At 57.9% G+C, this 56,739-nt stretch carries 54 protein-coding genes and 1 riboswitch (1 of these 55 cut by a window edge); of the genes, 23 read left to right on the top strand and 31 right to left on the bottom strand.

The genetic code is table 11. The annotated features are described in order from the left end of the window. A protein-coding gene (thiS, locus tag NP603_RS00760) for a sulfur carrier protein ThiS (protein ID WP_256609008.1) crosses the window boundary here: on the bottom strand, window positions 1-157 show its start. 821 nt of this gene lie to the left of the window's left edge; only the first 157 of its 978 coding nucleotides appear in the window; it begins with the start codon at window positions 155-157; its stop codon lies off the left edge, out of view. A 4-nt stretch (window positions 158-161) separates the two neighbouring features. After that, window positions 162-1,241 carry a 3-deoxy-7-phosphoheptulonate synthase AroG gene (aroG, locus tag NP603_RS00755; RefSeq protein ID WP_256609007.1) on the bottom strand — a complete coding sequence of 360 codons (1,080 nt, stop codon included), beginning with the start codon at window positions 1,239-1,241 and terminating at the stop codon, window positions 162-164. Window positions 1,242-1,346: 105 nt separating this feature from the next. Between aroG and NP603_RS00750 the strand changes: the two genes are divergently transcribed. Both NP603_RS00750 and NP603_RS00745 read left to right on the top strand, forming a co-directional pair. Continuing rightward, window positions 1,347-2,141 (top strand): RMD1 family protein, encoded by a 795-nt coding sequence (locus NP603_RS00750; RefSeq protein WP_256609006.1) that lies wholly within the window; start codon window positions 1,347-1,349, stop codon window positions 2,139-2,141. A gap of 227 nt (window positions 2,142-2,368) precedes the next feature. Further along, complete coding sequence (locus tag NP603_RS00745) at window positions 2,369-3,088, top strand: hypothetical protein (protein ID WP_256609005.1); 720 nt, start codon at window positions 2,369-2,371, stop codon at window positions 3,086-3,088. On the opposite strand, the gene cobD is transcribed toward NP603_RS00745, so the two are convergent. The 4 genes from cobD to NP603_RS00725 form a co-directional block, all read right to left on the bottom strand. Continuing rightward, window positions 3,062-4,066, bottom strand: coding sequence for a threonine-phosphate decarboxylase CobD (gene cobD, locus NP603_RS00740; RefSeq protein WP_256609004.1), 1,005 nt, complete (start codon window positions 4,064-4,066; stop codon window positions 3,062-3,064). The genes NP603_RS00745 and cobD overlap by 27 nt on opposite strands. Next, complete coding sequence (gene cbiB / locus NP603_RS00735) at window positions 4,059-4,976, bottom strand: adenosylcobinamide-phosphate synthase CbiB (protein ID WP_256609003.1); 918 nt, start codon at window positions 4,974-4,976, stop codon at window positions 4,059-4,061. The genes cobD and cbiB overlap by 8 nt, the downstream gene beginning before the upstream one ends. A 91-nt stretch (window positions 4,977-5,067) precedes the next feature. Continuing rightward, window positions 5,068-5,643, bottom strand: coding sequence for a hypothetical protein (locus tag NP603_RS00730; protein WP_256609002.1), 576 nt, complete (start codon window positions 5,641-5,643; stop codon window positions 5,068-5,070). Window positions 5,644-5,663: 20 nt separating this feature from the next. Beyond that, complete coding sequence (locus tag NP603_RS00725) at window positions 5,664-7,487, bottom strand: TonB-dependent receptor domain-containing protein (protein ID WP_256609001.1); 1,824 nt, start codon at window positions 7,485-7,487, stop codon at window positions 5,664-5,666. A 119-nt stretch (window positions 7,488-7,606) separates the two neighbouring features. Next, a riboswitch (cobalamin riboswitch) is annotated at window positions 7,607-7,827 on the bottom strand. Between the two features lie 137 nt (window positions 7,828-7,964). Between NP603_RS00725 and NP603_RS00720 the strand changes: the two genes are divergently transcribed. Further along, the gene (locus NP603_RS00720) at window positions 7,965-8,411 is read left to right on the top strand and encodes a GNAT family N-acetyltransferase (protein ID WP_256609000.1); all 447 of its coding nucleotides are present in this window, start codon (window positions 7,965-7,967) and stop codon (window positions 8,409-8,411) included. Window positions 8,412-8,440: 29 nt separating this feature from the next. On the opposite strand, the gene NP603_RS00715 is transcribed toward NP603_RS00720, so the two are convergent. From NP603_RS00715 to NP603_RS00695, 5 genes are read right to left on the bottom strand one after another with little or no spacing between them, the layout of a single operon-like run. Further along, window positions 8,441-8,686, bottom strand: coding sequence for a YfhL family 4Fe-4S dicluster ferredoxin (locus NP603_RS00715; RefSeq protein WP_256608999.1), 246 nt, complete (start codon window positions 8,684-8,686; stop codon window positions 8,441-8,443). A gap of 2 nt (window positions 8,687-8,688) precedes the next feature. Then, the gene (gene coaD / locus NP603_RS00710; protein ID WP_140910784.1) at window positions 8,689-9,174 is read right to left on the bottom strand and encodes a pantetheine-phosphate adenylyltransferase; all 486 of its coding nucleotides are present in this window, start codon (window positions 9,172-9,174) and stop codon (window positions 8,689-8,691) included. 43 nt (window positions 9,175-9,217) lie between these two features. Beyond that, complete coding sequence (gene rsmD, locus NP603_RS00705) at window positions 9,218-9,784, bottom strand: 16S rRNA (guanine(966)-N(2))-methyltransferase RsmD (RefSeq protein WP_256608998.1); 567 nt, start codon at window positions 9,782-9,784, stop codon at window positions 9,218-9,220. Continuing rightward, on the bottom strand, window positions 9,784-11,082 hold the full coding sequence (locus NP603_RS00700; RefSeq protein WP_256608997.1) for a M16 family metallopeptidase: 1,299 nt from the start codon (window positions 11,080-11,082) through the stop codon (window positions 9,784-9,786). Before NP603_RS00700 ends, rsmD begins: the two co-directional genes overlap by 1 nt. Further along, on the bottom strand, window positions 11,072-12,442 hold the full coding sequence (locus tag NP603_RS00695; RefSeq protein WP_256608996.1) for a M16 family metallopeptidase: 1,371 nt from the start codon (window positions 12,440-12,442) through the stop codon (window positions 11,072-11,074). Before NP603_RS00695 ends, NP603_RS00700 begins: the two co-directional genes overlap by 11 nt. 107 nt (window positions 12,443-12,549) lie before the next feature. Here NP603_RS00695 and cyoE point away from each other — a divergent pair, with 107 nt between their 5' ends. The 3 genes from cyoE to NP603_RS00680 are packed head-to-tail and all read left to right on the top strand — an operon-like array spanning window position 12,550 to window position 15,708. After that, window positions 12,550-13,440 (top strand): heme o synthase, encoded by an 891-nt coding sequence (gene cyoE / locus NP603_RS00690; protein WP_256608995.1) that lies wholly within the window; start codon window positions 12,550-12,552, stop codon window positions 13,438-13,440. Then, window positions 13,437-14,435: a glycosyl transferase family protein gene (locus NP603_RS00685; protein ID WP_256608994.1), complete on the top strand. Its 999-nt coding sequence runs from the start codon at window positions 13,437-13,439 to the stop codon at window positions 14,433-14,435. The genes cyoE and NP603_RS00685 overlap by 4 nt, the downstream gene beginning before the upstream one ends. A gap of 40 nt (window positions 14,436-14,475) precedes the next feature. Further along, window positions 14,476-15,708: a TIGR03862 family flavoprotein gene (locus NP603_RS00680; RefSeq protein ID WP_256608993.1), complete on the top strand. Its 1,233-nt coding sequence runs from the start codon at window positions 14,476-14,478 to the stop codon at window positions 15,706-15,708. Window positions 15,709-15,890: 182 nt separating this feature from the next. Here NP603_RS00680 and NP603_RS00675 read toward each other — a convergent pair whose 3' ends face one another. Beyond that, window positions 15,891-16,499, bottom strand: coding sequence for a discoidin domain-containing protein (locus NP603_RS00675; protein WP_256608991.1), 609 nt, complete (start codon window positions 16,497-16,499; stop codon window positions 15,891-15,893). Between the two features lie 308 nt (window positions 16,500-16,807). Between NP603_RS00675 and fabV the strand changes: the two genes are divergently transcribed. The 10 genes from fabV to mepK all read left to right on the top strand — a co-directional run bounded on the left by fabV (window position 16,808) and on the right by mepK (window position 25,808). After that, on the top strand, window positions 16,808-17,998 hold the full coding sequence (gene fabV / locus NP603_RS00670) for an enoyl-ACP reductase FabV (RefSeq protein ID WP_256608990.1): 1,191 nt from the start codon (window positions 16,808-16,810) through the stop codon (window positions 17,996-17,998). 61 nt (window positions 17,999-18,059) lie between these two features. Continuing rightward, window positions 18,060-19,076: an anthranilate phosphoribosyltransferase gene (gene trpD / locus NP603_RS00665; protein WP_256608989.1), complete on the top strand. Its 1,017-nt coding sequence runs from the start codon at window positions 18,060-18,062 to the stop codon at window positions 19,074-19,076. 39 nt (window positions 19,077-19,115) lie between these two features. Next, a complete protein-coding gene (locus tag NP603_RS00660; RefSeq protein ID WP_256608988.1) occupies window positions 19,116-19,412 on the top strand; it encodes a type II toxin-antitoxin system RelE/ParE family toxin in 297 nt (98 codons plus the stop codon). 3 nt (window positions 19,413-19,415) lie between these two features. Next, window positions 19,416-19,721, top strand: coding sequence for an addiction module antidote protein (locus tag NP603_RS00655; RefSeq protein ID WP_256608987.1), 306 nt, complete (start codon window positions 19,416-19,418; stop codon window positions 19,719-19,721). Window positions 19,722-20,197: 476 nt separating this feature from the next. After that, window positions 20,198-20,983 (top strand): endonuclease/exonuclease/phosphatase family protein, encoded by a 786-nt coding sequence (locus NP603_RS00650; RefSeq protein WP_256608986.1) that lies wholly within the window; start codon window positions 20,198-20,200, stop codon window positions 20,981-20,983. Window positions 20,984-20,993: 10 nt separating this feature from the next. Beyond that, window positions 20,994-21,428 (top strand): hypothetical protein, encoded by a 435-nt coding sequence (locus NP603_RS00645; protein ID WP_256608985.1) that lies wholly within the window; start codon window positions 20,994-20,996, stop codon window positions 21,426-21,428. A gap of 496 nt (window positions 21,429-21,924) precedes the next feature. Beyond that, window positions 21,925-22,725: an indole-3-glycerol phosphate synthase TrpC gene (gene trpC / locus NP603_RS00640; protein ID WP_256608984.1), complete on the top strand. Its 801-nt coding sequence runs from the start codon at window positions 21,925-21,927 to the stop codon at window positions 22,723-22,725. A 52-nt stretch (window positions 22,726-22,777) separates the two neighbouring features. Then, window positions 22,778-23,752, top strand: a complete 975-nt coding sequence (locus NP603_RS00635; protein WP_256608983.1) for a phosphotransferase — start codon at window positions 22,778-22,780, stop codon at window positions 23,750-23,752. 2 nt (window positions 23,753-23,754) lie between these two features. Continuing rightward, window positions 23,755-24,648 (top strand): 3'(2'),5'-bisphosphate nucleotidase CysQ family protein, encoded by an 894-nt coding sequence (locus NP603_RS00630; RefSeq protein WP_256608982.1) that lies wholly within the window; start codon window positions 23,755-23,757, stop codon window positions 24,646-24,648. A gap of 194 nt (window positions 24,649-24,842) precedes the next feature. Next, on the top strand, window positions 24,843-25,808 hold the full coding sequence (gene mepK, locus NP603_RS00625) for a peptidoglycan L,D-endopeptidase MepK (RefSeq protein ID WP_256608981.1): 966 nt from the start codon (window positions 24,843-24,845) through the stop codon (window positions 25,806-25,808). 72 nt (window positions 25,809-25,880) lie between these two features. Here mepK and NP603_RS00620 read toward each other — a convergent pair whose 3' ends face one another. After that, the gene (locus NP603_RS00620; protein WP_256608980.1) at window positions 25,881-27,647 is read right to left on the bottom strand and encodes a L,D-transpeptidase family protein; all 1,767 of its coding nucleotides are present in this window, start codon (window positions 27,645-27,647) and stop codon (window positions 25,881-25,883) included. Between the two features lie 196 nt (window positions 27,648-27,843). Further along, on the bottom strand, window positions 27,844-28,557 hold the full coding sequence (locus NP603_RS00615; protein WP_256608979.1) for a hypothetical protein: 714 nt from the start codon (window positions 28,555-28,557) through the stop codon (window positions 27,844-27,846). A gap of 153 nt (window positions 28,558-28,710) precedes the next feature. On the opposite strand from NP603_RS00615, the gene NP603_RS00610 reads away from it, so the two are divergent. Both NP603_RS00610 and NP603_RS00605 read left to right on the top strand, forming a co-directional pair. After that, window positions 28,711-32,316, top strand: coding sequence for a hydantoinase B/oxoprolinase family protein (locus tag NP603_RS00610; protein WP_256608978.1), 3,606 nt, complete (start codon window positions 28,711-28,713; stop codon window positions 32,314-32,316). 91 nt (window positions 32,317-32,407) lie between these two features. Continuing rightward, window positions 32,408-32,800: a thiol-disulfide oxidoreductase DCC family protein gene (locus NP603_RS00605; RefSeq protein ID WP_256608977.1), complete on the top strand. Its 393-nt coding sequence runs from the start codon at window positions 32,408-32,410 to the stop codon at window positions 32,798-32,800. A 64-nt stretch (window positions 32,801-32,864) separates the two neighbouring features. Here the strand turns inward: NP603_RS00605 and NP603_RS00600 are convergent, their stop codons facing one another. The 10 genes from NP603_RS00600 to moaB all read right to left on the bottom strand — a co-directional run bounded on the left by NP603_RS00600 (window position 32,865) and on the right by moaB (window position 40,934). Next, a complete protein-coding gene (locus tag NP603_RS00600; RefSeq protein WP_256608976.1) occupies window positions 32,865-33,329 on the bottom strand; it encodes a hypothetical protein in 465 nt (154 codons plus the stop codon). A gap of 207 nt (window positions 33,330-33,536) precedes the next feature. Beyond that, a complete protein-coding gene (gene hisI / locus NP603_RS00595; RefSeq protein WP_256608975.1) occupies window positions 33,537-33,923 on the bottom strand; it encodes a phosphoribosyl-AMP cyclohydrolase in 387 nt (128 codons plus the stop codon). Then, window positions 33,920-34,693 carry an imidazole glycerol phosphate synthase subunit HisF gene (gene hisF / locus NP603_RS00590; RefSeq protein WP_256608974.1) on the bottom strand — a complete coding sequence of 258 codons (774 nt, stop codon included), beginning with the start codon at window positions 34,691-34,693 and terminating at the stop codon, window positions 33,920-33,922. Before hisF ends, hisI begins: the two co-directional genes overlap by 4 nt. Before the next feature lie 13 nt (window positions 34,694-34,706). Next, a complete protein-coding gene (gene hisA / locus NP603_RS00585; RefSeq protein WP_256608972.1) occupies window positions 34,707-35,450 on the bottom strand; it encodes a 1-(5-phosphoribosyl)-5-[(5-phosphoribosylamino)methylideneamino]imidazole-4-carboxamide isomerase in 744 nt (247 codons plus the stop codon). 66 nt (window positions 35,451-35,516) lie between these two features. Continuing rightward, window positions 35,517-36,158 carry an imidazole glycerol phosphate synthase subunit HisH gene (gene hisH, locus NP603_RS00580; protein ID WP_256608971.1) on the bottom strand — a complete coding sequence of 214 codons (642 nt, stop codon included), beginning with the start codon at window positions 36,156-36,158 and terminating at the stop codon, window positions 35,517-35,519. 48 nt (window positions 36,159-36,206) lie between these two features. Then, window positions 36,207-36,800 (bottom strand): imidazoleglycerol-phosphate dehydratase HisB, encoded by a 594-nt coding sequence (hisB, locus tag NP603_RS00575; RefSeq protein WP_256608970.1) that lies wholly within the window; start codon window positions 36,798-36,800, stop codon window positions 36,207-36,209. A 48-nt stretch (window positions 36,801-36,848) separates the two neighbouring features. Beyond that, complete coding sequence (gene pepN, locus NP603_RS00570; protein ID WP_256608969.1) at window positions 36,849-39,491, bottom strand: aminopeptidase N; 2,643 nt, start codon at window positions 39,489-39,491, stop codon at window positions 36,849-36,851. A 3-nt stretch (window positions 39,492-39,494) separates the two neighbouring features. After that, the gene (locus tag NP603_RS00565) at window positions 39,495-40,040 is read right to left on the bottom strand and encodes a phosphate-starvation-inducible PsiE family protein (protein ID WP_256608968.1); all 546 of its coding nucleotides are present in this window, start codon (window positions 40,038-40,040) and stop codon (window positions 39,495-39,497) included. 13 nt (window positions 40,041-40,053) lie between these two features. Next, a complete protein-coding gene (locus NP603_RS00560) occupies window positions 40,054-40,413 on the bottom strand; it encodes a DUF423 domain-containing protein (protein WP_256608967.1) in 360 nt (119 codons plus the stop codon). Then, window positions 40,413-40,934: a molybdenum cofactor biosynthesis protein B gene (gene moaB, locus NP603_RS00555; RefSeq protein ID WP_256608966.1), complete on the bottom strand. Its 522-nt coding sequence runs from the start codon at window positions 40,932-40,934 to the stop codon at window positions 40,413-40,415. Before moaB ends, NP603_RS00560 begins: the two co-directional genes overlap by 1 nt. 148 nt (window positions 40,935-41,082) lie before the next feature. On the opposite strand from moaB, the gene NP603_RS00550 reads away from it, so the two are divergent. Beyond that, a complete protein-coding gene (locus tag NP603_RS00550) occupies window positions 41,083-42,150 on the top strand; it encodes an AI-2E family transporter (RefSeq protein WP_256608965.1) in 1,068 nt (355 codons plus the stop codon). Between the two features lie 54 nt (window positions 42,151-42,204). Here the strand turns inward: NP603_RS00550 and NP603_RS00545 are convergent, their stop codons facing one another. The 7 genes from NP603_RS00545 to ubiA form a co-directional block, all read right to left on the bottom strand. Further along, the gene (locus NP603_RS00545; RefSeq protein ID WP_256608964.1) at window positions 42,205-43,563 is read right to left on the bottom strand and encodes a cytochrome P450; all 1,359 of its coding nucleotides are present in this window, start codon (window positions 43,561-43,563) and stop codon (window positions 42,205-42,207) included. 117 nt (window positions 43,564-43,680) lie between these two features. Continuing rightward, the gene (locus tag NP603_RS00540; RefSeq protein WP_256608963.1) at window positions 43,681-44,652 is read right to left on the bottom strand and encodes a nitrate- and nitrite sensing domain-containing protein; all 972 of its coding nucleotides are present in this window, start codon (window positions 44,650-44,652) and stop codon (window positions 43,681-43,683) included. A 20-nt stretch (window positions 44,653-44,672) separates the two neighbouring features. After that, window positions 44,673-45,845 (bottom strand): methyl-accepting chemotaxis protein, encoded by a 1,173-nt coding sequence (locus NP603_RS00535; protein ID WP_256608962.1) that lies wholly within the window; start codon window positions 45,843-45,845, stop codon window positions 44,673-44,675. A 183-nt stretch (window positions 45,846-46,028) separates the two neighbouring features. Further along, window positions 46,029-49,142: an efflux RND transporter permease subunit gene (locus NP603_RS00530; RefSeq protein WP_256608961.1), complete on the bottom strand. Its 3,114-nt coding sequence runs from the start codon at window positions 49,140-49,142 to the stop codon at window positions 46,029-46,031. After that, window positions 49,139-50,251 carry an efflux RND transporter periplasmic adaptor subunit gene (locus NP603_RS00525; protein WP_256608960.1) on the bottom strand — a complete coding sequence of 371 codons (1,113 nt, stop codon included), beginning with the start codon at window positions 50,249-50,251 and terminating at the stop codon, window positions 49,139-49,141. The genes NP603_RS00530 and NP603_RS00525 overlap by 4 nt, the downstream gene beginning before the upstream one ends. Before the next feature lie 45 nt (window positions 50,252-50,296). Beyond that, entirely contained in the window at window positions 50,297-50,968 is a 672-nt protein-coding gene (locus tag NP603_RS00520) for a CerR family C-terminal domain-containing protein (RefSeq protein WP_256608959.1), read from the bottom strand. Between the two features lie 401 nt (window positions 50,969-51,369). Next, window positions 51,370-52,230, bottom strand: a complete 861-nt coding sequence (gene ubiA, locus NP603_RS00515) for a 4-hydroxybenzoate octaprenyltransferase (RefSeq protein ID WP_256608958.1) — start codon at window positions 52,228-52,230, stop codon at window positions 51,370-51,372. Window positions 52,231-52,475: 245 nt separating this feature from the next. Between ubiA and glyQ the strand changes: the two genes are divergently transcribed. Genes glyQ through NP603_RS00495 form a run of 4 tightly spaced genes read left to right on the top strand, consistent with a single transcriptional unit; the run spans window position 52,476 to window position 56,725 of the window. Next, the gene (gene glyQ / locus NP603_RS00510) at window positions 52,476-53,390 is read left to right on the top strand and encodes a glycine--tRNA ligase subunit alpha (protein WP_064023322.1); all 915 of its coding nucleotides are present in this window, start codon (window positions 52,476-52,478) and stop codon (window positions 53,388-53,390) included. 2 nt (window positions 53,391-53,392) lie between these two features. Next, window positions 53,393-55,462 (top strand): glycine--tRNA ligase subunit beta, encoded by a 2,070-nt coding sequence (gene glyS, locus NP603_RS00505; protein ID WP_256608957.1) that lies wholly within the window; start codon window positions 53,393-53,395, stop codon window positions 55,460-55,462. After that, window positions 55,459-56,007: a D-glycero-beta-D-manno-heptose 1,7-bisphosphate 7-phosphatase gene (gmhB, locus tag NP603_RS00500; protein ID WP_256608956.1), complete on the top strand. Its 549-nt coding sequence runs from the start codon at window positions 55,459-55,461 to the stop codon at window positions 56,005-56,007. Before glyS ends, gmhB begins: the two co-directional genes overlap by 4 nt. Next, entirely contained in the window at window positions 55,967-56,725 is a 759-nt protein-coding gene (locus NP603_RS00495; protein ID WP_256608955.1) for a lysophospholipid acyltransferase family protein, read from the top strand. The genes gmhB and NP603_RS00495 overlap by 41 nt, the downstream gene beginning before the upstream one ends. The last annotated feature ends 14 nt before the right edge of the window (window positions 56,726-56,739 follow it).

The raw sequence follows: 56,739 nt of genomic DNA, 5'->3' as shown, positions 1-56,739 counted from the left end.
TTTGCAGGCGCTGCGTCGCATGCTGGGTGTAAGGCAGGATTTCCTTGTTCAATTCGACCGCGATGCGTTTGCCGGCCAAGCCCAGCTCGGCAATCAGATCGGCAACGGTGGCGTTTTCGCCGATTTCCCGGCTATCGCCGTTTACCAGTATTTTCATGAATTTAAGCCTTATGAGTATGGGCGGTGCGGCGGCGTTGCACGGCACCGGCCAGATGGTGTAACAATTCGGCGCTGTCCTCCCAGCACAGGCAGGCGTCGGTGATGCTTTGGCCGTAGACCAGCGGTTTGCCCTCTTCGACATCCTGGCGGCCGCCGACCAGGTGGCTTTCCACCATCGCGCCGATGATGCGTTTGTCGCCGCCGCGGATTTGATCGGCCACATCCTGGCCGACCAAGATTTGCCGCTCGTATTTTTTCGAGCTGTTGGCGTGGCTGAAGTCGATCATGATATTCGGCCGCAAACCGGCCGCGACCAAACCTTCGGCGACTTGCTCGACACTGACTTCGTCGTAATTCGGCCGATTGTTGCCGCCGCGCAGGATGATGTGGGCGTCTTCGTTGCCGCGGGTGGAAAAAATTGCCGAGCGGCCTTCCTTGGTCAAGGACAGAAAATGGTGCGGGCTCATCGCCGCGTTAATCGCATCGATCGCAATCTTGATCCCGCCGTCGGTCGCGTTTTTGAAGCCGACCGGGCAGGACAAGCCGGAAGCCAGCTCCCGGTGTACCTGGCTCTCGGTGGTGCGGGCACCGATCGCACCCCAGGAAATCAGGTCGGAAACGTATTGCGGCGTGATTAAATCCAGATATTCGGTCGCCGCCGGCACCCCTAGATTATTGACGTCGAGCAAGACCTGGCGCGCCAGTCGCAATCCTTTATTAATGTTGAAACTGGAGTTCAAATCGGGATCGTTGATCAAGCCTTTCCAACCGACCGTGGTGCGCGGCTTTTCGAAATAGACCCGCATCACGATCACCAAATCGTTTTGCAGCGCATCCATTTCCTGCTTCAAACGCTGCGCATACTCCACCGCGGCCTTGGGATCGTGTATCGAGCAGGGACCGATGATGACCAGTAGCCTGTCGTCTTCACCGGTCAGAATGTTATGAATTGCCGCCCGCGTTTTCAGGATATTGGTTGCCGCCAATTCCGTCATCGGAATTTCTTCATGAACCTGAATCGGCGCTACCACGTCCTTGGTTTCGCAAATTCTCAAATCATCGGTGTTATAGTTGGTAGACATGACGCTTAGCAATGAGCTTTCGGTAGGTGAATTTAAACGGTTATTTTAACCATTTTGCCGCCACGATGTTGCAAACTAAGCTCGATCCGACCCGGGACCACAACCATGACAGAAGAAAGAGCCATTAAACGCTGCTTGACGGTTTGTTTGGCGCAATCGTTCCGTTTTTCGGCGCTACGGGAAAAACTGCTGGAAACCACCCGCGCCCAATTGTTCCGCAATGCATTGATCATCGATTACAAAACCGGCTATGCGATCGTGTTCGCTTACGGTGTGATGGTGTGCTGGAATCTGAATCTGGACGACCGCCGCAGTTTGCACGAATTGTTACTGGATTACGCCGTCAAGCCGGACGACGAACCGCAGGAAGACAACTTCAGCTATGAAGTCGGTTGCGAGCAGGACCGGTTTCAACACGACCATATCGAATTGCAATCCGCGGATGTCAAAGTGCTGCTGGCTTTGTCGCATGCGATGGCGCAGTCGATCAAATTGGCCGCCTTCGAAGGCCACGCCATCGATACGATCCGGGCTACGGCCCATTTGCCGCAGTCGTTGGCCCGCGAAGGCACGATCAAACTGAACCGCAAGGCCATGGCCAAAATTCGCGGCAAATTGTTTTTGACCAAGAGCGACATCATCCTCAACTACGACTTGCTCGATACGCCGGAATTTTTCTGGGAACACCCGGAATACCAAGGCATTTATTCGATGGCGGCGAATTATCTGGAAATCCAACCCCGCACCGACGTATTGTCAAAAAAGCTGGAGACAATCCACGAGCTGCTGGAGATGCTGGCCGACGAGCAGAAACACCAGCATTCGTCGACCTTGGAATGGATCATCATTTGGCTGATTGCCGTGGAAATCGTGATGTCGGTTTTGGATAAGCTGTTTTGATTTAGCCGGGATAACCGCTACCGACAAACTAGCGGACTCGGCAGCCCGCTAGTTCTACAGCGCTCGCTTTACCGCAAACCTTAAGGGTTGACGCACACTGCTGAGCGAGAGGATAATCGCATTACCAATTATCTCGCCAGGAGTCAAGTAGCACGCTTCTAACTTTATTAAGGAATGTTGATCCAGTAGCAACAAAACCGAAATATTTCGAAATTTAAGGAAAAATCATGAAGACACTATACAGCCTTTTGACATTACTGCTGTTCTCTACCAGCGCCAGCGCCGTGCTGCAATTCGATTACCACGGCAATTTTGCGGACTTGGCCGGAACCAGCTTTTCCGGCAGACACACGTTCGATCCGCAAACCCCGGATCAAGCCGACTTTTTTGCCGGCCCCACGATCGATACCGGCGAATTACGCCTGTTATATTCGCAAAACGTCACGTCTTCGTTATTGGTAAACGGCTTGCCGTTGTTTTCCGGCAGGGACGAAATCGTTTTATTGGCGGATAACGGCCGGGAAATCACCGCCGACCAACTTGCCTCTCTGGGCATGACCGGATTGGTCACACCCGGTACTTACGACACTCTGATGCTGCGTATCGAACCGGCTAGCAATATCTATGACGCCAACGGATTGGTTTCGGGACTAGAGTTGGCGATTACCGCCTTCTTCGATGCCAGCCTGTTCGACAACAACATCCTGACCAACCCGAATTTCCAAGATCTTTACAACTTGCCGAACCCGCAGTACTTGGTCTTCGAATTCAACCGCAAACTAGGCGACAGCCAAGATATCAGCGGCGTGGGAACTATTTCTAACTCCGACATTACGCAGGTATCGCAAGTACCGCTACCGGGAACAATCTGGCTGTTCGGTTCGGCGCTGGCATGGGCTATTTCCAAAACCCGCAAACCGCTAAACGACCCGCTTCTTGCAGCCTAATTCCTGCATCGTACGCAACAACTGCAACCAGCTGGCTTCGTCTTTCGGCAATCCAAAGCGCAAGCTGGCTGGGGAATCAAACAAGCGGGTCAGAATCCCTTGTCTGGCCAGTGCATCGTGCAGCAAAGCTGCCTTTTCATTGGCCACCCACTGAAATAAATCGCAGCCTCCGGCCGGCGTGAAACCGGTAGAATCCAGCAACTGCTGCAAGCGTTGGCCCTGCTGCTTCAGCTCGACCGCATTCTTCTGCTGCCATTCACGATCCGCCAACGCCGCCGCCGCCACGTAACGGCTGGGATAGCTGATCGGCCAAGGCCCCAAAGCTTCGGCCAGCCGCGCGAGCAGCACGGCTTCGGCGATTACAAATCCGCAGCGGATCCCGGCCAAGCCGAAAAACTTGCCGATAGAACGCAGCACGATCAAGCCCGGACGCACCGGCAACGCCGCCAAACTGTGTTCCGGCATGCTATCCGTGAACGCTTCGTCGACAAGCAACCAGCCGCCGTGCCGGCTCAAGCGCCGATGCCAATTCAATAAGCGGTCCGGTTCCCACAACGTGCCGGTCGGGTTGTTCGGATTGATGATAATCAACACATCCAAATCCTCCAGTGCCCGCTCGATCGCTTCGGCATGAATTGCTAATTCAATCAATTGGTGCCCGGCTTGCTGCCAATTCGCGGCGTGTTCGGCGTAGGCCGGAGCCAATACGCCGACCCGCGACCTACCGCGTAACAACGGTAGCGTTTGAATCGCCGCCTGCGAACCGGCCACAGCCATTATCGACGAATTTCCATAATAGGCCTGCGCCGCCGGCATTAATGCGTCGTCGTCTTCCGGCAAACGTTGCCAACACTCGGCGGGCACTGCCGGCACCGGCCAGCCGTTCGGATTGACGCCGGTCGACAAGTCCAGCCATTCCGCCAACGGAATGCCGTAACGGCTCGCCGCCTGCCGCAAGCGGCCGCCATGCTCAAGCAAACCCGCCTCCCAATGCGATCAACAACAACCATAAACTGAGCGTTCGGTAGACCAGACCGCTGGCTCGAGCAATGTCACCATTTTCCGGCACCCGCTCGCCGCCGAACCAAGGCTTGAGTTTGACTTCGCCGTGGTATACCGCGGGGCCGCCCAATTGCAGATTCAGCGCAGCGCCCCCCGCCGCCATGACCGGACCGGCATTCGGGCTTTCCAACAACCCGCCCTGCTCGCGCCAGGCCTGTAACGCCGTACCGGTGCGGCCCAGCAACGCATAGCCGAGCGCCGTTAACCGGGCCGGCGCCCAATTCAGAACATCGTCCAACCGGGCGGCGGCCCAGCCGAAATATTGGTAACGGCTGTTACGGTAACCCCACATCGCATCCAGCGTGTTGCTGAAACGGTAGAGCAAGGCGCCAAAAGGACCGGCGATAACGAACCAGAAAATCGGCGCGAACACCGCATCGGCGCCGTTTTCCAATACCGACTCGATTGCCGCCCGCCTGACCGCCGCTTGATCCAACCCCGCAGTGTCGCGACTGACCATGTAGCCCACCCGGCAGCGAGCCAGCTCCAGATCGTCCACCGCCAAGGCTGCCCGCACGGCTTCAGCATGCTGTTGCAGGCTGCGCGGTGCGATACAGAAATACAGCAGCGCTATACCGAACAATGTTTGCCATTCATCCGCAAGCAGCAATATCGGCAACGCCGCCGCGCACGGCAATAAAGCCAGCGCCAAGGCGCAAACGCCGGCCATCTTTTGCCGGGTTGGACTCTGCTCGGGCTTGAGCAGAGTCCGCTCGACCGAAGCAGCCCAACGACCGAATACGGCTAGCGGATGGTAAGTATTGTCCGGTTCGCCCAGAACGTAATCCAGGGCGACAGCCAGCAGCACAATAGGGAACAGCGCCATTCAATAATGCAAAGACGGGAGCCACAGCGCCTATTCGGCGTGCGGACTATCGGGACGGGAGACAGGGCGGACCGAGCCGCCCCGAACGAAATTAAACCGCCTGCCGCGCGGCTTTACCGGCGAGTAAAGCTTTGCCGGCCCTAACCAAGCCGAAGATTACCACGCCGTAAATCAAGGTCGACGACAAGTGCGGCAGATAGTACATCGCCGCCCGCTCCAGATATTGGCCGAACGACGGCTCGGGATAACGCCCGGACAGCCAGTAAAAGCTACCGTTGGAAATCAGAAACGCCAGCGTGGCGGCCGCCCACAACGCGGCGAACTGTTGCGTCGCCGATACCGCGGTCAGCGCCGTGAATTTACGGCACCAACGGCCGCCCAACCACATCGCCGCGTAAGAGCCGACCAAAAAACCGTAGGCGTTGGAAACGCAAAAATCGCTGACGCCCAATTTGGTAATCGCCAGATAATCGATCAAACCGGCTTCCAACAGCAGCAGCGCAAACAAATAACGGCCGCCCAGCCACAGGCCGGCAAAGAAGAACACCGCCAGCGATGCGTCGGGCAGCGCAAACGGAGTACCGAAGTGGTGAAAACGGGTCGCGGCCATCAACGCCATCAACGCCACGGCGCCGGGTTTCACGGCCAAAAATCGATTCGAGTTCATAATGTTCTCCGAAAAAAAGGTCAGTAATTGTAATGGATAGAGAAAAAGAAATTTCTACCGAAATTGTTGTAAGTGTTGACGGTTTGATATTGCTGGTCGAGCATATTATTGAGTTTGGCGCTCAACATCCAATTTTTATCGACGTGGTAAGCGGCACGAAGATCGATCGTCATGAAAGCCCCCAGGCGGACGGTATTGGCGGTATTGTCGAAGCGCTCGCCCTGCGCCAGCACCGCAGCACCGACGTCGAACGCAGCGAAACTGCGCGAAATGTCATAAGACAGCGTCTGCGTGGCCCGCCGCGGCAACCGCAAATTATTGGCCCGATCCTTCGGCGTCAGCAGATTCATGCTCAACTTGTTATGCCAACCGAGTAAGTCGCCGGAGATTTCCGCCTCGATGCCATCAATCTGCGCCTTGCCGATGTTTTGCGCCGTCAACGGCCGGCCGCTAAATACGATCAAATTATCGATGTTGCTGTGGTAAGCGCGAATTTCCCATTGCATCCAGCCATGGTTGCCGGCGAAGCCGCCTTCGAAATTGGTCGATTGCTCCGCCTGCAGATTGGGATTGCCGAAGCCGGGAAAATACAACTGGTTGAAGGTCGGGGCCTTGAATCCGTTGCCGAAGCTGGCGAAAGCGCTCAAGCCGTGGTCCCAGTTGAAGCGCCAGCCGAAATTGCCGGTCAGACTGCTGCCGAAGGCTTGGTTTTCGTCCCAGCGTAACGAGGCATTGGTGAAATGCCGCTCGAACCAGCGGCTATGCAATTCGATAAAACCGCCGACATCGTAGCGCGAATTTTCCGCATAACGCGTCGTGCTTTGGACTTCGTCCAGCCGGTAATCCGCTCCCAAGGTCAGTTGCTGGTCTTTATGCAGATTGAGCTGGTTCAGCCAGCTTGCATTCCAACGGGTGGTATCGAAGTTACTGGCGAATGCTCCGGAATGGCGGAACTGGTCGGCATCGTCCACGCTTTGGCCGACCCGCAAAGTCGAACGCCAGACGTCGTTGATGTCTGCGCTGGCCGAGGCTCCGAGCGTTTGGTTGACGAACAGCGTCGTGCTGCTAGTCGAGTTATCGATTTCGGTTTCGCCCTCGGCGCGCAGCAAGAATGCCTCGACCTCGGCGCCGTTAGCGAAGCGATAGCCGGCCTTGGCATTCAAGCCTGTGTTGTTGTAGCCGTCGCGATCCGGGTTGAAGCCGTTGGCAATTGTGGTGCGGCTCTGAGCGTTGATGCCCTGGCTGCCGAACTGGGACGCGCCCAAGCTATACCAGGCCTGCCCCCACTTGCCGTTGATTGCCGCGGACCCTTTGTAGCTATCGTAAGAACCGCCACCGGCTTCCAGCGCGATATTCGGCCGCTCGCTATTGCCGCCTTTACGGGTAAAAATCTGAATTACGCCGCCAATGGCTTCCGAACCGTACAAACTGGATTGCGGCCCGCGAATGATCTCGACCCGTTCGATCTGATCCACCGGAATAAATTGAAACGGCGTGGTGCCCGTCGTCACCGAACCGACCTTGATACCGTCGACCAATACCAGCACGTGATCGGAATTGGTACCGCGCATGAACACGTTAGTGTCCTTACCGTAACCGCCGCTCTGCACCATGTCGATGCCGGTCGAGCCCTTCAGTAGCTCCGGCAAAGTTCTGACCTGCAAGCGTTCGATATCCTGCCGGGTATAAATCGTTGTCGCGGTCGCCAGTTCGGTTTGGTTGCGTTCCGACCGCGTCGCCGTCACCACGGTCTCGGCTAAATTGGCGGCTTGGTCGTCGGCGAAGCCGGGTACAAACGCGCTCATGCCGGCCAGCGGCAAAGCCATGATCAATTTTTTTTGCATAATGTCCTCTGCGCCCACCGCGCATCCGGGTAAAAAACGACAGAGGAGATATCGGCGAGAGAATAGGCGGAGTTGGGGCTAGGCGCAGGCTCTGACCATTCCGTAACAGCCCTCCGCTGTCTCGAATGATCTTCCGGGCCAGTCTCCGGGCTCATAAGCGGCTTGATGGCCTGAACCGCGCACCTTCCCATGCAAACGCACAGTGGCAAAAAGCGCGGATCTTTACTTATCTACCGTTGCGGGGGCAGCGTCGGCATGGGCAAAACGAAATTTGCCGCACCGACTTCCTGTTTAAGTTAGGCCGAGATTCGGCACCAACACCTGAAAGAAGGTCGGGGATTGTAGTTGATTGGGATTGGGCCGGCAAGGCAAACCGCCGAAACGGCATAGACCGAACAGCGATCAGCCAACAGTACCGTCGGGCGACGGCCTGGATTAGACTCGACAAGACTATGGGTTTAAGCAGGAGATCAGAGTATGCAAATCGTTACCGCCACCGAGGCCGATATTCCGGCAATGTGCCGCCTGTTGGCGCAATTATTCGAACAGGAAGCCGAATTTGTCGCGGATGAAACTGCGCAACGCCGCGGCTTGAGTCAAATCATTGCCGAACCGGCACTGGGGCGGATTTTCGTGGCGCGTCGCGACGGCGAAATTCTGGGCATGGTCAATCTGCTGTTCAGCGTATCGACGGCGCTGGGCGCGCGCGTGGCCTGGCTGGAAGATATGGTGGTGGATCGCAATCAGCGCGGCGGCGCGATCGGCTCTGCGCTGCTGCAACATGCCGTGGAGTTCGCCAAGCAACAGGGTTGCCGGCGCATTACGTTGCTGACGGACGCCGACAACAGCGCCGGACAACGTTTTTACCGGCGCTACGGCTTTGCAATATCGCCGATGCGGCCGATGCGACTGCTGTTGCCATAGAACATCGCAGCCGCACCGGCAGAATAGGCTCACGCAGTCAGTTTCAGATACTTGCGGTACAACGAGTCTTTGTCTTCGGCGTGGTCCGGATCCTTGTCGATACAGTCCACCGGGCAGACTTCCATGCATTGCGGCTTGTCGTGGTGACCGATGCACTCGGTGCATAGGGACGGGTTGATCACGTAAATCTCGTCGCCCTGGGAAATCGCGCCGTTCGGGCATTCCGGCTCGCAGACATCGCAATTGATGCAGTCGTCGCTGATGATAAGCGCCATAATTACTCCTCGGAAAATTTTTCGGTTAAACGTTGTTTGACCAAGTCGGGCACGAAACTGGAGACATCGCCATGCAATTGGGCGATTTCGCGGATCATGCTCGACGAGATGAATTCGTATTGTTCGGCCGGCGTCAGAAACACGGTCTCTATATCCGGGCACAAACGGCGATTCATGCCGGCCAATTGGAATTCGTATTCGAAATCCGATACCGCCCGCAAACCGCGGATGATCACGCTGGCCTGGTGCTGGCGGGCGCAATCCACCAACAGCGTGTCGAAGCCGATCACGCTGACGTTGCTGAATTCGGTGACCACCTCCCGAATCAGATCGACCCGCTCATCCAACGAAAACAACGGCTGTTTGCCGCGGCTGACAGCAACCGCGACGATCACCCGCGGGTAAAGCCTTGAGGCGCGGTGAATCAAATCCAGATGCCCGTTGGTAATCGGATCGAAGGTACCGGGATAGATTGCAGTGATATTCATTGGCTTGGCAAACGGCAAAAGGGGTTAATTCTAAACCATTAGCCTAACCAAAAGCAGCGGCTTGACGCTGCAGCAGCCGGTAACACACTTCGCCGGCCACCTTTTCCTTCAACAAGTGCCAGTTTGCCGGCAAATCTGCGGCTTGCCAGTTTTTTTCACTTTCCAGATAAATTTTTGCGTAAGCGCCGAGCCAGCCTCCGCTTTCCAGCAAGCGGCAAGCCGATTCCAATAAACCTTGGCCGAACGGCGGGTCCAGAAACACCAGATCGAATTGCTGCGCCGGTCCGGCCAGATAGCGGGCCGCATCCTGCTGCACCACCTGAACCCGGTCCGTCGCCAGACGCGCGATATTTTCCCGCAAGCGTTTGCAATTGCCGGCGTTATCCTCGACCTGCACCACCGCTTTCGCGCCACGCGAGGCGGCTTCGAACCCTAACGCGCCGCTGCCGGCAAACAAATCCAGGCAGCGGCTGCCGTAGACATCGGCCTGCAGCCAATTGAACAGGGTCTCCCGCACCCGCGCCGGCGTCGGCCGCAAACCGGGGGCATCGTCGAATACGATTTGCCGGCTACGCCATTCGCCGCCGATGATGCGGATTTGATTTGCCATCAGGACTTCTGGCCGACCGTGACGGTTTGCAGCAATTCCGGTTTGACCCGACGCTTGAACGCATCCTTGATCTGCTCGATCGTGACCGCTTCCACGTTAGTTTGGAAGGTATCCAGATAGTCCAAAGGCTGCTGGTAAAAGCCGATCATCGCCACGTAGTCGCTCAACTTGCTGTTGGTATCGAAACGCATCGCAAAACCGCCGGTGATATTCCGTTTTGCCGCAGTCAATTCCTGCTCGGTCGGGCCTTGTGCCAGGAAATCGGCGAAGGTTTTACGCAACACGCCGAGCGCTTGCTCGGTCTGGTCGTTACGGGTCTGCAAGCTCATCATGAACGGCCCTTGCCGGTACAGCGGCGCAAACACGCTATACGCGCCGTAGGCCAGGCCGCGCTTTTCCCGAACTTCCTCGAACAAGCGCGAAACCATGCTGCCGCCGCCGAGAATATGGTTGCCGACATACAAGGCAAAATAATCCGGGTCCTTGCGGTAGGTGCCGGGCAAACCGACCAGCACGTGGGTTTGAGTGGACGGGAACTCGATATGCTGAGTGCTGGCCTGGCTCGGCATCGTCACCGGCGGAATGTCCGCCGGTTTGCTGCCGACCGGCAATTTACCCAGCACTTGGTTGGCAGTCTGTTCGGCCTGTTCCCGGCTGACGTCGCCGACGATGACGACGATGGCGTTGGCGGCGACGTAATAAGTTTGATAGAACGTTTTCAGATCGTCGGCGCTAAAGCCGGCGACGGTCTGGACGATGCCGGTCTCGGGGTGGGCGTAGGGATGTTCGCCGTACAATGCTTTGCCGAAGGCGATGCTGGCCAGTTCGCCGGGTGATTCTTCCCGGTGCTTCAAGCCGGCCAGAGTGCGAGCCTTCTCGCGCTGGAAATCGTCCTCGCGAAAAGCTGGCCGGCTCAGCACGGTTTCGAAGGTGGCCAACGCCTTTTCAAGCAACGGCTTCTCGGTCAGGGAGCGGATCGATAGCCAAGCCATATCCTCGCTGACGCCGGCCGAATATTGGGCGCCGACCGACTCGAAACGTTGGGCGATATCGTCGGCGCTCCAATCGCCGGCGCCGCTGTCCAGCAAGGCCGATGTCAAAGCTGCGACGCCGAACTGGCTGCCGTCGCGGGCGCTGCCGGCATCGAACACGACCCGCACGTCGACCATCGGCAAGCCGGCGGTACGCACATAGTAAACCCGGCTGCCTTGCGCGGTCTGCCAATGTTCGATCTTGGCCGCCGGCCAGGCCAATTGGCTGAATGCCAGCAACAATAAGCCGATTAAATTAAAACGCATGATGAACTCCTGTCAGTTTTTTCGGTTTCGCGGCTTCGGTGATCGGTTGCGGGTCGAGATAGGCGACGGTCAGTGTGTCTTCGATCAGATATTTACGCGCCACTTCGCGCACTTGCTCGGCCGTAACCTGATTGATTTTGGCGACATATTCGTCCGCTCGCTGCCAGCCTAAACCGACCGTTTCCAGCGTACCCAGTTGCATGGCTTGGTAGAAGTTGGAATCCTTTTGGTAAACCGAACTGGCCAGCACCTGAGCTTTGATCCGCTGCAACTCGTCCTTGCCGATCAGCTCGTTTTTCAACTGGTACACCTCGTCGAGCAAGGCGTATTCGAGGTCGAACACGGTTTTGCCGTCGGCCGGCGTGCCTTCCAACAAAAACAACTCGGGTAAGCGCGAAGTCAGATCGTAACCGGCACCGGCGGACACCGCGATTTGCTTGCCGCGAATCAGCCGCGCCGGCAGGCGGGCGCTGTCGCCGCCGTCCAACACGCCGGCCAGCACTTCCAGGGCATAAGCCTCCCATTCCGGCTTGGCGCTATTCAACACCGGCACTTTGTAGCCCATCATCAGGTAAGGCAGTTTGGCCGGCGCCTTGACCGTGATGCGGCGCACGCCGCGCTGCTCGGATTCGGCTTGCGGTTTCACCGGCTTGATCGTGCTGGGTTGCAGTGGCGCAAAATACTGTTCGGCCAGCTTTTCGACCTGTTTGGCGTCGACGTCGCCGACTACGACCAGCGTGGCGTTATTCGGCGCGTACCACTTCTGGTACCAGGCTTGCAGGTCTTCTATCTGGTAGTTGGCGATATCGGACGGCCAGCCGATCACCGGATTCTGGTACGGGCTATTGGTAAAGGCCGCGGCCATGAATTGTTCGTGGACTTTGGCGCGCGGTTGGTCGTCGGTGCGCATCCGCCGTTCCTCGGTCACTACTTCCAGTTCTTTCTTCAATTCCTCGGCTTTCAGATTCAGGTTGCGCATCCGGTCGCTTTCCAGCTTGAAGCTGATTTCCAGCCGCGATTTTTCCAGAGTCTGGAAATAAGCCGTGTAATCCTGGCCGGTGAAGGCGTTTTCGCTGCCGCCGTTCTCGGCGATGATGCGGGAGAACTCGCCGGCCGGATATTTTTCGGTGCCTTTGAACATCATGTGTTCCAGCATGTGCGAGATGCCGGTGATGCCGCCCGGCTCGTAACTGGAACCGACTTTGTACCAGACCTGGGACACCACCACCGGCGAGCGGTGGTCTTCCTTCACCAGCAGTTTCAAGCCGTTAGCGAAAACATGTTCGTACACCTTACTGTCCTCGGCGTGCGCCAGCACAACCGGACAAAGCAGCGCCAGCGCTGCAAGCCTGTGTTTCATAAATCCCTCGTTGACTAAAAGATGGTGAGCGCCTGTGATTGTTTTAATAATCATTGGTTCACTGTTATTCTATATGTTTGAACGCGTTCCAATCCATTTGCCACTCGATGCCAGACACCACCGCCCCGCTTTCCTGGAAAGACTACTACGAGCTCTGCAAGCCCAGAGTGGTTGCGTTGATCGTGTTTACCGCCATCGTCGGTATGCTGTTGGCCGTCCCCGGCATGCCGCCGTTAGCCAACTTTCTGTACGGTACTGCCGGCATCGGCCTGGCCGCATCGTCAGCGGCGGCGATCAACCACTTCCTGGATCAGAAAGCCGATGCCGAAATGGCTCGCACCAAGAACCGGCCGCTGCCGACCGGGCATTTGCAACCCCGGCAAGTGCTGGTGTTCGCCAGCCTGATCGGTTTTATCGCGATGGCGATTCTGACCATCAAAATCAACTTGCTGACCGCGTTCCTGACCTTTCTGTCCTTGATCGGCTATGCCTTGATCTACACGGTTTACCTGAAGCGGGCGACGCCGCAAAACATCGTCATCGGCGGCGCGGCCGGCGCGGCACCGCCGGTATTGGGCTGGGCGGCGATCACCGGCGAAGTGCATCCGCACGCCCTGTTGCTGTTCTTGATCATCTTCGTCTGGACCCCGCCGCATTTCTGGGCGCTGGCCATCGCCAAACGCGACGAATACGCCAAGGTATCGATTCCGATGCTGCCGGTCACCCACGGCGTCGAATTCACCCGCCTGCAAATTTTGCTTTATACCATTCTGCTGCTGATTTCGACGCTGCTGCCTTACCTGACCGGCATGAGCGGCCTGATTTACCTGGCCACCGCGTTATTGCTGGGTCTGGGCTTCATCTATTACGCGATCCAGATGATGCGCAAAAAAGACAATAAAACCGCGATGCGCACCTTCGGCTACTCCATCGTCTATTTGATGCTGATCTTCGCCGCCTTGCTAATCGACCATTACTTCCCGCTGTCCATCTCATGACGCTGATTACCGAAGAACATCCGTTCGCCGAATTCATCAAAATTCTCGGCAAGGGCAAAAAAGGCGCCCGGCCGCTCACGCAGGACGAAGCCTACCGGGCCATGAAAATGATCCTGGCCGACGGCCAGGTCGAGCCGATCCAGCTTGGCGCGTTCCTGATGCTGATGCGGGTCAAGGAAGAAACCTGCGAGGAATTGGCCGGTTTCGTTGCGGCGGCGCGGGAAAGTTTCGCTTTCGACAACAAAGTCGCCGTGGACCTGGACTGGTCGTCTTATGCCGGCAAACGCCGACACCTGCCGTGGTTTTTGCTGTCCACCTTGCTGCTGGCCGAAAACGGCGTCAAAGTGTTCATGCACGGTGCCGGCGGCCATACTCAGGGCCGGCTGTACACCGAGAACGTGCTGCGGGCACTGGGCATCGACGCCGCCCAGTCGATTGCCGAAGCCGGCCAACAAATCGAACGCACCAACTTCAGCTACCTGTCGCTGGAGCACATCTGCCCGAAACTGTACGACATGATCAATCTGCGGCCGGTCATGGGCCTACGCTCGCCGGTACATACTTTGGTCAGATTATTGAATCCGTTCGACGCCACCGCCAGCATTCAAGGCATTTTCCATCCCAGCTACCGCCAGGTGCACCAGAAAGCCGCGCTGCTGCTCGATCAACAACACATGGCGGTGTTGAAAGGCGAGGGCGGCGAAACCGAACGCAACCCCGACGTCGAGTGTCTGGTGCAAAGCGTGCACGGCGGCGAACTCAGCGACGAAACCTGGCCGGCGTTGTTCGAACGCCGCCACATGAAAGCCGAATCGCTGGAGCCGCAGCTATTGGCCCAAGTCTGGCGCGGCGAACTGGATGACGAATTCGGCCAGGCCACCGTGATCGGCACCGCCGCCATCGCCTTGAAATTATTGGGCAAGGCCGACGATCAAGCGCAGACCGAAGCCTTGGCCGCCCAATTCTGGGCCGCGCGCGACCGCAACCGGTTTTAAGACCCCACCCTTGCGCCCCACGCGCAATCCGCAACTGAACATGTTAGACGGTCCTAGCGCAAGCGTCGCCATTGTCGGTGCCGGCCCTGCCGGCCTGATGGCTGCCGAGGTACTAAGCCAGGCCGGAATCAAGGTCAGCGTCTACGACGCGATGCCGTCGGCCGGACGCAAATTCCTGATGGCCGGCAAAGGCGGCATGAACATCACCCACGCCGAAGCCTTCGACACCTTTGTGTCGCGCTACGCCGCGCGCCGCGCCGAACTGGAACCGATACTCAAAGCCTTTACCCCGGACGATTTGCGGGCCTGGATCAACCAGCTTGGTATCGATACCTTCGTCGGCAGTTCCGGCCGCGTGTTTCCGACCGAAATGAAAGCCGCGCCGTTACTGCGCGCCTGGCTGCATCGGCTGCGAAGCGATGGCGTGCAATTCAAAATGCGCCACCGTTGGCTGGGCTGGGCGGACGGCGCGTTGCGCTTCGCCACGCCGGACGGCGAACGTTTGATCCAGGCCGACGCAACAGTCTTGGCACTGGGCGGCGGCAGTTGGCCGCAACTGGGCTCGACCGGGGCCTGGACCGAAATTCTGGCCGAACGTGGCATCGGCTTGTCGCCGCTCCGCCCGGCCAACTGCGGCTTCGAAACCCGCTGGAGCGACGTGTTCCGCCAACGCTGCGCCGGCCAACCGCTCAAATCGGTGGTCGCAACTTTTCGCAACGAAAGCGGCGAAGCTTTCAGCCAGCAAGGCGAACTGACCGTCGCCGACTATGGCCTGGAAGGCGGCTTGATCTACGCGCTGTCGGCGCTGCTGCGCGACGCAATTGCCTCTGCCGGTTCGGCGACGCTGTGGCTGGATTTGCTGCCGGATCGCAGCCCGGAAAACATCGTCGAGCGCTTGGCAAAACCGCGCGGCAAGGACAGCCTGAGCAACCACCTGCGCAAACGGCTCGGCATCGACGGCGTCAAAACCCTGCTGCTTCGCGAACTATTAACCGTCGACGAAATGAATGACCCGGCGCAATTGGCCGCCGCGCTCAAAGCCCTGCCCATTCAATTGCGCAGCCCGCGCCCGATCGCAGAAGCCATCAGCAGCGCCGGCGGCGTCGAATTCGCCGAACTGGATCAAAACCTGATGCTAAGCAAACTGCCCGGCGCGTTCTGCGCCGGCGAAATGCTGGATTGGGAAGCGCCGACCGGGGGGTATTTGCTGACGGCTTGTTTTGCTAGTGGAAGGTCGACTGGTATTGGGGTAGTCGAATGGTTGCGGGCGTGACCGGAAGATATTGCTTACCGACCTGGTCTTATGTAACCTCAAGCAGCCGGTAGCCAATGCCTAAACTGTTACCAAGAGCCGGGTCCCGCGACAGGCTATTGATTTAGCAAAGAAACCTTCCTTACAGGTTAACCACGGGAAAGCCCCGCAGGGCCTTGTCCGTGGTTCGAACGGTTTATGCTTTACACCTTGGCCGAAACAAACAAGCGACGTCTCAGGGTATAGAGCAAACCGGATAACATCAGCAGCGATGCGGGAGGCAGTGGAACTTGGGAGATCGGTTCGACCCAGTCGACTCTTGGTTTCTGGTCGCCTAGCGCGGTCCAACTGCTACCGCCATAGGCAACTATCTGTAAATACCGTCCGGAGGCGGCAGCGAAGTCAATCTCGTGGGTTTCAAAATGCGGTCCGAACCCTGACGTACCTATCCAGTCCGAGAACGTCGCTACCGGAGTTAAGCTGTTGTAACTGTTGCCTATGGCCGAATTTGACAGGTAAATCCAGTACTGCGCGTTAGTGGCAGGAGCAACCGCGGCAGTGATAACCACTTTCGACAGCGTTTGACTGGCCCCCATGTCCGCCTGGATCCAGTGCTTGCCGTAGGTTCCTGCATTCCACACCCCTCCATTGAACGCTGCCTGTGCCGAAGTACCGGGATAGGTTAAATCGGCACTGTACTGGCCGCTAGCCAAATCGGCAGCAAACGGCGAAATGATAGGCGCAGCGTTGACATCGACAGCAAGCGTTAAACCTAATGCTGCCAACATCAATGAAAGGTTTTTATTGGGCATCAAATACTCCTCAAGATATTTCGAATTGAAAGCGAACGGGTTATGGCCGGTATTCTTCTCAAAGCACAAAGGCCAGTGTATTGTTCCGAAGTCCAGGCCGCGTGGATTCTTTTATCGGAGCGAAACCGTACCGACGCTAATTTCGTTCCGCCGATTACGCTGCGCCGATCGGAGCTATCGACCAGCCAATCCCCCCTCATCACTTTCAATCCTTACCTGCCGAATCCCGGCCCGGTTTGTTATCATGGGCGGCAAACGTGTTCCGGCACCGGGCGCGGCAAAACAACAATTAAAACTTGAGGAGCACCATGATCATCAAACCTCGCGTACGCGGCTTTATGTGCGTCACCACCCATCCGGCCGGCTGCGCCGCCAACGTCAAACAGCAAATCGATTACGTCAAAGCCAAAGGCGCGGTCGCGGGCGGCCCGAAGAACGTGCTGGTGCTCGGAGCATCGACCGGCTACGGTCTGGCCTCGCGTATCGTCTCGGCGTTCGGCTCCGGCGCCAACACGCTGGGCGTATTCTTCGAAAAAGAAGGCACGGCCGACAAACCCGGCAGCGCCGGCTGGTACAACTCGGCGGCGTTCCACCAATTCGCCAAAGCCGAAGGCTTGTACGCGAAAAGCATCAACGGCGATGCCTTTTCCGACGAAATCAAACAACGTGTCATCGATGCCATCAAACAAGATATGGGCAAAGTCGATCTGGTGGTGTACAGCCTGGCCGCGCCGCGCCGAACTCACCCGAAAACCGGCGTGGTGCATAACTCGACCTTGAAGCCGATCGGCAAGGATTTGGTACAAAACGGCGTCGATACCGACAAGGAAATCATCAAGGAATTCACCTTGACTGCGGCAACCCAGGAAGAAATCGACAACACCGTGGCGGTGATGGGCGGCGAAGACTGGCAGATGTGGATTGATGCACTGGCCGAGGCCGGCGTGCTGGCCGACGGCGCCAAAACCACCGCCTTTACCTATCTGGGCGAAAAAGTTACCTGGGACATTTACTGGGACGGCACCATCGGCGCGGCGAAAAAGGACCTGGATAAACGCGTGATCGACATCCGCGCCAAATTGGCCGCCATCGGCGGCGATGCCCGCGTCTCGGTATTGAAGGCGGTAGTGACCCAGGCCAGCGCGGCGATTCCGGTGATGCCGTTGTATCTGGCGCTGCTGTTCAAAGTGATGAAGGCGCAAGGCACCCACGAAGGTTGCATCGAACAGGTCGATGGCCTGTTCCGCGACAGCCTGTACAACGAGGCGCCGATTCTGGACAACGAAGGCCGCCTGCGCGCCGATTTGAAGGAACTCGATCCGAAAGTGCAGGACGAGGTCAATCAATTGTGGCCGCAAGTCACCAGCGAAAACCTGAACCAACTCAGCGACTTCGCCGGCTACAAGCACGAGTTCCTGAAGTTGTTCGGTTTCGAAGTCGAAGGCGTGGATTACGACGCCGACGTGAATCCGGAAATGCCGATCGAAAACATGGGTTAACCTGACCTTGCCTCACCCAGTAGGGTACGCAATGCGTACCCTACGCCTCACGAAGCCAATCATGTCTATCCAAACCACGCTGCAAAAACTGCTCGACCGCCAGGATCTCAGCGCCGAAGAAATGAGCGCCGCGATGCGGGCGATGATGAACGGCGAACTGACCGACGCCCAAATCGCTGGCTTTTTGATCGCCTTGCGCTGTAAAGGCGAAACGGTCGACGAGATCGCCGCTGCGGTCGGCGTATTGCGCGAACTGGTGCGCAAAGTGCCTATCGACGGCGAGCACGTCATCGATACTTGCGGCACCGGCGGCGACGGCGCCAACACCTTCAATATTTCGACTACGGCGGCCTTTGTGGTTGCGGCAGCCGGCGGCAAGGTCGCCAAGCACGGCAACCGCTCGGTCTCCAGTTGCTGCGGCAGCGCCGATTTACTGGAACTGGCCGGGGTCAATCTGGAGCTGCCGGCCGAGCAAGTGGCGCAATGCGTCAACGACATCGGCGTCGGCTTTCTATTTGCCGCCAAGCACCACAGCGCGGTGCGCCACACCGTCAAGGCCCGCAAGGAAATGGGCGTGCGCACCTTGTTCAATCTGATCGGCCCGCTGTCCAATCCGGCCAACGCCCCGCACCAGCTGATTGGCGTGTTCGACAAACAATGGCTGGTGCCGGTCGCCGAAGTCTTGAAGCGCCTGGGCAGTCGCCACGTGCTGGTGGTGCATGCCCAAGACGGCCTCGACGAAATCAGCATCGCCGCGCCGACCGACGTCGCGGAATTAAAGCATGGGGTTATCAGCAATTACACCGTCGCGCCGGAGCAATTCGGTTTGGCTCGCGCAAGCCTAGCGGCATTGTCGATTAGCTGTGCGGCGGATAGTTTGGCGATTGTCCGTGCCGTGCTGAACAACCAATCCGGCCCTGCCCGCGACATCGTCGCTCTGAACGCCGGCGCGGCAATCTACGCGGCCGACCTGACCGATTCGCTGGATGCCGGCATTTGCCGAGCACATGAGGTGTTGGCGGACGGGAGTGCGTTGAGGAAATTTGAGGCTTTGATTGGGTATTCCGAAACCGGTTAAAGTATTGACGTGATGTAATCGTTCGATTACATTTTCTGCATGTACACAATCAAACAACTCCCCGCATTCAGCGAATGGCTGTTTGGCTTGAAAGATGGATTGACGCACCGCCGGTTGGCGCGCCGACTGGAAAAAGCCCAACAAGGCAATCTCGGCGACGTGAAAGCGGTAGGCGAGGGTGTTTTTGAAATGCGTGAACATTTCGGTCCCGGCTGGCGAATGTACTACGTGCAGCGGGGCGAGGTGTTGATTGTGATGCTGGGCGGCGGCGATAAATCCAGTCAGGCTGCCGATATTGCCAAAGCTCAGTGCCTAGCCGCGTTGTTGGAGGACTGAATCATGAATGAAAAAATCAAAATCGCCGACTTACCCGTGTTTGACATTACCGAACATCTGGATAGCGATCAAGCCATTGCCGAATACCTGACCGTGGTTCTGGAAGAAGATGACCCGGCGGCCTTGGCTCATGCACTCGGCAGCATCGCCAGAGCGCGAGGCATGACCGAAATTGCCAATGCCGCCGGCATCAGCCGCGAGGCTTTGTATAAAGCCTTGCGTGCCGACGCCCAACCCCGCTTCGAGACTATCGCCAAAGTTTGTAAGGCGCTTGGGGTTAAGTTGACGGTGCAGACGAGAGCGGCTTGATATTCGCCTGAGCGAGCACAGTGGCTAATTTTGAGGCGTTAGTGGTGTATTCTTAAGTTTTGTGTCGCTATCGCGACGGATAGATTGAAGTCGGGTCTCGGCCCGACAGCCGAGGTACTTTCTTTTGCTTGGCCAAAAGAAAGTACCCAAAGAAAAAGCCACCCCGATGCCGCTTGTATCCTGCGCGCCGAAGGGTTTGAACGGGGTTTTCGGAAGGGCTATCCATAGCCCTCCGAAAACGAGCGGCATCCCTGCCGCTTCCCCTGCGGGCTAATCCGTCCAAACCCTCCGGTGCTCGGCGCGGCATCAGGGGATTAACCACGTCAGTTACCCATAAGGTACCCTGTGAAATTCAAAGCAGTGTTTAATGGGGTGTTTTAGGATGCTGCCGACGTTAGGAGAGCCATCGATCGCGACCGATGCGATGCGCTTCACTTCGTTCAGCACATCCAACGTGCTATGACGAATATTAGGAAATGAAAATACTCTTTTGGAACCTGCAAAGAAAAGATTTAACGACAGTGTCTCTCGATCTTTGTAGGCATTTTGATGTTGATATTTTCGCCTTTGCTGAAGGCCAAAATTTTGATCATAACTTATTTTCAATAAAATCGTACAAGAGATTAAAAAGTCTTAGCAACATAGTGTTATATACAAAATATTCTAACTCAATAATTAAAGTGGTAGATGATGGGGCTAGATATTGTTCCGTTTTAATTACCACCCCAGTTAATGGAAGAATTCTGATTTGTTTTGTGCATATGATCTCAGCTCTGCACTCGTCGAATGAAGCCAGAGTGATTGAGTCTCAGACATTGATGTCAAATATTTTAGCTATAAGAGAAAGAGAAAACTTGGATCACATAATATTATGTGGCGACTTCAATCAGAACCCTTATGATTCTGGCGTTATTGCCGCAGCTTGCTTTAATGCAACAGGGGACAGACTGGTTGCAGCAAAAATGAAACGCAAAGTATTGGGCTCAACATACAGTTATTTTTACAACCCAATGTGGCGGTTTTATGGCGCCAAGAGCAGGCCGTATGGTACTTATTTTCATAAATCGAGCGATCATGTAGTTGTAAACTGGAACATACTAGATCAGTTTATATTTTCAGCATCATTACTTGACTCAATAAGCGATGAAGACATTCATATCGTTACTGAGGCAGACAAACATAAATTGGTTAGAAAAGACGGAAACATTGATTACAAGAGATATTCAGATCATCTTCCTATACTAATGACTTCAAATATCTAAGGAGATAATAATGAATGAAAAACTATTTGGCGATATATTTGAAATGCCAAAAATCAGAACCCCAAAAATAGTTTTGGATGAATTCGGAGAAAAACTAGAACAGGAAAGCAAAGGAGTTCTAACAGGTGAAATAAGAAGAATAAAAACCCAAATGGACAGTACATTTGCATTTGGGTTTGCAGTTAAATCTAACCATACAAACTACTCCTACAATTTATTCTCTACTTTTTATACTATACTACTATACCCATGCATAATTTCTTCAGAGTCACTAATATTAGCCGAATCCGGCTTGGAAAAACTCCTCGGCAATCATGAATTCAATGGCTTTCCATTAATTGGAGTCTCTGCGAAAACTGAAACAGAGCTAGTGGATTATATTACAAAAATCCTTAAAACCGATCGGGCAATCTCAATTGTTCGCGCAATTTATTCTCAAGAATAAGCCCGCGTCGGATTAGCGCAGCGTAATCGGACATACGGATAAAATCATAATCCCGAAATTATAAATATCTATGCCGAATTACCGACGCGCTGTTGTTCCCGGTGTCACATGGATTTTTACGGTGAATTTACTGGAACGTAAAAACAACGACTTGCAGATTCGGGAAATCGATTTGATACGTTAATCCATGCGGGCGGCAAGCCCGCGTAGGTCCGACTAGCGAAGCGTAATCGGACGCATGTATAAACTAATAATCTCAAAATTGTAAAAACCGATGCCTAATTACTGAAAAAAGGGGGCTGGTCTAGCAGGTTGGTGAAAAACCATATTTCAGACGCTAATTTTGGCCAGCTTAATCAATATATAGTGTCTGCAGCATCATGCCTCAACTAAATACAGACTGAGTTAGGGTCAAAAATGAGTTTTTCACCAACCTGCTAGACCCGACTTCAAATATAATTAGTCGCGATAGCGACACCATACACAAAACCAAACAATGACTGACAACACCCCCGACATCCTAAAAATCATCCTCGCCAAAAAAACCGAAGAAGTCGCCCGCCGCAAGAACAACACGCCGATTTCAGTGTTGCAGGAAATTGCGACCGGCGTGCAAGGTCCGCGCGGTTTTTATCAGGCTTTGCGCAGCAAGGCCGACCAGCAAAAGCCGGCGATCATCGCCGAGATCAAGAAGGCTTCGCCCAGCCAGGGCGTGATCCGGGAGGATTTCAAGCCGGTCGAAATCGCGGTCGATTACGCTTTCAACGGCGCAACTTGTTTGTCGGTGCTGACCGACAAAGAGTTTTTTCAGGGCTCGGAAGCGAATCTGCAGATGGTGCGCGAAAGATGCCCGCTGCCGGCGATCCGCAAGGATTTCATGATCGACCCGTACCAAATCCACGAGTCGCGGGCATTGGGCGCCGATTGCGTGTTGCTGATCGTCGCTGCATTGGACGACGCGATGCTGCAGGAATTGGCCGATACCGCGACCGGACTGGGCATGGACGTACTGGTGGAAGTGCACGATGCCGCGGAACTGGAGCGGGCATTGCGGCTGAACACCAATATGATCGGCATTAATAACCGCAACCTGCGTACCTTCGAAGTCTCGCTGCAAACCACGCTGGATTTGAAAAACACGATACCGGCCGACAAGCTGGTGGTTACCGAAAGCGGCATCCACACTCCGGCCGACGTCAAACTGATGCAGGATAACGGCATCTACACCTTCCTGGTCGGCGAAGCCTTCATGCGCGCACCGTCGCCGGGGCAGAAAATGCGGGAACTGTTCTTTTAGGGGGGGGGGGGCCGCCGGGCCGAACCGGCCCGGCTTCTTCACCCAGAATACGATGGACCACCCTATTCGCGATTTGATTCTGCGCGTCGCCGAGGCGACCGATATCAGCGGAGCCGAACCGGTGCAAAGGCTATGGAGCGGCTACGGCCAGATCGTCCGCTACCGCTTGGCCGGCGGTAAACGCGCCAGCGTGGTAGTCAAACACGTGAAATTGCCGGCGCGGCGCAACGAAACGGACATATCCCATCAGCGCAAACTGCGTTCCTACCGGGTCGAAACCGCCTGGTACGATCAATGGAGCCGCCGCTGCGATGCGCAGTGCCGGGTTCCGGCCTGTCTGGCGGCGGAGTCGTTCGGCGACGAGATCTTGATCGTGCTGGAAGACTTGGACGCGGCTGGATTTTCAGCGCGGCGCGCCCGCTTGAGCGATACGGAACTCCGCGCCTGCCTGAATTGGCTGGCCCATTTTCACGCCACTTTCCTCGGCGTAAAACCGGATGGCCTGTGGCAAACCGGTAGCTACTGGCATTTGGCAACCCGACCCGACGAATTGCAGGCCTTGGCCGATTCCGCGTTAAAGCGCGCCGCTGCGGCGATAGACCGCAAACTGGGCGCCAGCGCGCATCAAACCCTGGTCCACGGCGACGCCAAACTGGCGAATTTCTGTTTCTCTACGGATGGCGAACGGGTCGCCGCGGTGGATTTTCAGTACGTCGGCGGCGGCTGCGGAATCAAGGACGTGGCCTATTTTATCGATAGTTGCCTGGACGGCCGTGCGGCGGAACGCCGAGAAGCCGAGTTGCTGGACTTCTATTTTCAAGCGTTGAGGAAAGCTCTGCAAACCAAAGGCCGTTGCGTCGATGCGGATGCGCTGGAACACGAATGGCGGATGTTGTATCCGGTTGCCTGGACCGATTTCCATCGTTTTCTGAAAGGCTGGAGCCCTCAGCATTGGCCGGCCGACAGTTATAGCGAACGGCTGGCGCGGCAAGTGATAGCGGAATTGGCCAATAGTCCGGAACCGTGAACATGCCGCTGTCAGTAACCGAACTCGACTTACTCTGTCAGGGCGCCATTGCCGCGGCATACCAGGCCGGACACATCATCGAAAGCCATGCCGGCCGCCGGATTGCGGTCGGCAACAAAACCGGGGGCAGCAGTCTGGCGGCGCAAATGGTCACCGAAGTCGACCATCTGAGCCAGCAAACGATCTTGCAGGCCTTACGCTCCGCCTGCGAGATGTTCGATCTGGCCGTACTGGCGGAAGAACAGGCCGACGACGGCAGCCGGCTGCGAAAAGACCACTTCTGGTGCATCGATCCGTTGGACGGCACCTTACCGTTCGTCCAAGGCGTGCCGGGTTACTCGGTATCGATCGCGCTGGTCGAGCGCGGCGGAACCGCGCTGATCGGAGTGGTCTACGACCCGCTGGCGCGAACCTTGTATCGGGCCGTGCGAAACGGCGGCGCCTGGCGCGATTCGCAACCTTTGCATCTGCCGGCTGCGGTAGAGCGCCACAACATCCTGAAATTCATCACCGACAAGAGCTTTGCCGCCGACCCGCTCTACCCAAAGACCTTGGCAGAACTGGAACGGCTCGCCGTCGCATTGGGTTATGCCGGTGCGACTCTGACCTTGCAGGGGGGGGCTGCACTGAATGCTTGCCAGGTTCTGACCGATGCGCCGGCCTGTTACTTCAAATTTCCGAAGCCGCAACTCGGAGGCGGTAGTGTCTGGGACTATGCGGCGACGGTCTGTCTGTTCCGCGAGGCCGGCGCCATCGCTTGCGACATGTTCGGCCGGGCGTTGGCTTTAAATCCTGCCGGATCGACTCTCATGAACCATTGCGGCGTGCTGTATTGCGCGAATCAAGCGTTGGCGGAAGCCATGATCGAGCTTTATCGGAGGCTGGCCACGCGTTGAAATCGAGCCGCCGTGCATGCGTTGAAAGCCGAATCTGCACTTTCAGGCAATTGTAATATTACCGACAATCGGCAGCCGTTTTTGGCTTTACAGTCGCTTCTATGTGATAGACTGCTATAATCGGAACTACTGCTTTTGGATTTTAACCTTCGGAATCAATGATTATCCGTAAGATGTTAAACAGGAGATTATGGATGCTGAGACACAACTTAGAGAATGATGGCAATACGCAGGGCGAAGTGGAGCTGTCGCGACGCAGCTTTTTCGGTCGCTTGGCGCTAGGTGCCGTTTTATCTATCGCAATGCCCGGCGTGGTTCATGCTGCCAAAAGTGCGGCCGTCAAAGCCGACAAGAACCATAGAACCGGCAAAGCGGCAAAAAGTGCGGCGCGCCTGCCCAAACACGAGGCCATTCAAGCCGGGAAATCCGCGCGGCATGGCGAAAAAGCTCTGGCCGGCCATAACCGTCATAAACCGACGCTGGCTCACCACGACCGGATACAGTTGGCACACGCCGACCATCATGCCCAATACAACGCGCGAGTCCGTGATGTTTACCACGGCAAGAAGCACGGATACAGCACGGCCCATATCAGCCATAGCCATGAAAGCGGCGGCAGAGTACATTCGGTGATCCGCCCCGGCCAACGCGAGCCGATCATCACGCTGGACCAGCAACCGATGTTCGTCGCCGACCGTGGCAGAATAACCTCCCACCGTTCGCTGGCCTTTCAAAATCCGCACACCGGCGATAAGTTGAATCTGACTTATTTCGAGAAAGGCCGTTATCTGACCGATGCGTTGGAGGAAATCAGTTTCCTGCTGCGCGACTATCGCACCGACGACGTGCACCCGATCGACCCCGAGTTGCTCGACCAATTGCACGACCTGAAGCAAATGCTGGGCTTACAACAACCTTTCGGCGTGATTTGCGGTTACCGTTCCCCGCTGACCAACGCCAAACTGCATGCCGAGCATACCGGCGTCGCCAACAACAGCTTCCACATGCACGGCCGGGCGGTGGACATCCGCGTCGAACGTTTCGATCTGCGCCGGATCCACAACGCCGCTTTGGCGATGCATCGCGGCGGCGTCGGTTACTATCCGGAATCGAATTTCATTCACCTGGATACCGGCACTTTCCGCACTTGGACGTTATAGCTGGTTCGCGCCTAGCCGCATAAAAAAGCGCCGTTTTCGGCGCTTTTTTATGCCTGATGCATTTTCCGGTCGCTACTGACTGCTGGTCGCGGCTTTGCCGCTCGCGGCCAACTGGTTGGCACCGGCATTGGGGGCCTGCAATTTGCTCAGGGCTTTCTGCAACAGTTCGTCTTGGCCGTAGATATCCGGATAGACATGCAACTGGTTGGCATGGTCGACAAAGGTCGTCGCGTAGTAGAACAATACCGGCACCGAACGTTTTAACGTGACATGGCGGGTTTTCGGCGCCGACATGGCTTGTTCAATCGTATCCTTGTCCCAACCCTGCTGGTCGCCCAGCACAAATTCGGCCAAACGTTTGGGGTCGGCAACCCTGACGCAACCGTGGCTCAGGTCGCGCCGCGGCCGGTTAAACGCTGCCCGGCTGGGTGTGTCGTGCAAATAAACGTCGGCGGTATTCGGAAACACGAACTTGACCCGGCCCAACGGATTTTTCTTGCCGGGCCGCTGCCGCGCGCGCAAATAACTGCCGCCGCCTTTTTCCTCGCTGTTTTGATGCCGCACCAGTTCGATGTCCTGGCTGGCGAGATAACCCTGGTTATTGGCCGCTTTCGGCAGGATTTCCTTTTCGAAAATGTTTTTCGGAATATTCCAGTAGGGCATGAATTCCAGGTACTTCATTTCCTCCCACAACACCGGAGTTTGTTTGTCGGGGGATTTACCGACGATCACCTTCATATTCAACGGATTGGCATCGTCGGGAGAATTGAACGCCCACAATTCGAAGGCCGGGATATTCACCAAAATCATCGGGCCGTCGCTCGGATCCGGAATCCAGCGCGAGCGTTCCATTGCCAATTCCAGCTGCGCCAATTTTTCCTGCGGCGGCCGATTGAACAATGCGGCAGTAGCGGCGCCGATCACGCCGTCGGCTTTCAGGCCTTGTTGCTGCTGCACCTTCTTTATGGCTTCGGCCAGATCGGCATCGTAAACCTTGCTTTCCGGGTTGAGGTTATCGGCAATCAGGCCCATTGCCAGCAGATTTTGCCGCAAGAAGACGATATGCGGATGCTTGTCTCCCGGGCGCAATTGCTTGCCGGGCTTGAATTCGTGCGGCGCGGATTGGCCGGCTAAAAGCTGCAGCCGATTCCAAATCTGCTTCAACTGCTGATACTGTCTGGCTTTGGGTTCAAATACGGTCACCAGCTCGCCCAGCGTCTGCGCTTCCAGATGCTGTTTCAACAATCCGGCAATATCCAACGCCGGCTTGGGAGCAATATGCACCGGGTATTGAACATCGCGCGGATCGACTCGGCCTTGACGTAAGTCGTGCAGAAACCGCACCAGCGACACGGTCAAGGCCACATCGTAGCTGGCGGCGGTGGCGTTATCCCCAATCGGCGCGCCGGCAAGTTGTTTCAGGCGTTCGACATCGTAAGCAGCCGGATTCAAGGCATTGATCGGCGCATTTTCGAGAATGCCGAACAAATCGTTCAGGTTTTTTTCGGAACGGTTGGCGTTAAACCAAATCGGTTGAAAATTATTGGCTTGGTAAATCTGCACGACATAGTCGCTGATCCGGCTGAAGTCTGTCCGCGCCAGCAACGGATGTTGCCGGCTGAGCAACAGGCTGCCGATAGGGTTGTCGGCCGGAATGAAATTCGCAGCGGGAGGCGCTGCCTCTACCAGTGCCGGAGCAGGAGTCGCAACCTCGGGAAGTGTCGCCGGCATGTCCGCCGCCAATACCGGCTTCACCCCCGCGTAGGAGATGCAAGCCGCCAACGCAAACCAGGCGGGGCTCGGACGCGAATCTTTCAAGGCATTGGGTATAGTTATCATGATTACGCGGATTGAGTTCCTGAATTAAGACTGCCGCAGGCGGGAGCGCCACCGTTCCCGGCCCAAAACATTACAGACAGCTAATGTTGCTTTTTTTTCGAAGACGGTTGAATTTTAAACCAGTTCCCGGCAGAAGACAGACGAAATCGGCATTCCAACGATAATAACCGCAATTGCCCGCCGACGCGAAGTCAGACTACGCCAATCCCGCCAAATAATCTGTCAAATCAGCCTCGACCAATTGCCGGCGATGGCGAAGCAAAACGCTGTCGCTCGGCCGGGGGCCGTATTTTTGCTCAACCAGGTTACGGGCATTTGCCAGGAAATGGCGTTTAAGCACCGAATCTTCTGGAATGCCCACCGTAGCGTCGACCTTGACCGCGACGGCGGCTTGATCGGTGACGCTGGCTGCGACCGCTTCCTGCGCTACCAATTGTAGTGCCGCCGCTTGCTTCTGCCGGTAATGGCGCAGTAACACCGAGTCGGTCGGGTAGGGTTGCTCGATCGCGGTGCGTTCGGCGGCGCGTTGCGCCCAATAATGCCGATTCAATACCGAATCCTGCGGCACCTGCAATTCCACTGCTACCGGCAATAGGTCGGCATCCTGTTCTGCCGGCGACACGGTTACGGCTGCCGGTATATCCGATTCGGCTGGCAGCGTTGGTTCGGCTTCGGCAATAATGCCTTGGCTTGGTTCGGGTTGGGCTAGCGGCGGTTCCGATCGCGGAATAGGCGTAGCCGGTTGGCTTTGCCGGCCTTGGCCGACCTGCTCGCTGACCAGCCTTTTCACGAACATCGAACCGCGGCTGGAAAAAACTTCCCTGTCGGAGACGACTTCCGGCGCGGTCAAATAAGCTTTGGCACCATACAAGGCCGCCGCCACCAAAACCAAATCGAACAAAGTTTCCACGCATTTCCCCCTATGTGATTATTATTGCCGCGCAATGGCCCGGCAACCGCGGTATCCGGGCCGGCATCAATTAAAATGCCATTGTCGAAGAATGGCTATCATTACATAAAGTTAGCAAAAATTTGATTAGTAATTTCTAGTAGGTTTTTTTCGATGGCGGCGGGCTGGCAGTTTTGGATCGACAGGGGCGGCACTTTTACCGATATCGTGGCGCTGGCCCCGGACGGAAAGGTGGCTGTTCGCAAGTGGCTTTCGGAAAATCCGGAACTTTATCCGGACGCCGCACTGCACGGCATAAGCCAGATTCTGCGGGAGTCCGGCACCGGCAGGAAGGATCGGATAGCCGCCGTCAAAATGGGCACCACGGTCGGCACCAACGCCTTGCTGGAACGCAAGGGCGCCGCCATTGCGTTGGTCACCAACCGCGGCTTCCGCGATTGTCTGCGTATCGGCTACCAAAACCGACCGGACATTTTCGCGCTGCGGATTCGCCGGCCGGAGCCCCTCTATCAGGCGGTGGCCGAAATCGACGTCCGCGTCGACGCCGACGGCCGCGTATTGCAGGAGCTGACTGAGGACCAAGCCAACGCCGAATTGCGGCGGATTTACGACCTGGGCATTCGCAATCTCGCCGTCGTGTTGCTGCATGCCTGGCGCTACCCGCAACACGAATTGATGCTAGCCGAGTTGGCCGCCGACATCGGCTTTGAATATATTTCCTTGTCGCATCTCGCCAGTCCGCTGCCGAAATTCGTCGCCCGCGGCGATACTACGGTGGTCGATGCCTATCTGTCGCCGGTGTTACGCCGTTACGTCGCGCAGGTCGAACGCGGCTTGCCAACTGGCGACTCGACCCCAAGCCTGTTGTTCATGCAATCGAACGGCGGTCTGGTGCGGGCGGACGCCTTCCACGGCAAGGACAGCATCCTATCCGGCCCGGCCGGCGGCGTGGTTGGCGCGATTGCGGCAGCCAAAGGCGCCGGGTTGGCCAAGATTATCGCCTTCGATATGGGCGGCACCTCCACCGATGTCGCCCATTACGCCGGCGAGCTGGAGCGCAGTTTCGACAACGAAGTCGCCGGCGTCCGCATGCGGACGCCAATGATGGCGATTCATACCGTCGCTGCTGGCGGCGGCTCAATTTTGCATTTCGACGGCTTACGCTGCCGGGTGGGGCCGGACTCGGCCGGCGCCAATCCCGGTCCGGCTTGTTACCGGCGCGGCGGGCCGTTGACAGTGACCGACGCCAATCTACTGCTGGGCAAGTTACCGGATTTTCCGGCGGTGTTTGGCCCGAAGGGTAACTTGCCGCCGGACCGCGAGCGGGTAACGGCACTATTTTCCGCACTGGCGGCCGAAGTTTCCGCCGCCAGCGGCGAACGCCGCAGCCCGGAACAAGTCGCCGAGGGCTTTTTGGAGATCGCCGTCGAGCATATGGCCGAGGCCATCAAAAAAATCTCGGTGCAAAAGGGCTACCCGCTCGCCGACTACGCCTTGTGCTGTTACGGCGCCGCCGGCGCGCAACACGCCTGCCTGCTGGCCGAACGCCTGGGCATGCGCAAGGTATTGCTACATCCGTTGGCCGGCGTGCTGTCGGCGTACGGCATCGGCCTGGCCGAGTTTCGGGTGCTAAAGCAAGCGGCGTTGGAAGGTTTATGGCAGGAGGTGGATGCGACCGAGTTGCGGCGGCGTTTCTCAGACTTGGAACAAGCGGCGCGGCGCGAGCTGGCCGCTCAAGGCCTGGACCCGGACCAGTCCATTAGCCGCTGGCGCCTGGCACTGCGTTATCAAGGCAGCGATACCGCCTTGACGGTCGACTACGCCGAACCTGAGGCAATACTGCAGGATTTTGCCGCGGCATACCGGCGCCAATTCGGCTTTTGCTACGCGCGGCCGGTGGTGATTGCCAGCTTGCAGGTCGAAAGCATCGCTTGCGACTCGCGCTTTAGCGAGATAGCGCCAACCGTTGCAGATCGCCACGATGGCGAGGCGCAAGGCAGCACGCGCCTGTTCAGCCGCGGCCGTTGGCACGATGCGCCGGTCTACCGCCGGGAACGACTGGGCTGCGGGCAAACAGTGGCGGGGCCGGCAGTGATATTGGAGCCGACTTCGACCATCGTGGTCGAGCCCGGCTGGCAAGCCCTTATGCAGCATAACGGCGATCTGCTGCTGAGCGGAAACAAGTGCTCGATCGCCGCCCTGTCCCTCGCTGCGGGCCCCGATCCGGTCATGCTGGAGATCTTCAACAAGCGCTTCATGTCGGTGGCCGAGCAGATGGGTTTCGTACTGCAAAACACCGCGCATTCGGTCAATATCAAGGAGCGGCTGGATTTTTCCTGCGCAGTGTTCGATGCCGGCGGCAATTTGATCGCTAATGCCCCGCACATCCCGGTACATCTGGGATCGATGGGCGAAAGCGTCAAAGCCTTGGTGCTGAGCCATGGTAAAGACCTGGCACCCGGCGACGCCTACCTGCTGAATTCGCCTTACGCCGGCGGCACCCATCTACCCGATATCACCGTGGTGACGCCGGTATTCGACGCCGAGCGGCAACTGCTGTTTTTCGTCGCCTCGCGCGGTCACCATGCCGATGTCGGCGGCATTTCGCCGGGATCGATGCCGGCCGCCAGCCGGCATATCGACGATGAAGGCGTGATCAGCGCCGGACTGAAAATTCTGGACGGCGGCCGGTTTCGGGAAGCGGCGATTCTGGAATGGCTGGCCGGCAACCGCCACCCGGCGCGCAATCCGCAGCAAAATCTGGCCGATCTGCAGGCACAAATCGCCGCCAATCTAAAAGGCACTCAGGAGTTATTGGCCATGGTCGGCGATTATTCGTTAGCGGTGGTACAGACCTATATGCAACACGTGCAGGACCACGCCGAAGCCTGCGTCCGCCGCTTATTGAAAACGCTGGACGGCGGCAGCTTCGCCTACCCATTGGATCAAGGCGGCACCATTGCCGTCAGCGTCTCGATAGATCGGGATACGGGCAGTGCACGGATCGATTTTTCCGCCACCTCGCCACAGTTGGCGGACAATTTCAACGCGCCGGCGGCCGTATGCAAGGCTGCCGTGCTGTACGTAATGCGGACGCTGGTGCAGGACGACATTCCGTTAAACGCCGGCTGCCTGAAACCGCTGGATATCGTGATTCCGGAAGGTTGTTTGTTGAATCCGCAATATCCGGCGGCCGTGGTGGCCGGTAACGTCGAGACATCACAATACATCGTCGACGCCTTGTACGGCGCGTTGGGCGTTCAGGCCGCATCCCAAGGCACGATGAACAATCTGACCTTCGGCGACCGGGATTACCAGTACTACGAAACCATCTGCGGCGGCGCCGGAGCCGGGGACGGTTTCGCCGGCACCAGCGGTGTGCATACCCACATGACCAACTCGCGCATCACCGATCCGGAAATTCTGGAGCAACGGTTTCCGGTGCTATTGCGCGAGTTTTCGCTACGCGAGGGCAGCGGCGGTGACGGGCGTTATCGCGGCGGCGATGGCGTGCTACGCCGGATCGAATTTTGCCGGCCGATGACGGTAGCCATTCTCTCCAGCCACCGGCGCCAGCCGCCGTTCGGTATGCGCGGCGGTTGGCCTGGCGCGCCGGGTGTCAACCGTTTGCTCAAAGCCGGCGGCGAAACGGTCGAATTAGCCGGCTGCGCGGACATTCGAGTCGAAGCCGGCGACAGCATCGTAATTGCAACGCCGGGAGGCGGCGGTTTCGGCGTCAGCGATCGATCAAGGAATTGAACTTGCCGAATGCGTTTCTTCCGGTAGCTTATCGGGTATCGATCGTCTTCGACAACAGGACCCGGTCCTATGATGCAGTTCAGGTACCCTCATGAATGCCAGCGCCGAATTTACTCTACTTTACGATGGCCACTGTCCGATTTGCCGGCGAGAGGTGGCTTGGCTGCAATCCAGAAACGCCGCCGGCCGTGTCGCGTTTCAGGATATCCACGCAAACGATTTCGTACCGGAACATTTGGGTTGTACCGAGGCCGAGCTGATGGCGGAAATTCACGGCGTGCGGGCCGATGGCTCGCTGGTGAAAGGCATCGATGCCTTCCACGCGACCTATAGCTTACTGGGTTTGGGGTGGTTGGCTGCGCCGTTGCGTTGGCCGTTGACCCGGCCGCTGTTTGCCAAACTCTATGCGTATTTCGCCCGCTACCGTTTGCCGCTGGGGGCGTGGCTGGCGGGCAAGGCTTGTAAGGCAGATTGCCGGATTTGAATCCGCATTCGGTGCAGCAATCAGGTCATGAAAACGGCGCGACCCGTCCCGACGGACTAAGCAATCATTCGTCGTAAAACTCGTTTCGAGCCCGCCGACTGACTTGGTATACGTTGCGGGTATCGAATACGTTGGTGTGGATTGGCGTTTCGTTGGCATGCTTGACGTTGCAGCGGCGGTCGCCCTTGCGTTTGTCCAGAATTTCCACTGTGACGATCTGTTGCCCAGCGCGGCGGTCGTTTTTTCCGGATCGAATGAAATACTCGCGCACTTCGACGATTTTGTTTTTGAAGCGCTTGCCGTGCAATTTCTTGATCGCCTGGCGCCCGGCTTTATCGTCGTCGATAAAGACTCGGCCGTGAAACGACAGCACATTGGTTTTCAGGTTTTTCAGACAAAAAATATCGGTCTTCAGAATACGGCCTATTTTGAACGGCAACCAAAAACAAAACCGCAATGCCGGCGCGACGAAATCGGCCAATTCGTCTTCCTGGGAAGCCGAAGGAATATTTTTTACGATCAGTATCATAAGCAAATACCGCGATTCTTCGCGCCCGACCGGCGTATGCAGCCGTTGAGCGCAACTGCTGAAAGGTGATAGTCCGTTATATAGCCTCAATCCGCTGGATTACTTTAACCTTACCTCGGACTTGCGGCCACGGCAAATAATTCCCGGCGCAATCAAAGCGACAAGCTGTAGAACCGGCCTGCCGGAGCGGGCTGAATCAATAAGCGCTTATTTGTATATTGCCTGCGGATCTTTCAACACGGCTTCGCTGACTTGCCAATCGCCGTCTTTAAAGCTGCGGAAGAAACAGCTTTCCCGGCCGGTATGGCAGGCGATGCCGCCTTCCTGTTCCACCTTCAATAAAATCACGTCGCCGTCGCAATCCAACTGCAGATCGAGGATTTTTTGGCGATGGCCCGATTCTTCGCCTTTGCGCCACAAACGCTTGCGGGAGCGCGACCAATACACGGCGTAGCCTTCGGCGACAGTCAGGGCCAGCGATTCCCGGTTCATCCAGGCAAACATCAATACTCGGCCGCTGCTGTGGTCCTGGGCGATAGCCGGCACCAATCCGTCCTCGGTCCATTCGATTTGCTCCAGCCAGGCGGTGCTCATAACCGCACCTCGATACCGCGCGACTGCATATGGCGTTTGGCCTGTTCTATCGTATATTCGGCGAAATGGAAAATACTGGCCGCCAACACCGCATCGGCCTTGCCTTCGATAATGCCGTCGGCCAAATGGTCGAGGTTGCCGACGCCGCCGGAGGCGATCACCGGAATGCTGACCGCTTCGCTGATGGCACGGGTCAAGGCCAAATCGAAACCGGACTTGGTGCCGTCGCGGTCCATACTGGTCAACAGAATTTCGCCGGCACCGTAATCCTTCATCCGTACCGCCCATGCCACGGCATCGATGCCGGTCGGTTTCCGGCCGCCGTGAGTAAAAATTTCCCAGCGCTCGGCCTCGCCGTCCTGGCTGACTTTTTTGGCGTCGATCGCGACGACGATGCACTGCGAGCCGAATTTGTCGGCGGCTTCCTTGACGAATTCGGGGCGGAACACCGCGGCGCTGTTGATGCCGACCTTATCGGCGCCGGCATTCAGCATACGGCGAATATCATCCGAGCTGCGGATGCCGCCGCCGACGGTCAACGGAATGAACACCTCGCCGGCGACCTGCTCGACCACATGGACCATCGTCGCCCGGTTATCGTGGGTGGCGGTAATATCGAGAAAAGTGATTTCGTCGGCACCCTCGCGGTCGTAGCGGCGGGCGATTTCCACCGGATCGCCGGCGTCGCGGATATCGACGAATTTGACGCCTTTGACGACGCGGCCGTTATCGACGTCCAGGCAGGGAATGATGCGTTTGGCTAGGCTCATGGCGGGTTGCGGCTCAGTCCTCGCCGCCGAAGGATTCGGCCAGTTTGGCGCCTTCGGCGAAATCCAGCGTGCCTTCGTAAATCGCGCGGCCGGTAATCGCGCCCATGATGCCTTCGTGGGCCACGGCGCCCAATGCGCGGATATCGTCCAGGTTGGTGATACCGCCGGAGGCGATGACCGGAATGTGTACCGAACTGGCCAACTTGGCGGTGGCTTCGACATTAACGCCTTGCATCATGCCGTCGCGGGAGATGTCGGTGTAGATAATCGCGGCGACGCCGTTGGATTCGAATTTTTGCGCCATATCGATCACGTCGTGGCGAGATAGTTTGGACCAACCGTCGATCGCAACCTTGCCGTCGCGGGCGTCCAAGCCGATGATGATGTGGCCGGGAAATTCGATCGACGCGTCGCGGACGAAATGCGGCTCGCTGACCGCCTTGGTGCCGATGATCACGTATTGCACACCGGCTTCCAGATAGGCCTGGATGGTATCCTCGTCGCGGATGCCGCCGCCGATCTGAATCGGCACATGCGGATAAGCTTCGACGATGGCATGGATCACGTCGGCGTTTTTCGGCTTGCCGGCAAAGGCGCCGTCCAAATCGACCAGATGCAATCGCTTTGCCCCGGCATCGACCCAGCGCCCCGCAACCGCTACCGGATCGTCGGAGAACACGGTATCGTCTTCCATACGACCCTGACGCAAGCGGACACATTTTCCTTCCTTCAAGTCAATTGCGGGTATCAGCAACATATCTAAATCTCGACAGTTAAATCACTATTTCAAAGGGTTAGTAAAGCCAACACGGAATGTCGGCGGTTACACCGTCCCGTCCCAGGCCAGGAAGTTTTGCAACAACTGCAATCCCACCGTCTGGCTTTTTTCGGGATGAAATTGCACGGCAAACAGATTGCCATCCGCCAATGCACAGGTGAAGGTTTGCGGATAATCCGCGGTTGCGGCGGTATGGCGCGCGTCGTCCGGCACCGCATAATAGCTGTGCACGAAATAGAAACGGCTACGATCCGGAATGTTTTTCCATAGCGGATGCGGCTTCTGCTCGACTTGATTCCAGCCCATATGCGGAATTTTCAGTACGTTGCCGTCGTCGTCGCGCAGATCGTCGGCGAAACGTCGGACATGGCCGGGTAATAAACCGAGACAGGCGACGCCGCCGTTTTCCTCACTGTCGGTTAGCAGGGCCTGCATACCCAGACAAACGCCCAACAATGGTTTATCCCTTGCCACGTCCGTGATGACCTGGGCCAGACCGCTGGCGTGCAAAGCGCTCATGCAATCGCGGATCGCCCCGACGCCGGGAAATACCACCCGGTCCGCCCGGCGAATCACGTCCGGCTCGGAGCTGACCAGCACTTGGCTGCGGCTGTCGGCATGTTGAAGCGCTTTGGCAATGGAATGCAGATTACCCATTCCGTAATCGATGACGGCAACTGATGGCATAGCAGTTAGAATTTTCGGGTCAAGGGTTCGCAGCGGATAAGAAGCGGTTTACAGAGTGCCTTTGGTGGACGGCATGATGCCGGCCATGCGCGGGTCGGGGCTGATCGCCATCCGTACCGCCCGGCCGAATGCCTTGAAAACGGTTTCGGCAATGTGGTGGGCGTTGCCGCCTTTCAGATTGTCGATATGCAAGGTCACGCCGGCGTGGTTGACGAAACCCTGAAAAAATTCCTTGAACAGATCGACGTCGAAATTGCCGATCAACGCCCTTTTGAATTCCACGTTGTAAAACAAGCCGGGGCGGCCGGAAAAATCCACCACCACCCGCGACAACGATTCGTCCAGCGGGCAATAGGCGTGGCCGTAGCGGTAGATGCCTTTTTTATCGCCGAGCGCTTTGGCAACCGCCTGGCCCAACGTGATACCGATGTCTTCGACACTGTGGTGAGCGTCGATATGCAGATCGCCGTGCGACACGATCTCCATGTCGATCAAGCCGTGCCGGGCCACCTGGTCCAGCATGTGGTCCAAAAACGGCAGGCCGGTAGTGAACGCGGCTGAGCCGGTGCCGTCGAGATTGACCGATATCTTGATCTGGGTTTCGAGGGTGTTGCGTTCAACCTGAGCGGTGCGTGGGTTCATGCTAATGCGGGTAACTGGGTCCGGCGCTAGTTTACGTGATTGTGACGGCTACGCCAAACTCTTGCTGGCAATCTCATAGACATCTTTCGACAACTGTTCGGTAGCGACAATACGCTGTAATTCCTGTTTCATCAAGCTTTGCCGGTTGGCGTCGTACCGCCGCCATTGCGCCAGACCGCTGACCATGCGCGAGGCGATTTGCGGATTCAGCGCGTTCAATTCGATCACGCGGTCGGCCAAAAAGCGGTAGCCTTCGCCATTCGCAGCATGGAAATGCAGCGGATTGGACTGGCTGAAGGCGCCGACCAAGGCCCGGACCCGGTTCGGCGTTTTCATATCGAAAGCCGGGTGCCGCATCAAGTTCTGCACATTGGCAAAGGTATTCGGCATGCTGCTGGTCGCCTGCAACGTGAACCATTTGTCGATGACCAGCGCTTCCTGCTGCCATTGCCGGTAGAAACTGTCCAGGCAATCGGCCTTGTCGGGATGGTGGCTGTTGACGATGGCGGCCAATGCTGAAATTTGGTCGGTCATATTGCGGGCACCGCGGAATTGCTGCTCGGCCAGACGGTGACTGTCTGGCGTTTCCAATTTACTCAGGTAGCTCAAACAGGTGTTTTTCAGGCGGCGCCGGCCCACGGCACCGGCATCGAAGCAACCGGATTCGTCGCGGTGGTATTGCCGGTAAAGTTCCAGAAATTGATCGGCCAGACTAATTGCCAGGGTTTTCTTGACGAACTCGCGGGCTTGGTGCACGGCCTCGACGTCGATGACCGCCATTTGTCCGGACAGGTAACTCTCTTCCGGTAACGCCAACAACAAGGCCTGATAGGACAAATCGCCGCCGGTATCGGCCAGCACCTTGCGGTAGGCCTCGACGACGATTGGCTCCAGTTGCAAAGGCCGGCCTAGTTCGATGCTGTCGATCAACTGGAAAATGGCCTGCGTCGCCAATTGCTGACCAGCCTCCCAGCGGTTGAAGGTGTCGCTGTCGTGGCTGAGCAAAAAGGCCAGCTCGTCCAGGCTACGCGGCATTTTCAACGTCACCGGCGCGGAAAACCCGCGCAGCAACGAAACCACGGGTTGCCCGGCCAAATTGCCGAAGCTGAAACGTTGTTCGGCCTCGGTCAGATTCAGCGTGACTTCGTTGTGCCGTTCGCCGGCGAACTCGAAGGTAGCCGGCGTCCCGTCCGGGTTCAATAGTCCCAGTTTTACCGGGATATGTAACGGTTGTTTGACCGGCTGGTTCGGCGTCGGCGGACAGCTTTGCCGCAGCGTCAGTTGCAAGCGGCCGCTGGCCGCATCGTAATCCTGTTCCACCGTCAGCAGCGGTGTACCGGCCTGCGAGTACCAGCGCCGGAATTGCTTAAACTCGACGCCGTTGGCGTCCTCCAGTGCTTTGACAAAATCCTCGCAGGTCACAGCCTGACCGTCGTGGCGTTGGAAATACAAATCGCAGCCTTTGCGAAAACCTTCCGCGCCGAGCAAAGTGTGCAGCATCCGCACCACTTCCGCGCCTTTTTCGTAGACGGTCAGCGTATAAAAATTGTTGATCTCGATATAGGCTTCGGGACGCACCGGGTGCGCCAGAGGACCTGCATCCTCGGCAAACTGGCGTGTACGCAAGGCGTTGACGTCTTCGATGCGCTTGACGGCCGGCGAGGTCATGTCGCCGCTGAATTGCTGGTCGCGGAATACGGTAAAGCCTTCTTTTAGGCTCAACTGGAACCAGTCGCGGCAGGTCACCCGGTTGCCGGACCAGTTGTGGAAGTATTCATGGCCGATCACGCCTTCGATGTGTTCGTAATCGCTGTCGGTGGCGGTATCGGGCCGGGCCAGCACAAATTTGGTGTTGAATACGTTCAAGCCCTTGTTTTCCATCGCCCCCATATTGAAATGGTCGACGGCGACGATCATGTACAAATCCAGATCGTACTCCAGGCCGTAGGTCTCCTCGTCCCAGCGCATCGCGTTTTTCAGCGATTGCATCGCATGACTGCATTTATCGACGTTGTGTTGCTCGACGAAAATCTCCAACGCAATGCGCCGGCCACTCATCGTCACGAACTCGTCGGCGACACATTCCAATTGCCCGGCCACCAATGCGAACAGGTAGCACGGTTTGGCGAACGGATCCTCCCAACTCACCCAATGCCGATTGTTGTCGAGTTCGCCGCTGCCGGTTTTGTTACCGTTGGACAGTAATACCGGATATTTGGCCTTGTCGGCGACCAGCGTGGTTTTGAAACGGCTCATCACGTCCGGCCGGTCCAGAAACCAGGTGATTTTGCGGAAGCCCTGCGCCTCACACTGGGTGCAGAGCATGCTGCTCGACAGATACAAACCTTCCAGCGCGGTGTTGGCTTGCGGGTTGATCAGATTTTCGATCAGTATCTCGAAAGGTCTGTCCTGCGGCGCTTCGTGGATGATCAGTGCTTCGTCGCCGACCAGATATTCGCTGTCTCGCAGCGGCCGGCCGTCGACGGCGATGCTCAGTAATTGCAACTCCTCGCCCCATAAACTCAGTGCGACACTGTCGGCCGCACTCTGCGGATTGCGCCTGACGTTCATTTTGGCACGCACCCTGGTACGTTGCTCGTCCAAATCGAAATCCAATTCGATTTGGTCGATCAAATATTCCGGCGGCGTGTAGTCTTTCAGGTAGACGGTTTGCGGGCTGGCATCGCGCATGGCTTATCGCTCTTCTGTTTTGACGGGTTGCGGTTTATAGGAAATCAGCCAATAAGTCAGGCCCAAAGACACGATCACCGCGGCGATCGCGACGATGTAAGCCGGGTCCAGGTCCTTGAAATCCAACATGATCACTTTTCGGGCTACGGCCATTAACGCCGTGGCGATGACCATTTTAATCGGTAGCGTGTCGTGCTTAATGTACAACGTGATGTTGATGAAAATCTCGATCGCGATCAGCACGGCCATGAACGAACCGAAAATCAATAATATGTCCGAGACCGTCAACATCATAAACGGTTCCGCGACCAGGCGTTGATAGATCACATACACCACGTCGGCAACGCCCCATAAAATCACCAGTACCATCAGTACCGCCAGGATGCGGACGGCGAAATGGATCACCGCGTTTAACGCCTTGAGCATGGCATCTTCCGGCACTTGAGGCACTTTGACGTCGTGCGTGTCGTCGCGCACGTTGCGGCTGGCGCCGGGCCGGCTGGCAGCCGGTGGCGGGGCGGACGGTCTAACGGGCGGTTTGGACTCCATCGGTGACTCCTGCTTATTCTCGAAGCGCGGCGTAGGCCATCAGGCCCCAGGCCGCCAGAAACGCCAGGCCGCCCAGCGGCGTGACCATACCCAGCCATTTGATATCGAATATCGCCAGCAAGTATAGACTGCCCGAAAACAGCAGGATGCCCAGCGCCAGCAGCCATCCCGCCCAACGCAGAGCCGCCCTCTCGGGCAACAGCGCCACCAGCCCCAGCGCCAAGCTGTGCCACATCTGGTAATTTACCGCGGTTTTATAGATGTCCAATTGGTAGTCGCTTAGCAGATGTTTCAAGCCGTGGGCGCCGAACGCGCCCAGCGCCACTCCGCAAAAACCGCCGAGGGCGGCCAACAATAAACAAGTCCGGCGCATCATTTCTCCAGCAAACGCGGCATCAGTTGCACCAGGTTGCAAGGCCGGGTACGGTAATCCAATTGATCCTTGATCAGCGCCTCCCAAGCCGTGCGGCAGGCGCCGGACGAACCCGGCACGCAGAATATATAGGTGGCATTGGCAACGCCGGCCAGCGCTCGCGACTGCATCGTCGAACTTTTGATGTCCTGGTAGGACAGCATCCGGAACACTTCGCCGAAACCGTCCAGCACCTTGTCCAGTAACGGCAGCACCGCTTCCGGGGTGCCATCGCGCCCGGTTACCCCGGTGCCGCCGGTGGTGATTACCGCATTTACGCCCGGATCGGCGATCCATTGGCTGACGGCAGCGCGGATCTGGTAAATATCGTCGCGGACGATTTTTTTGTCGGCCAACATATGCCCGGCCGCGAGCAGGCCATCGGCGAGCACGCGGCCGGAAGTATCGTCGGCTTCGCTGCGGGTGTCGGATACGGTCAATACCGCGATATTGATCGGAATGAATTCACGGGATTCGTTCACGGCAAGGGCCTCCAAAATGTCGCTGCCGCATTCTAGTGAATGCGTCGCCGGCCAAGCAAGCGCTGATTAAGCCGCAAGCGGCGATACCGGCCCACTCGATAATGCCGTAAACTCCGGACCAGTATTGTTAAACCGGTGCAGGCCGCCAATGAGCATGCAAAACACGCGTTACGAAAAAGCCGCCAGTCTGGCCGCGTTGGGCCTGTTATTGTTTGCCTGTTACCAGGTGTTGCAGCCGTTTGTGTTCGATTTGCTGTGGGCGGCAATCTTATGTTTCGTCACCTGGCCGCTCTATTCCCGCTTGCGGGAATGGCATTTCAGCGCCAATCGCGCCGCGGCAACCATGGTGCTGCCGATCGGCATCCTGTTGTTGACGCCGTTCGCCACCGCCGGATTCAGCTTCACCGAAGACATCAACCGCCTGCTGCAATGGCTCAACCAAAGTGTGCACACGTGGCCGCCGGCCCCGGAATGGCTGGAGCGGCTGCCATGGATTGGCGAAAAGGCCAAATCGGTTTGGCAAAGCATAGGCGAAGATACCAGCCGGCTGGTGAAACTGGCCCGCCCCTACGCCCTCGGGGCCGGCACCTGGATTTTGCAGCAAGGCATCAAGCTCGGCGGCCAGTTGATGCATATGGGCCTGAGCATTCTGGTGTTGTTTTTTTTCTACCGCGACGGCGAACGGGTTGCCGAACACGTGGTGATTGCGGTTCGGCGCCTGGCCGGCGAACGCAGCCAACGCATTCTGCACATCGTCCGCTCCAGCTTGCGCGCCGTGGTATACGGCATCATCGGTACCGCGCTGGTTCAAGCGTTGGCTTCGATGCTCGGCTTCGTACTTGCCGACGTGCCCTACGCCTTCGTGCTGGGCGTCGTCGCTTTCTTTTTGATGCTGATTCCGGCCGCCGGCACCGTGGTCTGGCTGCCGGTTGCGTTATGGCTGCTGGTGGACGGCGAAACCGGCCGGGCGATTTTTATCGCACTGTGGTTCTTGCTGTTCGTCGGCACGATAGACAATTGGTTGCGGCCGGTCCTGATCAGCCGCGAAGTCGAATTGCCGTTCGTCCTGATCGTATTCGGCATCTTCGGCGGCCTGCTGGCGTTCGGCTTCATCGGCGTATTCATCGGCCCGACCCTGCTGGCGACCAGTTACGCCCTGGTGCTGGATTGGCTGATCAGCAACGAAAACCAGGACCTTAAGGACGCGGGCGGTTAACGCAACTTCCGGCCGGACACGGCAGCGGCAAACGACCCCCCTAGGGAAAATCGGTTAAGGTTTTGCCAACCGCTGCAGCCGTACCTGCAAACCGCCTTTCGGCCGCAGGCTCACCATCATTTCGATCTCCGCCTCGCCCGGATCGAGCAATTCGATATCGTAATGGCGCACGATCAGGCTCAACAGCAACTGGCTCTCCAGCAAGGCGAAATGGTTGCCGATACAAATCCGTTCGCCGGCGCCGAACGGCATGAAGGCAAAGCGGTGGCTGCGGTTGCCGAGAAAGCGCTCCGGATCGAAACGCTCCGAATCGCTCCAGAATTGCGGATGGTGGTGCAGGTTGAAAATATTGAACAACGCCAAGCTTCCGGCTGCGAGCCGGTAGCCTTCGACTTCGGCGTCGCGCTGGATTTTGCGCATGATCACACCGACCGGCGGTCGCAGCCGCAGCGATTCGTTCAGGACCGCCTTGCAGTATTCGAGGCTTTGCAGATCGGCAAACTGCCAGTCTTCCTCGGCCGGCAAAGCCTGCAACTCCCGCCGCAAACGACCGAGCACGTCCGGATGCCGGGCCAACAAATACAAGGTCCAGCTCAGTAAATTCGAAGTAGTCTCATGGCCGGCGCTGAAAATGGTCAACACTTCGTCGCGCAGTTGGCGGTCGCTCATACCGGTCCCGCTGTCCTCGTCGCGCGCCTGCAACAGCATGCCCAGCAAATCGCGGCCGGCCGGCGCCGGATGGGCGCGGCGCTGTTCGATGATGCCGTAAACCACGCCGTCCAGCGTCGCCATGGCCCGGTTGAAGGCGCGATTGCGCGGCGTCGGCACCGATGGCGGCAAGGATAACGGATTCAGCAGCGATGCGGCGGCGTGGCGCAATGCCGTATCCAGCGCCGGAGCGATGGCGTCGATCCGGTCCAGCACGCTGGTGCCGAACATGGTTTGGGTGATGACTTCCAGCGTAAGCCGCATCATTTCGTCGCACAGATTGACTTGGACGCCGTCACCCAAGCGTTGCCAGCGCAGCAGCATTTCGCGGCCGGCGGCGACGATTTGCGGCTGCAACGCGCTCAGGTTGCCGCGTTGAAACACCGGCTGCATCAAACGCCGCTGATTGCGCCACAATTCGCCGCGGCTGGTGACTAAACCCTGACCGAGCACCAATTCCAGGCCCTTGGGTTTTTGCGGATCGTACATTTTGGCGAATGTATCGGCCTGGCGGACCAAGGCTTGTTCCGCCATGCTCGGATGGCTGAACATATAGAATTGCCGGGTTAGTACTCGAAAACCGACCGCATCGCCGTAGTCGCGCCACCAGGCGGATAAGGTCCGAAACGGATCGGCGGCGAGCGGTCTCAAATTGCCGATCAGGAAATCGGCTTTGGCTTGCGGTATGGGTTTGGCGTTGGGCATCGAAATTCGCGAACGGGTCCGGTAGCCGCCGTTGCCATGGGGCAGGTCGGGCGGCAAACGGCGGCACTGTAACGGTTTACCCCGCCGTTACACAAGCCGTTCCGGCCGGACGCCGTTTTACAGCGCCAGCGGCACGATGCCGGCAGCGGCGGTAGCCAACGCCAGTAGCAGCGCCGCCAGCGATTGGCGGCCCAGTCGGGTGGCGCCGGCCAGCAGCGTTTGCAACTCCCGGTTGGCGACCGCCTCGGCCCGGTCGTACAGATCGAACACGCCGTTCAGTGTCTGCGTGGCGTGGGCGAAAAAGCCGGCCGAGTCGATTTCGGGGCGTTCGGTCGCCAACAATTGTTGTTCGATATCGCCGACCAGACTGACGATGCGCTGCTGCACCTCGCCGAAGCTGCGCCGGAACTCGGCACCCGCCATTGCCGACGGCGTCCGGGCGATGCCCGACTCGAGGCGCCCTGCGGCATTACGGATGCGGGTCAGCAAGTAGCCCAGTTTGATGCGTTCGGTGCTGAGGCTGCGGCCGGCGGCGGCGATACCGGTGCCGATCGCCCGGGTTTGGCCGATCGCTTCGGCGGTGTCCGGCAACAAATGCCAGACGATCTCGATAAAACCGAACGGACAGGCGCTATCGCGGTGCAATAGGCTGCGTTCGGCGATGTCGCGTATCAAATCCAATACGGCCGAGATCAGCTGGCAGTGGTTATCGAAGCTCTGCTCGCGGGTACCGTGCAGCACGGTCGGACTCAATTTGCGCCAATGGGATTGAATCGACTCGAATCCGGCGCGATGGGCGGGTAACGCCAGCAAGCGCGCGGCGATTTGTTCCGTTTCGCGGTCGATTTCGGCCTGCAATGCCGAAATTTTATATTTGAAGCTGGCGTCGCCGTTCAGATAGCCGCTGGCCATTCCTCGATGCTGCTGAAGCTTGCCGAGCAGTTGCTTTAGCTCGCGGTTGATGGCGATGCCGGTCTGTTGGCTGGCCAATTGGGCGAGCCGGGTTCGATTGCGGCAGTGCCAGATCGCGGCGAATACGGAACCGACCGAGCCGGCTGCTGCGCATAACAAGACTAAGGTATCGGACATCGAAAAGCCTGCTGTGCGGGTTAATGGGCTACGACTTGCGCCAGTTTCGACAAATGGCGGGCGATCGCCGCCGATTCCTGGGCGGCTTTGCTGTTTTCCTCGACATGCTGGGCGATGCTTTCCACGTTGCGGCCGATCTCCAGACTGACCTGACTTTGCTGTTCGGTGCTGGCGGCGATCATCGACACGTTGTCCAAGGCGCTGTCGGCATGTTCCTTGATGCCGGCCAGCACGCGTTCGACGCTGTAAGCTTTGTCCATGCCCTGTTCGGTGCGTTGCTGCGTGGCGTCGATCGAACGCACGGCGCGATCGATTTGCTCGCGCACCGCCTCGGTGGTGCCGGTGATTTCCTCGGCCGACAGCCGGACCCGTTGTGCCAACGTCCGCACTTCGTCGGCCACGACGGCGAAACCGCGGCCGTATTCGCCGGCCCGCGCCGCCTCGATCGCGGCGTTCAGCGCCAGCAAATTGGTTTGTTCGGAAATGGCCTTGATCATCTCCGAGATTTGCGAGACTTGCTGGGAATGCTGCTCCAGGTTGCGCATCAAACCCGCCAATTCCTCTATTTCCAGGAACAGTTGCTTGATATCGGCAATAAAACTATCGATCGAATGCTGGCCTTGCAGCGACAGTTGTTGCGTGGTCGAAGAAATCTTTTCGGTTTCCCGGCATTGCCCGGCCACGCCGAGAATGCTGGCCGACATTTGCTCGATGGCCGCGGCCATCATCGTCGTGCTTTTGCGTTGCAGGTCGAGCTGGTCGGCAACCTGGCCGGAGCCTTGGTGCAATTGATCGGCGGCGTAGGTCACCTCCTGGATCGAAGCCTGCACCTTGTTCATCCGCCGGCCCAGCTCGCGCACCGTATCGTTAAAACCGACGCCCAGCTCGGCCAACTCGTCGTGGCCGGCGACTTGCAAGCGCACGCCGAAATCGCCGCTCGCGAGTTGGCGCTGTGCCACGAGCAGGCTTTGCAAACCGTTGCGCAATCCGGCGTACACAACGTACAGCGCGATCATGCAGGGTAGTTGACTGGCAGCGACCGCCAACCACAACCCAGGCGACAGGCCGGGGTTGCAGTTGGCGGCCAGGGCCGCACTAACCACTGTCGGTAGCGCGACCAAGCCGGACAGGATCAGGAATTGATAGCGAAGCCGGTAATTGCCGAGAACGGCAGAGAGCAACGAAGCGGGCATGGCGTACTCGTCGAAAGTGGACCTTGGCTTTCTGCCCAGCAAATTTCTCGCCAATCTTATCGAGTCGAAAATACTGCTGGCCTGCGCCAAGTCCTGCACCGATTTGGAACGTTTAGCCGAACTACCGCTCAACTATGCACCATTTGGAGTCGCGGGACCGGGCTCGCCGGTCCTGCTTGGCGGTCAATGCGAAAGCGGCTTCTGGATCGCGGCGGTTTTGTCGCCGAAGCAACGCCGCCACAGCGCCAGCGCCCATTGCTTGCCGTCGTCCAAATAGGTAAACGCCACCGGAATCACCAACAAACTGAGCAAGGTCGAGGTGATCAGACCGCCGATCACGGCGATCGCCATCGGGCTGCGAAACGAGGCATCGGCATCGCCGGTGCCCAGCGCAATCGGCAACATCCCGGCGCCCATCGCGATGGTGGTCATCACGATCGGCCGCGCCCGTTTGCGGCAGGCGTCGAGCAAGGCATCGAAGCGGCTCATGCCGTGGTCGCGACGAGCGACAATGGCGTATTCGACCAGCAGAATCGAGTTTTTGGTGGCGATGCCCATCAACATTACCAAACCGATCAACGACGGCATCGAGAAGGCCTTGCCGGTCAACAGCAAGGCCACGAAACCGCCGCCGAACGATAACGGCAGCGCGGCCAGGATCGTGATCGGCTGGATGAAGTCCTTGAACAGCAGAATCAAGACCACCAGGATGCAGAGCAAGCCGGTCAGCATCGCCAAACCGAAGCTGGAAAACAGCTCTTCCATCATCTCGGCGTCGCCGATGCTGATGCGTTTGACGCCCGCCGGCAGATTGCGGATGCTGGGCAGATTGGCGACCGCGGCGGTGACTTCCCCGAGCGGCTGGCCGGACAGCTCGATCTCGAAATTGACGTTGCGCGAGCGGTCGTAACGGTCGATCACGGCCGGGCCGCTGGACAGTTCCAGCTTCGCCACCTGGCCGACCAAGACCGTGCCGCTGCCGCTTTTCGCCGACGGCACCGCCAACCGTTCCAGCACCGCCAGATCGCGGCGGCCTGCGGCAGCCAGTTTTACCACCATCGGCACCTGGCGCTGGGCCAGATTCAGTTTCGACAGCGACCAGTCGTAATCGCCGACCGTGGCTATGCGCAGCGTCTCGGCCAACGCGGAGGTGGTCACTCCTAAGTCGGCGGCTCGGGCAAAATCGGGGCGCACCGCAATCTCCGGTCTTACCAAAGCGGCGCTGGAGGCGATACTGCCCAGGCCGGGGATCGTCCGCAGATCGCGCTCGACGGCGCGGGCGGCGCTAGCCAGAGTTTGTGGATCGTCGCCGCTCAACACCAACACGTATTTCTCGCCGGATGCACCCAAGCCTACTTTGGTGCGCACGCCGGGCAGCTTTTCCAGAGCCTGGCGAATCTGCTGTTCGATCACCTGCTTGCGCACCGGCCGGTCGCGACGGCTGGCCAGCGTGACGGTCAGCGTGGCTTTACGCACTTCGCCGGCACCCTGAGCTCCGGCCATCGGGTCGCTGCCGGCCGAGCCGGCACCTATCGTGGTGTACACGGTTTTCACGTATTGGATGTCGGCCACCAAACCTCGCGCGGCTTCCGCCACGGTTTGGGTCTGGTTCAAACTGGCGCCCGGCGGCAATTCGACGAAAACTTGGGTTTGCGGATTGTCGTCGGCCGGAATGAAGCCGGTCGGCAGCAGCGGAATCAACAGCAACGAGCCGAAGAAGAACGCCGCCGCGCCGGCCATGGTAAGCAGGCGATGCCTCAGGCACCAGGCAGCCGCCCGGATGTACCAGCGCATTAGCGGCCCTTCGGCGCTATCCCGGTGGCCGGTACTTTGCAACAGATAGGCCGACATCATCGGCGTCAGCATCCGCGCCACCACCAGCGACGCCAACACGGCCAGCGCCGCGGTCCAGCCGAACTGTTTGAAAAAACGGCCGGCCACGCCGCTCATGAACGCGGTCGGCAAAAACACCGCGACCAAGGCAAAGGTGGTGGCGACCACGGCCAAGCCGATCTCGTCGGCCGCCTCCATCGCCGCCTGGTACGGCGTCTTGCCCATTCGCAGATGGCGGACGATGTTTTCCACCTCGACGATGGCGTCGTCGACCAGGATGCCGATCACCAGTGACAAGGCCAGTAAAGTGATCACGTTCAACGAAAACCCGAACAGGTCCATACCGATGAAGGCCGGCACCACCGACAGCGGTAAAGCCACCGCTGAGACGAAGGTGGCGCGCCAGTCGCGCAAAAACAGCCAGACCACCAGTACGGCCAGCAAACTGCCTTCGTACAGCATCGCCATCGATCCCTGGAATTCCTCGGCGACCGGGTCGACGAAATTGAAGGCCTCGGTGAATTCGATGTCCGGATTGGCGGCCAGCAATTCGTCCAGCGCCTTCTTCACACCGGCGCCGACCTCGACTTCGCCGGCACCGCGACTGCGGGTGACCTCGAAACCGACCACCGGCTTGCCGTCCAGAAACGCCGCCGCACGCGGCTCGGCTACCGCATCGTCAACCTGGGCCACCTGGTCCAGGCGGATGCGGCGGCCGTCCGGCAGCGACAATTCTAGCGGCCTTAATTCGTCAACCGACAATACGTTGGCCAAGGTACGTACCGGTTGCTCGCCGCTACCCAGATCGGTACGGCCGCCGGCGCTTTCGCGTTGCATCGATCGTAACTGGCGGGAAATGTCGGCCGCCGTCGCGCCCAAGGCTTGCAGTTTGACCGGGTCGAGCGCAATCGTCACTTCCCGGCTGACGCCGCCGACCCGGGTTACCGCGCCGACGCCGTTTACCGCCAACAAGCGTTTGGCGACGGTGTCCTCGACAAACCAGGACAAGGCTTCGTCGTCGCGCTGCTCGGAGCGCACGGTAAAGGCCAGAATCGGCGAGCCGGCCAGATCCAGTTTATTGATGATCGGGTCGCGCAGATCGCTGGGTAGGTCGGTGCGCACCTTGGTCACCGCCGAACGCACGTCGTCGACCGCTTCCTGCACCGGTTTTTCCAGGCGAAATTGGGCGGTAATGGTCGCGCTACCGTCCTGCACCTTGGTGATGATGTGTTTCAAGCCCTGCAACGTGGCGATGGCATTTTCGATTTTCCGCGCCACTTCGGTTTCCAACTGCGCCGGCGAAGCGCCGGGTAGCGTCGCCGTGACCGTGACGGTGGGCAAATCCAGATCCGGGAAGTTCTGGATTTTCATGGTTCGGAAACTGTGCATGCCGCCGAAAGACAGCAGCACGAACAGCATCAGCGCCGGGATCGGGTTACGGATGCACCAGGCCGAGACGTTCATGGTGCCACCACTCTGACGCTGTCGCCGTCGGCCAGGAAGGATGCGCCCCTGGCCACCAGGCGATCGTCGGGACTGAGGCCGGCCAGGACTTCCAGCGCGTCGCCGGCGCGGCGGCCGAGCTGGACCTTGACTTGCTCGACCTTGGCCCGGTCGCCGGTTTGCTCTGTCAGGCGAAACACGTAGCTGAAGCCTTCGCGCAGCGACAGCGCTTCTTGCGGTACGGTCAAGCCGGCGCTGGACCCGAGATGAAAGTCGCCGCGGCCGAACATGCCGGCGCGCAAGCCGTTTTGCGCCGCGTTGGGCAAGTCGACGTAAACCAGACCATTGCGGCTTTGCACGTCCAGTGTCGGCCCCAGGAAACGCACGCTGCCCCGAATCCGACCAACATTCGGTACGTCCACCGTCACTTCGACGCCGGGCCGCAACTGCGTCATTTCGGCGGCGGTCACTTCGCCGCGCCACTCCAGCCGGTTCTGCCGAATCAAGCGAAACAATTCCTGACCCTTGGCCGCAACGGCACCCAGAGTGGCGTTGCGCGCCGAGATTACGCCGTCATCGCTGGCTAGCACCTTGGTATATTTCAATCGCAACAGTTGCGCGTCCAATTGTGCCCGAGCCGATTGCAACTTGGCTTCGGCGGTTTTGGCTCCGGTCAGATATTGGTCGACTTGCTGCACGCTCAGCGCGCCTTTTTCCAGCACTTTGCGCGCGCGTTCGGCGTTGGCCCGCGCTTCCGCCAAATTGGCTTCGGCCTCGGCGACGACGCCTCGACTCTGAGCAATGTCGGCCAACACGCTTTCATCGGAAAAAGTCGCCAGCACTTGGCCTTTTTTGACTGTTTCCCCTACCTGAACATTGACCGCGCTGAGGCGTAAATCGCCGATTTCGGCACCGATCACGGCTTCCTGCCAGGCTGCGATCGAGCCGTTGGCGGTAAGCACGATCGGCATGTCCAGCAACTGCGGCTGCACCGTCGTCACGCTGAGCGCAGGATTGGCGGCCGGCGGCGGTGAAGCGGGCGTGGCGTCTTTATTGCCGCCGATCGCCAGACCGAGACCGACGAGCGACAACAGGGCGAGAGCCGGGGCTATGATTTTTCCGTGGGTCATGGTTTTTCCTCCGGTGAAAGAAACCTGCAGATGCAAAAGCTGAATTTAGCGCGACGCTAACTCGGCGAGTCGCGTGCGCCGCGCGGCTTCGCCGTTGATCATTGACACGGCGTAGCCGGCCAAGCGTTCCGCCAGGGTATCGACTGCTGCCGGGGTGTTCAGCAGCGGCGGCGACACCACGGCGATGATGTCCTGTCCGATGTAGAAATGCACGGCCATACCGGTGATCGAAAACGCCAACCGGTGCAGATCGTCATCCGCTCGGTCCAGGCCCAGATGCGCTTGCAGCAATGCCACCAAGCCGTCGTGTTGGGGTTTGATCTCGGCGTCGATTTCCTGTTGCCAGGCGCCGGTCGGTTCGATCATTTCCCGGAAATGCAGCTTCATGACCAATCCCAGTTCTTCGCCCTTTTTCAACGGTTCCAGAAATTCGGCGAAGAACCGGTGCAGCACTTCCGGCAACGGTAAATCGGCATAGGCCGCGATGTTCGTGCCGCACGCCGATTCGCCCATCGGTTCGGTGAATGCGGCGCGGTACAGCCCGGCTTTGTCGCCGAAGTAGTAACGGATCGCGGAAATGTTGACGCCGGCGGCCTCGCAGATTTCGCGGGTGGATGCGCCTTCGTAGCCTTTCTCGGCAAACAGCCGCAAGCCGGCGCTGACCAGTCGGCTGCGGGCATCGTGGGTTTCGGTTTCGGCGTGGAGGTCTTTAGCCATATTGCTCCAGAAAATACCTCAGAATTAAATCAATCGATTGATTGGCACGTTATCAATCAAACGATTGATTGTCAAACGCCGGCATCGTAACGCTCAAAGATCGCAATAAAAAAGCCGCCGCCGAGGCGGGGTCAAATTACAAGTCAGCAGCAAATCGCTGGTTTAAGAGCAGGTTTTACTTAGGATTAGTCGAAACGGTGGAGCCTAATCTGTGTTCTGAGTGTAGTTAGCGTGATGAAACAGCCTATGAGCCTATCGGCAAAAATCTGCGGCCGAGTATGGCCGCAACCCACGGCCCATAACTCTCGGTCAAACGGCTGCCGGCCGGCGGCTGCCAGATACGTTCGCCCGCGGAAACCGTCTGGAATCCAGGAAACTGCTAACGGCGAGAAGTTGGCCGGTTATAGATATGCCAGCACCAGTCCGGCAAACACGGCCAAGCCGAACCAGTTGTTGTTCAAAAACGCCTTGAAGCAATTGGGCTTGTCGAAATGAAAAATCAAGGTTTGCTGGTAAACCGCAAAGCCGGCCGCAACCAGTAATCCAGAGTAGTAGGGCCAGGCTAATTGTTGCGCCGTACCGATCCAGACCAGCAAGCCCAGTATGATGACTTGCAGACCGCCGGTGATTTCCCGCACCCGGCTGCCGAATAAAATTGCCGTGGATTTGACGCCGATTTTCAAGTCGTCGTCGATGTCGACCATCGCATACATCGTGTCGTACACCAGCGCCCACAGCAAAACGGCCAGATACAAAACCCAGCCCACCAGCGGAATGCTGTTGGTTTGGGCGGCAAATGCCATCGGTACCGCGAAGCCGAATGCCGCGCCCAGATAGGCTTGCGGCAAATGGGTATAGCGTTTCATGAACGGATAGCTGGCCGCCAGAAAGGCGCCGACGAAGGACAAGGCTATCGTGTACCAGTTCATCAGCAACACTAAGCCGAACGCGGCCAGGCACAGTGCCGCAAATACCAGCAAAGCTTCCTTGGGGGTGACGCGGCCGGCGGCGATCGGCCGCTGCTTGCAGCGGTCGACATGCGGGTCGAAATCGCGGTCGGCGTAATCGTTGATCACGCAGCCGGCCGCGCGCATCAAAACCACGCCGGCAACGAACACAACCAACACCAAGCCGTCCGGTCTGCCGTCGCCGGCAATCCATAGCGCCCATAAGGTGGGCCACAACAAAATGAAAATGCCTATGGGCTTGTCGAAGCGGGCTAGAAGCCAGTATTGGCGAAGGCGCTCGGTAATTTTATTCATCGCTGGGCAAGAGGTAGGAAGTTACAAGGGCGGTTGCGGGCCATGGCCGGGCATTCTAATCCAAAACCGGCGGTTTTAGCCGAGTTGTCGACTAGTCTAACCGCAGCCGAATTCACGCCGGAATTTGCGGCGGCCAGCCCGTCGCCAGCAAGCTTTGTCGGGTATCGGCGGCCCGGCGCCCTTCCGCCCTGCGTAACGATTTCGGATATAATCGGGGCATTTTTACCAATCGAGTGGCTCTCAACGTGTCGACTAGCAAAAACGATGTCTCAACTTTTCAGGGCCTGATTCTGACTCTGCAGGAATACTGGTCGAATCAGGGGTGTGTGTTGTTGCAGCCTTTGGACCAGGAAGTCGGCGCCGGCACCTTCCATCCGGCCACGTTTTTGCGCGCGATCGGTCCGGAACCGTGGAACTCGGCATACGTGCAGCCTTCGCGCCGGCCGACAGATGGTCGCTACGGCGAAAATCCGAACCGTTTGCAGCACTACTACCAATTTCAGGTGATCATGAAGCCGTCGCCGGACAACATCCAGGAGCTTTACCTGGGATCGTTGCGCCATTTGGGGCTGGATTTGTTGGAACACGACATCCGCTTCGTCGAGGACAATTGGGAGTCGCCGACCCTGGGCGCCTGGGGCTTGGGCTGGGAAGTGTGGCTGAACGGTATGGAAGTGACGCAATTTACCTATTTCCAACAAGTCGGCGGTTTGGAATGCCGGCCGGTGACCGGCGAGATTACCTACGGCCTGGAGCGGATCGCGATGTACCTGCAGGGTGTGGAATCGGTGTTCGATCTGGTCTGGACCCAAGGCCCGCAGGGCGTCGTCACTTACGGCGACGTGTTCCACCAGAACGAAGTGGAAATGTCGGAGTTCAACTTCGACCTGGCTAACGTCGATTTCCTGTTCAACTGCTTCGACACCTACGAACGCGAATGCCTGATGTTGCTGGAAAAAAACCTGCCGCTGCCCGCCTACGAAATGGTGTTGAAAGCCTCGCACTCGTTTAACCTGCTCGACGCCCGCCACGCCATCTCGGTCACCGAGCGCCAACGCTACATACTCAGGGTCCGCAATATGGCCAAATCGGTCGCCGAAGCTTATTACAATCGCCGGGAAGCGCTGGGCTTTCCGATTCTGGCCAGACAAGGAGCGTAATCATGACTGCGACCAATCATTTTCTGTTCGAATTGGGCTGCGAGGAATTACCGCCGAAGTCTCTGAAACGCCTGAGCCAGGCCTTGCTGGACAACATAGTGGCCGGTTTACAGGATGCCGGGCTGAGTTACCACCAGGCCCGTGCCTATGCCACCCCGCGCCGATTGGCAGTCCTGATCGACGATCTGCAAACCTTCCAGGCCGACAAGGTGGTCGAGAAACGCGGCCCGGCGCTGCAAGCGGCTTACGGGGCCGACGGTGCGCCGAGCAAGGCGGCCTTGGGCTTCGCGGCCAGTTGCGGTGCCAGTTTCGAGCAATTGGAAAAACTGGAAACCGACAAAGGGTCCTGGCTGATCTTCAAACAAGCCGTGAACGGCCAGGCCACCGCCGAGTTATTGCCGGACATCATCCGCAAGGCTTTGGTTAATCTGCCGATTGCCAAGCGCATGCGCTGGGGCAGTTTCGACGCCGAGTTCGCCCGACCGGTACATTGGGCGGTGCTGTTGTTCGGCAGCGAAATCATCGTCACCGACATCCTCGGCCGCACTACCGGCCGGATCACGCGCGGCCACCGTTTTCACGCGCCGCAGGATTTGAGCATTCGCGACCCGCACGAGTATCTGGGGGTTTTAAGGCTGCAGGGCAAGGTGCTGGCCGATTTCGAGGAACGGATGGCGGTGATTCGCGATGCGGCGAACCAGGCGGCGGAAAAAGTCGGCGGCGTCGCCCATATCGAGGCGGACCTGCTGGAAGAGGTTGCTGCGCTGAACGAATGGCCGGTGCCGGTGGTCGGCAATTTTGACTCTCGTTTTCTGGAATTGCCGCAGGAAGTATTGATCACGACCATGCAGGCCAACCAGAAATACTTCCCGGTGAAAAATGCGCAAGGCGGTTTGCTGCCGCATTTCATTACCTTCGCCAATATCGAAAGTTCGCGGCCGGATTCGATTCGGGCCGGCAACGAGCGGGTGGTGTTGCCGCGCTTGGTCGATGCCGAATTTTTCTGGAAGCAGGATAGAAAACAGTCGTTGGCCGAACGGGTGGAAAGCCTGAAAACCATCGTATTCCAGAAAGATCTGGGTACCTTGTTCGACAAAACCGAACGTGTCGCCAGCCTGGCCGGCCTGATTGCCGAACAACTCGGGGCCGACTCGAGCCTGGCCAAGCGCGCAGCGTTACTGGCGAAAACCGATCTGATCACTAGCATGGTCGGCGAATTCGCCAATCTGCAAGGCACGATGGGGCGTTATTATGCCGCGGCCGACGGCGAAGATTTGGCGGTGGCCAACGCGCTGGAAGAACAGTATTTCCCGAAACAATCCGGCGGCGAAATTCCGCAAGCACCGGTCAGTATCGCGCTGGCTTTGGCGGAAAAAATCGACACGCTGGCCGGCATTTTCAGCGTCGGCCTGATTCCGACCGGCGATAAGGATCCGTATGCCTTACGCCGTGCCGCGATAGGTATCTTGCGGATACTGGTCGAAAACGGTTTGGCCTTGGACGTTGCGGAATTGCTGGATGCGGCGCTGGCGCAATTCAGCCACGCCTTCGACAAGGCCGAAATCCGGCAGAAGCTGGTCGGCTTTATTTTCGACCGCCTGAAAGGCTTTTGCCTGGACCAGGGCTTCTCTAGCGACGAATTCGAGGCGGTATTGGCGGTTAATCCGACCCGGCCGTTCGATTTTTGGCAACGCATTCGCGCCGTACAAAATTTCCGCGCCCTGCCTGAAGCGGAAAGTTTGGCGGCCGCCAACAAACGGATCGGCAATATCCTGAAAAAGTCCGAGCAGGCGCCGGCCGAGCAGATCGGGACATTGGTCGAAGCTGCGGAGAAAAATCTGCTTACCGCCGCCGAACAGTCGGAGGCCGATATCGGGCCGTTATTGGCGGAACATAATTATGCGCTGGCGCTGAGCCGTTTGGCGCAGTTGCGCGACAGCGTCGACGCTTTTTTCGACAACGTGATGGTCAATAGCGACGATCCGGCGCTGCGTGGCAGCCGCTTGGCGCTGCTGGCCAAATTGTCCAACCAATTCTTGCGAATCGCCGACATTTCCAAGCTGCAATCGTGAGCGGGCGTTATGTGATACTGGACCGGGACGGCACCATCAACGTCGATTCCGACGAGTTCATCAAATCAGCCGCTGAATGGCTGCCCTTGCCCGGCAGCCTGGAAGCCATAGCCATGCTGAACCGCCATGGCTTTCGCGTGGCGGTGATCAGCAACCAGTCCGGCCTCGCCAGAGGCTTGTTCGATTTGGCAGCGCTGGACGCAATCCACGCCAAAATGTTGCAACTTGCTACCGCCGCCGGCGGCGAAATCGAGGCTATCTATTTCTGTCCGCACGGTCCCGGCGACGATTGCGACTGCCGTAAACCCAAAGCCGGCTTGTTTCGCCGATTGGCGCAAGACAAGCAAATCGATTTAAGCGCAACTTTTGCCGTCGGCGATGCGTTGCGCGACATTCAGGCCGCCCGGGCGGCCGGCGCCAGACCGGTGTTGGTCAAGACCGGCAAAGGCTGGCAAACCCTTAACGACAACCCACAACTAGACGTTCCCGTTTTCGACAATCTTTATGACGCAGCCGCATATATCGTCTCGGAAAGCCGACTTTAGAGTTTATTTAGGCTCTACCTTACTATTTATTTACATCGTGATTTCGACGCTGATCGTCGGGGTGGCGATACTAGGCGGGTATTTCCTGCCGTTTCAGTGGCGCTACAAATTCGCCGATATCTGGATCGACTGCCTGCTTTATATGTTGAAGCTGTGCTGCGGACTGAGTTACGAAGTGGAGGGCTTGGAGCACATTCCGCAAGACCGAGCGGCCATCGTGCTGAGTAAACACCAATCGGCCTGGGAGACGGTGGCATTGAGGCAGTTCATTCGGCCGCAAACCGCGGTATTGAAAAAATCCCTGTTGCAGATTCCGTTCGGCGGCTGGGCTTTGGCAACGTTAAAGCCGATTGCCATCGACCGGCAGAACCAAAAAGAGGCGCTGAAAATGTTGATCGATCAGGGGATCGAACGCTTACAGGAGGGCTTGTTCGTCGTGGTGTTTCCGGAAGGCACCAGAGTTGCGCCAGGCGCGCATAAAAAATTTAATGCCGGCGGCGCTATGCTGGCCCAAAAATCGGGGTTTCCGGTGATTCCATTGGCCCATAACGCCGGTGAATTTTGGCCGCGTAACAGCTTTTTGAAATATCCCGGTGTGATTAAAGTGAAAATCGGTCCGCCGATCAGCTCGGCCGATAAAAAGTCGAAAGATATTAATGCCGAAGCGGAGGCGTGGATTACGCAGGCCATGGCTAAAATCGAAGCGGAAAAACATTGAGATATTTTTTTGCC

The sequence above is a fragment of the Methylomonas aurea genome (assembly GCF_024505045.1).
GTDB lineage: Bacteria > Pseudomonadota > Gammaproteobacteria > Methylococcales > Methylomonadaceae > Methylomonas > Methylomonas aurea.
The sequence above is the reverse complement of the archived record's forward strand: the minus strand, read 5'-3'. Positions and strand labels throughout refer to the sequence as shown.

What these genes read in the sequence shown, in the direction of transcription:
- NP603_RS00680 (WP_256608993.1), top strand. Translation starts at nt 14,476, where the DNA reads ATGTTAGACGGTCCTAGCGCAAGCGTCGCCATTGTCGGTGCCGGCCCT.
- NP603_RS00695 (WP_256608996.1), bottom strand. Translation starts at nt 12,442, where the DNA reads ATGAAACACAGGCTTGCAGCGCTGGCGCTGCTTTGTCCGGTTGTGCTG.
- hisH (WP_256608971.1), bottom strand. Translation starts at nt 36,158, where the DNA reads ATGCCATCAGTTGCCGTCATCGATTACGGAATGGGTAATCTGCATTCC.
- pepN (WP_256608969.1), bottom strand. Translation starts at nt 39,491, where the DNA reads ATGCGCGATGCCAGCCCGCAAACCGTCTACCTGAAAGACTACACGCCG.
- NP603_RS00495 (WP_256608955.1), top strand. Translation starts at nt 55,967, where the DNA reads ATGACGCAGCCGCATATATCGTCTCGGAAAGCCGACTTTAGAGTTTAT.
- hisB (WP_256608970.1), bottom strand. Translation starts at nt 36,800, where the DNA reads ATGAACCCACGCACCGCTCAGGTTGAACGCAACACCCTCGAAACCCAG.
- NP603_RS00730 (WP_256609002.1), bottom strand. Translation starts at nt 5,643, where the DNA reads ATGAACTCGAATCGATTTTTGGCCGTGAAACCCGGCGCCGTGGCGTTG.
- NP603_RS00655 (WP_256608987.1), top strand. Translation starts at nt 19,416, where the DNA reads ATGAATGAAAAAATCAAAATCGCCGACTTACCCGTGTTTGACATTACC.
- NP603_RS00660 (WP_256608988.1), top strand. Translation starts at nt 19,116, where the DNA reads ATGTACACAATCAAACAACTCCCCGCATTCAGCGAATGGCTGTTTGGC.
- aroG (WP_256609007.1), bottom strand. Translation starts at nt 1,241, where the DNA reads ATGTCTACCAACTATAACACCGATGATTTGAGAATTTGCGAAACCAAG.
- NP603_RS00610 (WP_256608978.1), top strand. Translation starts at nt 28,711, where the DNA reads ATGGCGGCGGGCTGGCAGTTTTGGATCGACAGGGGCGGCACTTTTACC.
- NP603_RS00745 (WP_256609005.1), top strand. Translation starts at nt 2,369, where the DNA reads ATGAAGACACTATACAGCCTTTTGACATTACTGCTGTTCTCTACCAGC.
- cyoE (WP_256608995.1), top strand. Translation starts at nt 12,550, where the DNA reads ATGCCAGACACCACCGCCCCGCTTTCCTGGAAAGACTACTACGAGCTC.
- hisA (WP_256608972.1), bottom strand. Translation starts at nt 35,450, where the DNA reads ATGTTGCTGATACCCGCAATTGACTTGAAGGAAGGAAAATGTGTCCGC.
- NP603_RS00720 (WP_256609000.1), top strand. Translation starts at nt 7,965, where the DNA reads ATGCAAATCGTTACCGCCACCGAGGCCGATATTCCGGCAATGTGCCGC.
- NP603_RS00645 (WP_256608985.1), top strand. Translation starts at nt 20,994, where the DNA reads ATGAATGAAAAACTATTTGGCGATATATTTGAAATGCCAAAAATCAGA.
- NP603_RS00650 (WP_256608986.1), top strand. Translation starts at nt 20,198, where the DNA reads ATGAAAATACTCTTTTGGAACCTGCAAAGAAAAGATTTAACGACAGTG.
- coaD (WP_140910784.1), bottom strand. Translation starts at nt 9,174, where the DNA reads ATGAATATCACTGCAATCTATCCCGGTACCTTCGATCCGATTACCAAC.
- ubiA (WP_256608958.1), bottom strand. Translation starts at nt 52,230, where the DNA reads ATGAATAAAATTACCGAGCGCCTTCGCCAATACTGGCTTCTAGCCCGC.
- NP603_RS00700 (WP_256608997.1), bottom strand. Translation starts at nt 11,082, where the DNA reads ATGCGTTTTAATTTAATCGGCTTATTGTTGCTGGCATTCAGCCAATTG.
- NP603_RS00620 (WP_256608980.1), bottom strand. Translation starts at nt 27,647, where the DNA reads ATGATAACTATACCCAATGCCTTGAAAGATTCGCGTCCGAGCCCCGCC.
- trpC (WP_256608984.1), top strand. Translation starts at nt 21,925, where the DNA reads ATGACTGACAACACCCCCGACATCCTAAAAATCATCCTCGCCAAAAAA.
- NP603_RS00715 (WP_256608999.1), bottom strand. Translation starts at nt 8,686, where the DNA reads ATGGCGCTTATCATCAGCGACGACTGCATCAATTGCGATGTCTGCGAG.
- NP603_RS00725 (WP_256609001.1), bottom strand. Translation starts at nt 7,487, where the DNA reads ATGCAAAAAAAATTGATCATGGCTTTGCCGCTGGCCGGCATGAGCGCG.
- trpD (WP_256608989.1), top strand. Translation starts at nt 18,060, where the DNA reads ATGTCTATCCAAACCACGCTGCAAAAACTGCTCGACCGCCAGGATCTC.
- rsmD (WP_256608998.1), bottom strand. Translation starts at nt 9,784, where the DNA reads ATGGCAAATCAAATCCGCATCATCGGCGGCGAATGGCGTAGCCGGCAA.
- NP603_RS00530 (WP_256608961.1), bottom strand. Translation starts at nt 49,142, where the DNA reads ATGAACGTCTCGGCCTGGTGCATCCGTAACCCGATCCCGGCGCTGATG.
- NP603_RS00525 (WP_256608960.1), bottom strand. Translation starts at nt 50,251, where the DNA reads ATGACCCACGGAAAAATCATAGCCCCGGCTCTCGCCCTGTTGTCGCTC.
- NP603_RS00540 (WP_256608963.1), bottom strand. Translation starts at nt 44,652, where the DNA reads ATGTCCGATACCTTAGTCTTGTTATGCGCAGCAGCCGGCTCGGTCGGT.
- NP603_RS00545 (WP_256608964.1), bottom strand. Translation starts at nt 43,563, where the DNA reads ATGCCCAACGCCAAACCCATACCGCAAGCCAAAGCCGATTTCCTGATC.
- NP603_RS00635 (WP_256608983.1), top strand. Translation starts at nt 22,778, where the DNA reads ATGGACCACCCTATTCGCGATTTGATTCTGCGCGTCGCCGAGGCGACC.
- NP603_RS00630 (WP_256608982.1), top strand. Translation starts at nt 23,755, where the DNA reads ATGCCGCTGTCAGTAACCGAACTCGACTTACTCTGTCAGGGCGCCATT.
- NP603_RS00550 (WP_256608965.1), top strand. Translation starts at nt 41,083, where the DNA reads ATGAGCATGCAAAACACGCGTTACGAAAAAGCCGCCAGTCTGGCCGCG.
- NP603_RS00560 (WP_256608967.1), bottom strand. Translation starts at nt 40,413, where the DNA reads ATGCGCCGGACTTGTTTATTGTTGGCCGCCCTCGGCGGTTTTTGCGGA.
- NP603_RS00535 (WP_256608962.1), bottom strand. Translation starts at nt 45,845, where the DNA reads ATGCCCGCTTCGTTGCTCTCTGCCGTTCTCGGCAATTACCGGCTTCGC.
- hisF (WP_256608974.1), bottom strand. Translation starts at nt 34,693, where the DNA reads ATGAGCCTAGCCAAACGCATCATTCCCTGCCTGGACGTCGATAACGGC.
- NP603_RS00520 (WP_256608959.1), bottom strand. Translation starts at nt 50,968, where the DNA reads ATGGCTAAAGACCTCCACGCCGAAACCGAAACCCACGATGCCCGCAGC.
- NP603_RS00605 (WP_256608977.1), top strand. Translation starts at nt 32,408, where the DNA reads ATGAATGCCAGCGCCGAATTTACTCTACTTTACGATGGCCACTGTCCG.
- NP603_RS00685 (WP_256608994.1), top strand. Translation starts at nt 13,437, where the DNA reads ATGACGCTGATTACCGAAGAACATCCGTTCGCCGAATTCATCAAAATT.
- cbiB (WP_256609003.1), bottom strand. Translation starts at nt 4,976, where the DNA reads ATGGCGCTGTTCCCTATTGTGCTGCTGGCTGTCGCCCTGGATTACGTT.
- glyS (WP_256608957.1), top strand. Translation starts at nt 53,393, where the DNA reads ATGACTGCGACCAATCATTTTCTGTTCGAATTGGGCTGCGAGGAATTA.
- NP603_RS00565 (WP_256608968.1), bottom strand. Translation starts at nt 40,040, where the DNA reads ATGGAGTCCAAACCGCCCGTTAGACCGTCCGCCCCGCCACCGGCTGCC.
- NP603_RS00600 (WP_256608976.1), bottom strand. Translation starts at nt 33,329, where the DNA reads ATGATACTGATCGTAAAAAATATTCCTTCGGCTTCCCAGGAAGACGAA.
- hisI (WP_256608975.1), bottom strand. Translation starts at nt 33,923, where the DNA reads ATGAGCACCGCCTGGCTGGAGCAAATCGAATGGACCGAGGACGGATTG.
- NP603_RS00675 (WP_256608991.1), bottom strand. Translation starts at nt 16,499, where the DNA reads ATGCCCAATAAAAACCTTTCATTGATGTTGGCAGCATTAGGTTTAACG.
- mepK (WP_256608981.1), top strand. Translation starts at nt 24,843, where the DNA reads ATGCTGAGACACAACTTAGAGAATGATGGCAATACGCAGGGCGAAGTG.
- NP603_RS00750 (WP_256609006.1), top strand. Translation starts at nt 1,347, where the DNA reads ATGACAGAAGAAAGAGCCATTAAACGCTGCTTGACGGTTTGTTTGGCG.
- fabV (WP_256608990.1), top strand. Translation starts at nt 16,808, where the DNA reads ATGATCATCAAACCTCGCGTACGCGGCTTTATGTGCGTCACCACCCAT.